General features: G+C 47.0%; 50 protein-coding genes (1 of these 50 running past the window's edge). 26 read left to right on the top strand and 24 right to left on the bottom strand.

Annotated features, from left to right (window positions below):
* From AC1DYT_RS10245 to AC1DYT_RS10235, 3 genes are all read right to left on the bottom strand, one after another.
* Positions 1-338, bottom strand: the beginning of a protein-coding gene (locus AC1DYT_RS10245) for a M56 family metallopeptidase (RefSeq protein WP_477469519.1). 1,081 nt of this gene lie to the left of the window's left edge; the window shows 338 of its 1,419 coding nt (coding positions 1-338); the start codon lies at positions 336-338; its stop codon lies beyond the left edge, outside the window.
* Entirely contained in the window at positions 335-706 is a 372-nt protein-coding gene (locus AC1DYT_RS10240; RefSeq protein WP_477469518.1) for a BlaI/MecI/CopY family transcriptional regulator, read from the bottom strand. The genes AC1DYT_RS10245 and AC1DYT_RS10240 overlap by 4 nt, the downstream gene beginning before the upstream one ends.
* Before the next feature lie 107 nt (positions 707-813).
* Positions 814-984 carry a YdeI/OmpD-associated family protein gene (locus AC1DYT_RS10235; protein ID WP_477469577.1) on the bottom strand — a complete coding sequence of 57 codons (171 nt, stop codon included), beginning with the start codon at positions 982-984 and terminating at the stop codon, positions 814-816.
* Positions 985-1,288: 304 nt separating this feature from the next.
* Between AC1DYT_RS10235 and AC1DYT_RS10230 the strand changes: the two genes are divergently transcribed.
* A complete protein-coding gene (locus tag AC1DYT_RS10230) occupies positions 1,289-1,693 on the top strand; it encodes a DUF6169 family protein (RefSeq protein WP_477469517.1) in 405 nt (134 codons plus the stop codon).
* A gap of 50 nt (positions 1,694-1,743) precedes the next feature.
* Here AC1DYT_RS10230 and AC1DYT_RS10225 read toward each other — a convergent pair whose 3' ends face one another.
* The 4 genes from AC1DYT_RS10225 to AC1DYT_RS10210 form a co-directional block, all read right to left on the bottom strand.
* Complete coding sequence (locus tag AC1DYT_RS10225; protein WP_477469516.1) at positions 1,744-2,403, bottom strand: YdeI/OmpD-associated family protein; 660 nt, start codon at positions 2,401-2,403, stop codon at positions 1,744-1,746.
* A 23-nt stretch (positions 2,404-2,426) separates the two neighbouring features.
* Positions 2,427-5,972 carry a TraB/GumN family protein gene (locus AC1DYT_RS10220; protein WP_477469515.1) on the bottom strand — a complete coding sequence of 1,182 codons (3,546 nt, stop codon included), beginning with the start codon at positions 5,970-5,972 and terminating at the stop codon, positions 2,427-2,429.
* Between the two features lie 54 nt (positions 5,973-6,026).
* Entirely contained in the window at positions 6,027-6,560 is a 534-nt protein-coding gene (locus AC1DYT_RS10215) for an RNA methyltransferase (RefSeq protein ID WP_477469514.1), read from the bottom strand.
* 118 nt (positions 6,561-6,678) lie between these two features.
* Positions 6,679-7,851, bottom strand: coding sequence for a galactokinase (locus tag AC1DYT_RS10210; RefSeq protein ID WP_477469513.1), 1,173 nt, complete (start codon positions 7,849-7,851; stop codon positions 6,679-6,681).
* A 126-nt stretch (positions 7,852-7,977) separates the two neighbouring features.
* Between AC1DYT_RS10210 and AC1DYT_RS10205 the strand changes: the two genes are divergently transcribed.
* Positions 7,978-8,271: a YciI family protein gene (locus AC1DYT_RS10205; RefSeq protein ID WP_477469512.1), complete on the top strand. Its 294-nt coding sequence runs from the start codon at positions 7,978-7,980 to the stop codon at positions 8,269-8,271.
* A gap of 61 nt (positions 8,272-8,332) precedes the next feature.
* On the opposite strand, the gene AC1DYT_RS10200 is transcribed toward AC1DYT_RS10205, so the two are convergent.
* The 5 genes from AC1DYT_RS10200 to lon form a co-directional block, all read right to left on the bottom strand.
* The gene (locus tag AC1DYT_RS10200; protein WP_477469511.1) at positions 8,333-8,758 is read right to left on the bottom strand and encodes a hypothetical protein; all 426 of its coding nucleotides are present in this window, start codon (positions 8,756-8,758) and stop codon (positions 8,333-8,335) included.
* A gap of 156 nt (positions 8,759-8,914) precedes the next feature.
* Positions 8,915-9,325: a DUF1761 domain-containing protein gene (locus tag AC1DYT_RS10195; RefSeq protein ID WP_477469510.1), complete on the bottom strand. Its 411-nt coding sequence runs from the start codon at positions 9,323-9,325 to the stop codon at positions 8,915-8,917.
* 125 nt (positions 9,326-9,450) lie between these two features.
* A complete protein-coding gene (locus AC1DYT_RS10190) occupies positions 9,451-10,197 on the bottom strand; it encodes an ankyrin repeat domain-containing protein (protein WP_477469509.1) in 747 nt (248 codons plus the stop codon).
* A 72-nt stretch (positions 10,198-10,269) separates the two neighbouring features.
* Complete coding sequence (locus AC1DYT_RS10185) at positions 10,270-11,391, bottom strand: carboxypeptidase-like regulatory domain-containing protein (RefSeq protein WP_477469508.1); 1,122 nt, start codon at positions 11,389-11,391, stop codon at positions 10,270-10,272.
* Positions 11,392-11,480: 89 nt separating this feature from the next.
* Positions 11,481-13,955, bottom strand: a complete 2,475-nt coding sequence (gene lon, locus AC1DYT_RS10180) for an endopeptidase La (protein ID WP_477469507.1) — start codon at positions 13,953-13,955, stop codon at positions 11,481-11,483.
* Between the two features lie 358 nt (positions 13,956-14,313).
* On the opposite strand from lon, the gene AC1DYT_RS10175 reads away from it, so the two are divergent.
* From AC1DYT_RS10175 to AC1DYT_RS10165, 3 genes are all read left to right on the top strand, one after another.
* Complete coding sequence (locus AC1DYT_RS10175; protein WP_477469506.1) at positions 14,314-14,751, top strand: DUF6934 family protein; 438 nt, start codon at positions 14,314-14,316, stop codon at positions 14,749-14,751.
* A 34-nt stretch (positions 14,752-14,785) separates the two neighbouring features.
* Positions 14,786-14,956 carry a hypothetical protein gene (locus AC1DYT_RS10170; protein ID WP_477469505.1) on the top strand — a complete coding sequence of 57 codons (171 nt, stop codon included), beginning with the start codon at positions 14,786-14,788 and terminating at the stop codon, positions 14,954-14,956.
* Positions 14,957-15,259: 303 nt separating this feature from the next.
* Positions 15,260-15,853 (top strand): tetratricopeptide repeat protein, encoded by a 594-nt coding sequence (locus AC1DYT_RS10165; protein WP_477462120.1) that lies wholly within the window; start codon positions 15,260-15,262, stop codon positions 15,851-15,853.
* Here AC1DYT_RS10165 and AC1DYT_RS10160 read toward each other — a convergent pair.
* Together AC1DYT_RS10160 and gpmI are read right to left on the bottom strand one after the other, a co-directional pair.
* Positions 15,850-16,419 carry a hypothetical protein gene (locus AC1DYT_RS10160; RefSeq protein ID WP_477469504.1) on the bottom strand — a complete coding sequence of 190 codons (570 nt, stop codon included), beginning with the start codon at positions 16,417-16,419 and terminating at the stop codon, positions 15,850-15,852. The genes AC1DYT_RS10165 and AC1DYT_RS10160 overlap by 4 nt on opposite strands.
* Entirely contained in the window at positions 16,406-17,959 is a 1,554-nt protein-coding gene (gene gpmI, locus AC1DYT_RS10155) for a 2,3-bisphosphoglycerate-independent phosphoglycerate mutase (protein WP_477469503.1), read from the bottom strand. The genes AC1DYT_RS10160 and gpmI overlap by 14 nt, the downstream gene beginning before the upstream one ends.
* A 62-nt stretch (positions 17,960-18,021) precedes the next feature.
* Here gpmI and AC1DYT_RS10150 point away from each other — a divergent pair, with 62 nt between their 5' ends.
* The 5 genes from AC1DYT_RS10150 (at position 18,022) to AC1DYT_RS10130 (ending at position 21,681) form a co-directional block, all read left to right on the top strand.
* A complete protein-coding gene (locus AC1DYT_RS10150; protein ID WP_477469502.1) occupies positions 18,022-18,417 on the top strand; it encodes a DUF4783 domain-containing protein in 396 nt (131 codons plus the stop codon).
* 45 nt (positions 18,418-18,462) lie between these two features.
* Complete coding sequence (gene nadC, locus AC1DYT_RS10145) at positions 18,463-19,311, top strand: carboxylating nicotinate-nucleotide diphosphorylase (protein WP_477469501.1); 849 nt, start codon at positions 18,463-18,465, stop codon at positions 19,309-19,311.
* Between the two features lie 48 nt (positions 19,312-19,359).
* Positions 19,360-20,007 carry a glycerol-3-phosphate 1-O-acyltransferase PlsY gene (plsY, locus tag AC1DYT_RS10140; RefSeq protein WP_477462125.1) on the top strand — a complete coding sequence of 216 codons (648 nt, stop codon included), beginning with the start codon at positions 19,360-19,362 and terminating at the stop codon, positions 20,005-20,007.
* A gap of 5 nt (positions 20,008-20,012) precedes the next feature.
* A complete protein-coding gene (locus AC1DYT_RS10135; protein ID WP_477469500.1) occupies positions 20,013-20,819 on the top strand; it encodes a M48 family metallopeptidase in 807 nt (268 codons plus the stop codon).
* Positions 20,820-20,937: 118 nt separating this feature from the next.
* Positions 20,938-21,681, top strand: a complete 744-nt coding sequence (locus AC1DYT_RS10130; RefSeq protein WP_477469499.1) for a YqjF family protein — start codon at positions 20,938-20,940, stop codon at positions 21,679-21,681.
* Here AC1DYT_RS10130 and AC1DYT_RS10125 read toward each other — a convergent pair.
* The 6 genes from AC1DYT_RS10125 to AC1DYT_RS10100 all read right to left on the bottom strand — a co-directional run bounded on the left by AC1DYT_RS10125 (position 21,635) and on the right by AC1DYT_RS10100 (position 28,048).
* Complete coding sequence (locus AC1DYT_RS10125) at positions 21,635-22,918, bottom strand: anthranilate synthase component I family protein (protein WP_477469498.1); 1,284 nt, start codon at positions 22,916-22,918, stop codon at positions 21,635-21,637. The genes AC1DYT_RS10130 and AC1DYT_RS10125 overlap by 47 nt on opposite strands.
* A gap of 101 nt (positions 22,919-23,019) precedes the next feature.
* The gene (locus AC1DYT_RS10120; protein ID WP_477469497.1) at positions 23,020-24,297 is read right to left on the bottom strand and encodes an adenylosuccinate synthase; all 1,278 of its coding nucleotides are present in this window, start codon (positions 24,295-24,297) and stop codon (positions 23,020-23,022) included.
* The gene (locus tag AC1DYT_RS10115; RefSeq protein ID WP_477469496.1) at positions 24,297-24,938 is read right to left on the bottom strand and encodes a nucleotidyl transferase AbiEii/AbiGii toxin family protein; all 642 of its coding nucleotides are present in this window, start codon (positions 24,936-24,938) and stop codon (positions 24,297-24,299) included. Before AC1DYT_RS10115 ends, AC1DYT_RS10120 begins: the two co-directional genes overlap by 1 nt.
* Positions 24,893-25,186, bottom strand: coding sequence for a DUF6922 domain-containing protein (locus AC1DYT_RS10110; protein WP_477469495.1), 294 nt, complete (start codon positions 25,184-25,186; stop codon positions 24,893-24,895). The genes AC1DYT_RS10115 and AC1DYT_RS10110 overlap by 46 nt, the downstream gene beginning before the upstream one ends.
* Before the next feature lies 1 nt (position 25,187).
* On the bottom strand, positions 25,188-25,658 hold the full coding sequence (locus AC1DYT_RS10105) for a Fur family transcriptional regulator (RefSeq protein ID WP_477462130.1): 471 nt from the start codon (positions 25,656-25,658) through the stop codon (positions 25,188-25,190).
* A 164-nt stretch (positions 25,659-25,822) separates the two neighbouring features.
* The gene (locus AC1DYT_RS10100; RefSeq protein WP_477469494.1) at positions 25,823-28,048 is read right to left on the bottom strand and encodes a RelA/SpoT family protein; all 2,226 of its coding nucleotides are present in this window, start codon (positions 28,046-28,048) and stop codon (positions 25,823-25,825) included.
* Positions 28,049-28,158: 110 nt separating this feature from the next.
* On the opposite strand from AC1DYT_RS10100, the gene AC1DYT_RS10095 reads away from it, so the two are divergent.
* Genes AC1DYT_RS10095 through bshB1 form a run of 3 tightly spaced genes read left to right on the top strand, consistent with a single transcriptional unit; the run spans position 28,159 to position 30,015 of the window.
* Complete coding sequence (locus tag AC1DYT_RS10095) at positions 28,159-28,773, top strand: DUF4294 domain-containing protein (RefSeq protein ID WP_477469493.1); 615 nt, start codon at positions 28,159-28,161, stop codon at positions 28,771-28,773.
* Positions 28,773-29,273 (top strand): glutathione peroxidase, encoded by a 501-nt coding sequence (locus AC1DYT_RS10090; RefSeq protein ID WP_477469492.1) that lies wholly within the window; start codon positions 28,773-28,775, stop codon positions 29,271-29,273. The genes AC1DYT_RS10095 and AC1DYT_RS10090 overlap by 1 nt, the downstream gene beginning before the upstream one ends.
* Before the next feature lie 16 nt (positions 29,274-29,289).
* Positions 29,290-30,015: a bacillithiol biosynthesis deacetylase BshB1 gene (gene bshB1, locus AC1DYT_RS10085; protein ID WP_477469576.1), complete on the top strand. Its 726-nt coding sequence runs from the start codon at positions 29,290-29,292 to the stop codon at positions 30,013-30,015.
* A gap of 199 nt (positions 30,016-30,214) precedes the next feature.
* Here bshB1 and AC1DYT_RS10080 read toward each other — a convergent pair whose 3' ends face one another.
* Positions 30,215-30,661 carry a hypothetical protein gene (locus AC1DYT_RS10080; protein WP_477469491.1) on the bottom strand — a complete coding sequence of 149 codons (447 nt, stop codon included), beginning with the start codon at positions 30,659-30,661 and terminating at the stop codon, positions 30,215-30,217.
* A 202-nt stretch (positions 30,662-30,863) separates the two neighbouring features.
* Positions 30,864-32,195, bottom strand: a complete 1,332-nt coding sequence (gene lat / locus AC1DYT_RS10075; protein WP_477469490.1) for an L-lysine 6-transaminase — start codon at positions 32,193-32,195, stop codon at positions 30,864-30,866.
* A gap of 513 nt (positions 32,196-32,708) precedes the next feature.
* Between lat and AC1DYT_RS10070 the strand changes: the two genes are divergently transcribed.
* A complete protein-coding gene (locus AC1DYT_RS10070; protein ID WP_477469489.1) occupies positions 32,709-33,602 on the top strand; it encodes a hypothetical protein in 894 nt (297 codons plus the stop codon).
* A gap of 69 nt (positions 33,603-33,671) precedes the next feature.
* On the opposite strand, the gene AC1DYT_RS10065 is transcribed toward AC1DYT_RS10070, so the two are convergent.
* Positions 33,672-34,571, bottom strand: coding sequence for a 1-aminocyclopropane-1-carboxylate deaminase/D-cysteine desulfhydrase (locus AC1DYT_RS10065; RefSeq protein WP_477469488.1), 900 nt, complete (start codon positions 34,569-34,571; stop codon positions 33,672-33,674).
* A 184-nt stretch (positions 34,572-34,755) separates the two neighbouring features.
* Between AC1DYT_RS10065 and AC1DYT_RS10060 the strand changes: the two genes are divergently transcribed.
* Positions 34,756-35,802: an RluA family pseudouridine synthase gene (locus AC1DYT_RS10060; protein ID WP_477469487.1), complete on the top strand. Its 1,047-nt coding sequence runs from the start codon at positions 34,756-34,758 to the stop codon at positions 35,800-35,802.
* Positions 35,803-35,977: 175 nt separating this feature from the next.
* Complete coding sequence (locus tag AC1DYT_RS10055; protein WP_477469486.1) at positions 35,978-36,814, top strand: aminotransferase class IV; 837 nt, start codon at positions 35,978-35,980, stop codon at positions 36,812-36,814.
* A gap of 164 nt (positions 36,815-36,978) precedes the next feature.
* On the opposite strand, the gene AC1DYT_RS10050 is transcribed toward AC1DYT_RS10055, so the two are convergent.
* Positions 36,979-37,887: an AraC family transcriptional regulator gene (locus AC1DYT_RS10050; RefSeq protein ID WP_477469485.1), complete on the bottom strand. Its 909-nt coding sequence runs from the start codon at positions 37,885-37,887 to the stop codon at positions 36,979-36,981.
* 534 nt (positions 37,888-38,421) lie between these two features.
* On the opposite strand from AC1DYT_RS10050, the gene AC1DYT_RS10045 reads away from it, so the two are divergent.
* The 10 genes from AC1DYT_RS10045 (at position 38,422) to AC1DYT_RS10000 (ending at position 57,365) form a co-directional block, all read left to right on the top strand.
* Positions 38,422-39,255: an SDR family NAD(P)-dependent oxidoreductase gene (locus AC1DYT_RS10045; RefSeq protein ID WP_477469484.1), complete on the top strand. Its 834-nt coding sequence runs from the start codon at positions 38,422-38,424 to the stop codon at positions 39,253-39,255.
* Positions 39,252-40,484, top strand: coding sequence for an enolase C-terminal domain-like protein (locus AC1DYT_RS10040; protein ID WP_477469483.1), 1,233 nt, complete (start codon positions 39,252-39,254; stop codon positions 40,482-40,484). Before AC1DYT_RS10045 ends, AC1DYT_RS10040 begins: the two co-directional genes overlap by 4 nt.
* 176 nt (positions 40,485-40,660) lie before the next feature.
* Positions 40,661-42,313: a sodium:solute symporter gene (locus tag AC1DYT_RS10035; RefSeq protein ID WP_477469482.1), complete on the top strand. Its 1,653-nt coding sequence runs from the start codon at positions 40,661-40,663 to the stop codon at positions 42,311-42,313.
* 612 nt (positions 42,314-42,925) lie between these two features.
* Positions 42,926-46,180, top strand: a complete 3,255-nt coding sequence (locus AC1DYT_RS10030) for a SusC/RagA family TonB-linked outer membrane protein (RefSeq protein ID WP_477469481.1) — start codon at positions 42,926-42,928, stop codon at positions 46,178-46,180.
* Positions 46,181-46,205: 25 nt separating this feature from the next.
* Positions 46,206-48,116: a RagB/SusD family nutrient uptake outer membrane protein gene (locus tag AC1DYT_RS10025; RefSeq protein WP_477469480.1), complete on the top strand. Its 1,911-nt coding sequence runs from the start codon at positions 46,206-46,208 to the stop codon at positions 48,114-48,116.
* 37 nt (positions 48,117-48,153) lie between these two features.
* Positions 48,154-49,398: a DUF5000 domain-containing lipoprotein gene (locus AC1DYT_RS10020; protein WP_477469479.1), complete on the top strand. Its 1,245-nt coding sequence runs from the start codon at positions 48,154-48,156 to the stop codon at positions 49,396-49,398.
* A gap of 22 nt (positions 49,399-49,420) precedes the next feature.
* Positions 49,421-50,647 carry a DUF4998 domain-containing protein gene (locus tag AC1DYT_RS10015; RefSeq protein WP_477469478.1) on the top strand — a complete coding sequence of 409 codons (1,227 nt, stop codon included), beginning with the start codon at positions 49,421-49,423 and terminating at the stop codon, positions 50,645-50,647.
* Between the two features lie 138 nt (positions 50,648-50,785).
* Positions 50,786-52,720: a GDSL-type esterase/lipase family protein gene (locus AC1DYT_RS10010; RefSeq protein WP_477469477.1), complete on the top strand. Its 1,935-nt coding sequence runs from the start codon at positions 50,786-50,788 to the stop codon at positions 52,718-52,720.
* A gap of 273 nt (positions 52,721-52,993) precedes the next feature.
* Complete coding sequence (locus AC1DYT_RS10005; RefSeq protein WP_477469476.1) at positions 52,994-55,318, top strand: glycoside hydrolase family 95 protein; 2,325 nt, start codon at positions 52,994-52,996, stop codon at positions 55,316-55,318.
* A gap of 16 nt (positions 55,319-55,334) precedes the next feature.
* Positions 55,335-57,365, top strand: a complete 2,031-nt coding sequence (locus AC1DYT_RS10000; protein ID WP_477469475.1) for an alpha-amylase family protein — start codon at positions 55,335-55,337, stop codon at positions 57,363-57,365.
* Positions 57,366-57,671 lie beyond the last annotated feature (306 nt).

Here is a 57,671-nt window from a genome sequence, read left to right as displayed (position 1 = left end):
AAAATCGCGGTTATCCCTATATAAATTATCAACAGGTAATCTTCCAATAATACCCCCCGGGGCGGAGTGATAACAACGGTTGTGCCCGGGGAGATGATTAGGTTTGCCGTATTATCATGCATAAACCCGGCGACTGGCGCAAGCCGTGCTATATCGGCAACGGGGGATTCGGGCATAGCAACATTGATACTGATGAGCGGCATGGCCATACCGAATAACAGGCTTACCAATAAGAATGTGCGCTTGAATTTATGGATGGCCTCTTTCTCTAATAAAAGATGATACATGGCCAATAGCAACGCTAAACAAAAAGCCGATTTGATGAGATATGCTATCATTTTTTCTTTTTATTAATTTCCTGTTCAATTACTTTTTTCAGATCCTCCAGTTCGCCGGCAGATAAATTGGTCTCACGAGTAAAGAACGACGCAAACTGCGATGCGGAGTTATTGAAGAATGTTTTGATCAATCCGTTTACATGGGTAGAGAAATAGTCCGCCTTAGCTATCAGCGGGTGGTATTCCCTTGAGTTGCCGAAGAGCTTATAGCCTACAAAACCTTTGTCAGCCATTCGTTTCAGCATGGTGGCAATGGTGGTGGTAGCAGGTTTGGGTTCGCCATAACACTCTAAAATATCCTTCATAAACGCCTTTTGCAGCGACCATAAATGCTCCATCAACTGTTCTTCGGCTTTAGATAATTTCATATTGCTCTACAAGTATATATTATACTCTACAAATGTAGAGCATGTATTTAATAAAACAAGAGAAACCAAAAAAATATTTTCAGAATAGTTTTAATTGTGAAGGGAGATTATTTCTCCGAAGGATTCTTCTTACCGGCCAGCAACATCTCTACCATTTTAGTAATCCGGTTAAGTCGGGTTTGCTCTTGTTTGGCAGATAAAATCCAAACCACATATTCCTTGCGGTGCGAGTAAGCAAGCTTATCGTAAATCCCGATGCTTTCGGGCACAGCCGACAGCGCTTCGGCTACAATTTGCCACCGATTTTTATAGCTGAAATACTTTTAATATATTTGTTTGTGTCCAACTCAAAATCGCATACTACGTCTAAAAAGCAAAAGAAATCTTTTGTCAATCCTTTCATTCAGTTGATTGAAGATAAGATAAGGATTAGTAATGCTGTTAAAGAAGGGAAACCGCTTTCCACTCTTAAGGATATTAAATTTGTCAAGCCTTTATAATCTGACGCCAAATTCCAGCGGGTACCAGTTTACTAATTCATCAGGAGATGAATATTTCGTTTATTTTACCGATTTCTATTTAATGGATCCCCTTACTGAAGGAGAATTCGTCGATGCTCGTTCTTTTGGATTTGAGTGTGTTAGAAAAAATCCCAATAAAAGGCAACGTTACGATGTCGGCACTAAGTCTACCATTTTAAATATTTTAACAGATTTTTTTGATAAGCGAAGCGAAGATGCGTTTATTTATATATGCCTGAATACCGATGGGCTTGCCCGAAATAGACGAATCATCTTTGGCCGTTGGTTCAACGAATTAAAAAGTGGATACGAACGCCATCAATCACATATCGACTATGCCGAACAAGGTTGGTATAGTGCTTTATTGATAAGGAAAGATAACCCTAATAAACAACGATATATCGACGCTTTCCATTACACCCAAAAGAGGATGTTGGAAGATATCGAGAACGAAGAGGATGACTAAGCCGCTATGCTTTGTGAAATTCGCCGTAATTCGTGAAATTCGTGTCTAATTTATTTCTCCGAAGGATTCTTCTTACCGGCCAGCAGCATTTCTACCATTTTAGCAACCCGGTTTAAACGTGTTTGCTCTTGTTTGGCAGATAAAATCCAAACCACATATTCCTTGCGGTGCGAGTAGGCAAGCTTATCGTAAATCCCGATGCTTTCGGGCACTGCCGACATGGCTTCAGCAACATCGGCGGGCAGGGTTACCTGTTTGGTTTCAGGGTTGATATACGCCGAATAGTCGTTTTGCTTAACCGCATCGTTACGAAACTCTGACTGTTTTACCAGCACTTCCGGGCGGAAACGCAGGGTGGTCCAGGTATCGTTGATAGCTGCCGAGGCTACCGGTCGCAAACCATATTCCTTAGATACGTCCCATCCGCCCATCATCTCCAAATCGGTATCGATGCCTTTGTTTTTCTTGGGGTAGATAACCCACAGAACGGTTTCCGGCTTCAATATCGGTTTGATATCCGCCAGCCCCGCAGCAAGTTCGGTGCTCATCTTTACGAACAGTTGTATGCCATCAACCGGTTTATCTATGGTAAACACCAGTGTTACGCCATCGGGCAGAGGTTCTAAGGCAGCCAAATAATCTTCCGGCGGATCTAATACCAACCAGGTTTGACCTGGCTTTACAAGTAGTTTTTTGGCGAGGGCGTTCATAGCTTGCTAATTTAGCAGGATTATTACCTTTTCAAATCCTCCGCTACGGATTTTTTCAGATCAGGTATCATCTTCCTGGCTTGCTTTTGCCAGTTGGCTTCTTTTTTATCCCAATTGGTATAAGCCCTGTAGCTTTTGAAATCCAACGCAGTCGCCCCGGTTTTATACGGCCCGCAAATGGCGATATATTCGGTGCCTTCGTCACTATAAGGTGTATTGAATTTAAACACATAATAGGTGTTCAATTTTTCTGTAAGGGTGCCAAGCAAGGTAATATTGCTTGCGCTGCCATCGTCCTGCACCTCTATATAGCTAAACAACGATGCTTTGGCGAAGGCGGCTTGCGTGCGGTACTTAAGTGGGGCGCGGGCCAGCAACTTCTCCTGGTTAAGTGCCTCCAGTAAGCTGTACCGCAGGCTAATAGAATCCAGAACACTATTTATGGCCTGTTGCTGCACCGGTAATTTGTTTTGCAGGCGGGTAATGATGGCCTCGCTCAGGTAGCCATCAGGCTTTCCATCCTTTACTAAAGCAGCGGTGAAACTTGCCGTAAGCGGCTTGTTTTTAACGGCCTTCATCAGCTGCAGATAATAGTAAGGGGTGTTAGATACGTTATATACGCTGTCCGGTAGTTCAAGGTATTCTTTCAAGTCCTGGTTAGCATAGGCCGTCAGTTCATCAAAATGCGTGGCAACAAAGCCTGCGTACTTTGCCTTGTTATCGGTAGTGAGCATTTGGTTAAATATCGCCAGCATACTGCCGCGATAATTATCATTTTTTAGCAGCGGTGCAATCTTGCTGTAATTGGCGGTAACATAATCCAGCGTATCATACAAGGGACTAAAAACCTGGTACATCCCTTCTTTTTCCAGCAGTTTGTGGTTAGTCAGTAAATCCAGGTAAGTGCTGAAACCATCTTTTATTTTATCATTGCCCAGTACGTTGAGTGCGGTTTTTTTGATGCTCTCGGGCACAGCGGGCGAGAGATAAATCTTTTTAAGTACTGTTGCGGTGGTGTCATCGTGCAGGGTACTAAGCAGGCGCAGCAATTTTCCGCGCGACCCGTAGCTCGTGGAGTCATCGGGGAAGCTTTTCTGCATGGCGGCGTACACATAAGGCAGCTCATCTTTTTCGAACTCGTAATAGGATAGCGCGCCGATAGCCTGATCGCGCGTTACGGAATCGGGAGAGGATAAGTCGTTTACAATTAGTGCCGCTTTGGATGATGCAAGGTCGATAGGTGCAGTATCATGCGTTTTCACTATCGAATTATAAAATTGGTTTTCTATTTCACTGTTTATCTCTGCATTGCTTTGGTGACCGGTGATGTAAAACATGTCACCATTGTCGAGGAATAAGCGGAAACGTTTCCGGGCGGTGCCACTTTTCTGGCGGGTGATAAATTCCCTCCCGCTAAGGCCGTTTACTTTGATGGTATCAACTTTTAAGAGGGTATCGGCATAAGTCACAGATTCGGGTATGATGGCGTTGTACATCGAATCGACGTTTTTTGCACGGTAGTATTTGCTGATGCCGGCATGCTCGATGCTGTACAATGCGCCCGACGTACGGTTAACGGAGTAAACTGTGCCTTTACTGAAAAGAAATGTACTGTAGTTGGCCACAGAATCTTTTACCACCTTTACGTCGTCGAAACTTTTGGCTGTGAAGTTGCCGCCTTCAAAGCTATAAGGGTGTAAAGTAGGTACCAGGTAAGGGGTGAATTTAAAAGAGGAGAAGAAGTCGTCGTCGGTAGCAAGGGGCGTTCCCGGTGTAAGATTTTGTTTCAGCAACAGGTATATGCGGTTGCCGCGGGCAAATAACTGTACGCGGCAATGGTAATCTTTCATGGTGAAGTTTAAGTCCATGCCCGGTTCGCCATCTTTGGTGATGTTTTGCGTGCTGGTGATGTCGATCCCCTTTGTTTTAAATTCGGCGAGGATAGCGTCAAAGGCTTTTTCGGCGCTGCTGAGGTACAGGCCGCTTGGGTAATCGTTATAGCGCAGCAGGTAATTCTCCAGCTTTACCGTATCGGTACTCATGTATATTCGCATCGTTATGTTGGCCGTGCCCGATTGCATAGGCAGTTCTTTTTCCATCAGCTGCGGTTTTACAGGTAAATTTATGCTGAACGCTGCGGTGTCCTTTGTTAAAGTAATCCAATCTTTGGGGCGTTGCGGTATCGGCTTAAAGGCCTTGAATGAATTGAAGAAGCGGTTGGCATAAGCCTGGTTAACGTTTGCAAGCGTATTGCCGGCATACAGGCAGTATAGCATATTGTTGTTGAAGAATATGCGGTATCGCAGGCCCGTACCCTCGCCCGTATCAATGGTTACATCGGTTGCTTTAAGTCCGTTTACGATCACTGTTTTATTGATCAGGATATGGTTGCTTGGTTTGCCCTTTAGCTTTTTGATGATTTCTGCAACAACGGCATGCTGGCTCCTGGGCGTACTGCCTCCCCCTTGCAACACGGCATAAGCGCCCAAAAAAACATCATTGGCTACATCCGCGTAAAGTACGGTGTTCATCCCCATCAGTGCATCCGTTTGGATAGGTGTGAAGGGCAAATCCATAGAATAACCCCGGCCTTCGTCGGTAAAAGTTTCCCATTTAAGCCTGGTGTAATCGGTGTTGTACCTATCGGCAATGTTGCTGAAATTGGCACCGACAGGTGTTAGCGTATAACCTTGTTTCCTAAGCAGCGCAATGATGCCATTATCGCCGGGCAGGTGCGCAACACCCACAGCGGTAAACAGGCCATCGCCTGGCATGTACTTCATCATGCTGTTTACCATTACATTATTGCGCACAATGAGGATAGAGTCGGCAAGCCGGTCATCGCCCATATACTCTACAATGTTTTTTAGGTTGCCGGTACTATAAACCGTTATCATATCGTCGGTAGCATCCAGTTGCCCCTCTTCATCGTCGTCCTGCAGTAAAGCGCTTAGCCTGTCCCTAAGCTCCGGGTTATCGGCGCTGTAATAATCGTCGAATTGTTTGGCAGCATCTTCCAGGCCAAAAGTATTTTTATGCATAGTGCGTGCAACACCAAAGAGGTATGCATCCAGGAAGGTCTTCTTATCATCGGGTTTTTCCCGCTCGGGCGTGAGCATGGATTCGGCTTGTACGGGGTCGATATCGCCCATTGGGTAGCCGTTCTTCTTTTCGAAACGCTGTGCCAATTTGTCGTAATCGTCTTTGCTGAGCATCCTGCGTACGCTGCGGAGGCTATCCTGCCCGCGCATGGTTACGAACATCTTTTTTATGATGCTGTCGGGATGTGTTTCGAGTGCAAACGTTCGGCAGTTTTGCATGGCCAGTATCACCGAATCGCTGAAAGCGAACGCGCGCTTGTCTTTAACATGCATGGTGCCGAACAGGTAGGAGGGCTTGCTGAGGCCTTTGCCGCTTATGCGCCAAAGCAGGTTATAGCCGTTTTCTGATTGCGACCAGGCTTGGTGTACATTGCCAAAGAGCAATGCCGTAGCTATGAATGTAGTAAGGACTAAGGATTGGCAGGCGTTGCCGCATTTTGCGGATGTAAGGCGTAGGGGTAGTTTCATTCTGATAAACAGCTTTAGGCTTAGCTAAAACTACGCAAAAAATCTTACACCAGGCTATCCCCGGGCAATTTTGGAATAAAAATCCCAGAGAACGATGCCTGCAGATACCACGATATTGAAGGAATGCTTGGTGCCGAATTGCGGTATCTCGATGCAGGTATCTATCAATTGCATTGCCTCCTCGCTTACGCCGTTTACCTCGTTGCCGAAAATCAGCGCATATTTTTCGCCGGCCGATGGCACGAAATCATTCAGCATAGTGCTGTTCTCGGCCTGTTCTATGGCAACTATTTTGTATCCGTTTGCGCGGAGTTTGGCTATTGCGGCAAGCGTATCTTCAAAGTATTCCCAGGTAACAGATTGCGTGGCACCGAGTGCCGTTTTTTCGATTTCGCGATGCGGGGGTTGAGCGGTAATGCCGCAAAGGTAAACCGCCGTAGCGGCGAGGGCATCAGAGGTGCGGAATATCGACCCGATGTTGTGCATGCTCCGCACGTTATCCAGCACAACTACAACCGGCAACTTATCCTGCTGTTGAAATTCTGCTACAGTGGCCCGGTTAAGTTCGTCTAATTTAAGTTTGCGCATGGGATGGTGAGTGGAGATTGGTTGATTGGGAGAGTGGTTCTAAATTGAAATGGTGAATAGACAATGTGAGCGGGTTTTGCAACCACTCCCCACCCTCTATTCACCACTCACTAAAAGATTAATACACTGCCACCACTTCATTCAGCAGGCCAACGCCATTGCCGATGAGCGAGCTGTAAACAGATGGTGCGTAGCCAACTTCTTTGGTGTAGTATTCGCTTACTTCGGAGCTGAATTTCTCGAAGGCATCTTTTTTAACCAGTGCTATGGCGCAACCGCCAAAACCGGCACCGGTCATACGGGCACCGATAACATCTTTATTGGGTTTGCAAAACTCTACTACGGTATCCAGTTCCTTACCGCTTACCTCATACAAGGTGCTCAATGAATTGTGCGATGCGTACATCAGCCTGCCAAATTCGGTAAGGTTGTTATTGCTTAGGGCCTTAGCGGCCAATTTTACGCGGTCGTTTTCTTCAACCACATGGGTAGCGCGGTTCAATACTGTAGCATCAGTAATCAGGTGCTTATGTTTATTGAATGTTTCGGTATCGATATCGCAGAGGTATTTGATATCCAACTCCTGTTGCAAGGCGGCCAGTGCGGTATTGCATTCCTGTACGCGTTCGTTGTATTTAGATTCGGCGAGTTTGCGGGGCTTGTTGGTGTTGATGATGGCCAGCAGGTAATCGCCAAGGTTGCTGTCTACCGCCTGGTAATCCAGCGTATCGCAATTCAGCATCAGGGCTTTGTTCTTTTCACCAAAAGCAACCGAAAACTGGTCCATAATACCGCTTTGCAGGCCGATGAACACATTCTCTACCCATTTGGCCAATTTTACCAGCTCCAGTTTGGTATAGCCGGCATCGAACAAATCGTTTAAAGCAAAGGCGGTTACCACTTCGATAGAAGCCGAAGAAGATAGGCCCGAAGCGATAGGGATATTGCCGTAATATAGCATATCCAGCCCCTGCAATTGCTTGCCATCTTTATTGAAATGTTCGATAACGCCGGTAGGGTAGTTGAACCAAAGTTCCTCCTTTTTGGCATTGCTGGATCCTACGGCAATCTCCGCAGTTTCTTTAAAGTTTACGCTTTTGAAACGGAAAACACCCTCATTATTTGGCGCAACAAGCAGGTAAGTACCTAAGGTAACCGCGCAAGGCATAACCAGGCCGCCGTTGTAATCGATATGCTCGCCAATGAGGTTTACCCTGCCCGGCGAAAAGTATGTATATTGATGTTCTTTACCGTAGTGCGCTAAAAATTCCTGCTGTAGTTGTTCTCTCATAATGGCGTAATGGTTTAAGAAACAAATATAATGTAAAACTCACAGTTATTTTATAGGCTTATCTACAGGTTTTTCAATTAATTTGTAACCCAAACGTTATAGATTATACTTTTAAACAAAACCAATATGAACCAATACCTAGTTACCGGCTATGATTATACCGACGAAGGCGCGCTCGATCGCCGTATGGGCGTGCGCCCGCATCACCTGGATGGCGCCGTTGCCCTTAAAGCAAGTGGAAACTACATTTTAGGCGGAGCCATTTTGAACGACGATGGCAAAATGATAGGCTCGGTAATGGTGCTGCAATTCGAGACGGAAGAGCAGCTGGAAGCCTGGAAAATGAGCGAACCCTACATCACCCAAAAAATATGGGAAAGCGTAGATGTGAAGCCGTTTAAAGTAGCGAATGTGAGCTGAGGCTCAAATTCTAAAAGAGAAAACCTAAATTCTAATAAAACTAGAATCTGATATTGAAATTCTAAAGGGAGGGGCCGGGTGTGTATCCGGTAAATGCCCATCGCTCATCTTGCCTTTTTGTATAGTTCACGGTATAACTTTTCCCGCCGCTACGGATATCAAAAGAGATTGTTTTGATGTTTTTATCGTGCGGGATAAACATCTCCAGGATGCTATCTGCCATAAATTGGATGGTTTCGGCCTCTGTGGGTTCGATGGTAGCAGCGAGGGGTACATCTAGACTGGCTTTGTAATCTGCAAAGGTCTCGAAAAGCTCTTTGCCACCTATAACGCCTCCTTCATATGCCTTTGCAGCATTAAATGCGGCTTCTTCGGCTTGCAGGCGGTATTCTTCCATGGCTTTGAGTAAACCATCTGCCGAAATTTCGGGCATACCATCGGCACCCTGGCTATAATAACTGTTCAGTATTTCTTCCTTGCTTTTCATCCGGCGCAAAAGTACGCAGCTTTGGGCTATTTTTCTGAACTCGAATTTTAAGGAATTTTTAAAATTTGCAGAATTTATGTATCGATGCGATTATAAATTCTGTTAATTCCCTTAATTCCTTAAAATTCGAGTTCAGACAACTCGAGTTCAGACATATTAGTGCGCCCGCCATGCACCCAATATCAGGCCCATCAGCGTTAAGGATACAACGCTATAGCCGCCGTTGATGAATATGTGTCGCCAGGATTTCAGCTCGAAGAGGCTGTGGGTGGCTATAGCACCGAAGGTCCAGATACCGGCGGCGAAGCCTGCCGCTGTTCCGAATGCGAGATCCACCTTAGCATCTGCCAGGAAAAAAGCCAGGTTGGCCGACATGATAACAGAGAAAAGTGCTGTGAAACCGAATATTTTACCCTTGTTGCCGGCTTTCACTTGCTCTTCGGTAAGGCCGCTATCTTTCATCCAGGCGTTAGCGAAAAGCGGCTTTGAATACCATATGCCGCCAACGGCAAATGCGGAGAGGCCTGCAACCACAACGGCTGGCCAGTTTACGAGGTTAATGTCCATAATTAATTGTATTTAAGGTTTGTATAAATCTAAGCAATTAGGAATGATAAATGCAAATGGGGAGGAACTGATTTCGGAATTCGAGATTTTGATTTCGGAATTCAGAAGATTAGAGGATGGAGCGTTTAATGCCGAAGATATGCGTTAGGTACATTTTGGGGCATGTAATTAATGCCAAAAGTATGCTTCATCAACAAACTCACTATCTCAGTTACCGTTTGCTCTTTACGGTGCATCTGGGGCAATGAACCCATCATGGCATAGCTGATAGGGTTTACCGCAGGTATAAAGGTTTCCCACTCGTAGCCTTTGCCCCAAATAAGTCCTTTTACCATATGCAATGTATCCGCCTTGTTCCTGAGCAAAAAGTGCAGCATATCAATAGACGCATTGCCATTTTGGTTTACCGTGTGGAAGATAGGGGTATGGCCGCCAAAGCCATGCTCATCAATAGCCGCTTTTGTGTCAACATCGGCACCATATTTTAAAAGTACCTCCGCACAGGCAAGGCTGTTGTATTCGGCACAGAAATGCATTAGTGTGCCGCCGGTAAGGGGGGTATAAGTATTGTTGAATATCGAATAGGTTTTGAAGGCTGCATCCGGCTGTTGTTTCAGTACCAGCTGCAACGCTTCAGCATCATGCGCCAAAACGGCAAGTAGGGCCTTGTCTGCAAATTCCAGTCCCGCATCAACAAAAGCCTTTATGCAATGCTTAAACCGTTCGCCGCGGGTGTACATTTCTTCCATGCTGGTAAAAAGCGGCACGCCATTATGCACCTCGTTGGGGTTTCCGCCGTCTGCAAAATAGGCCTTTATCCCCTCAACAGAATGTACTTCTATGGCGTAAATAATTTGGGCAAAATCGGGCATAACGCAAAAGTAGAAATATCGTTTTGATATTTACACCTGATATATAGTGGTTTATGAAAGTATATGCTTCGGTCAATCCCCGTATTCCAACGGGTTAAGGTCGGCAATTTGTTCCCATGCCATGCGGCCTTCTACGGCTAGTGCAGCGGGCGGGCTATAGTAGCCGTGCTTATCCACCACAATCTCGGGCGCTAAAAAACTCAGCATAGAATATTGCCCTTTTGGGAAGGTGTGCCATTTGGTGGTCATTTTGATATCGTACCCGCTGCCCATATCCGCTGATGCATCGGGCTCATAAATGGTGTACACCACAAACAGGCTTTGCTTATGGTTGAGATATTTAAAGTCGCCATCCATCCCTCTTATCAGCGAATCGGCTTCCAGTTGCTTACGCTCGGGCCGGATGCTGGTGCCATCATCTGTTCCTCCCGGCATGGTTTTGTTCAGGATGCTGTAAATAGCATAGCCATCCTTTTGCAGTGTGCCCATGTAAACAGACTTCAGGAAATGATAGATGGAGCCCCGGTAAGCAATTTCCCGGTTTTCCTTCCAGGTTTTTGCCTCTTTTGGCGTTGCGGGTTTTAGTTCTGCAAAAACCGATTGCCCCTGGTAGGCCAGTTGTTTCTCATCTTCGTTAAGGCGGAAAGATTGCAGCAGGTATTTTATCTTATAGCCCAGGGCTTTGTTTTCTATCTCTAAGAAATCATCGGCAGTAACGGTAAGCGTATTACTGGCTTTATCGAAATGAAAATGGAGGGCTTCCTTATTCAGGATGGTGCATTTTTCGGCATTCGGCGTAGTGCCAAGGAAATACTGCCGGAATTTAAGGAAATACTCTTCTGAGTATGCTGTGATTTTTACTTCGGATAGCTGATTTACAGCAGGCGTCAGCTTGATATCGACTGTTACGTTTTTGGCAATGGTAACCGCCTGGGTAAACGTTTGGAAACCAACAAACCGCGCCGTAAGCGTGTAGGAGCCGGGGGCGATGTTTTTAAGGTTGAACTTCCCGTCATTATCGGCTGCGGTAATGGATTTGGTGCCGGATAAAAAAATGATTACGCCGGGGAGGGTAAGGCCTTTATCATCCCGCACCGTACCGCTAATAGTGTTTTGCGCCGAAGCAGTAAACACAAGGCACACAAAAACAACAGAAAGGAAGAGTGTTAAATATTTTGAAGGCAGAATACGCATGTAGTGGCAATTTAGGCATTACAACGAGAATATCAGCCATAAAAAAAGCAGCGCAATTGCGCTGCTTTCAAATATATTTTCGGGGAAGATTAATTTATCACCGGTTTCGGTTCTTTTTCTTTCACCGTCAAATCCAGCGCGTTGCTTACCTTTTCGTTCAGCAGGGCTAATTCAACTACTTCCTTCATGTCGGTTACATAGTGGAACTTCAAATCCTTGATGTAGTCTTCTTTTATTTCCAGGATATCTTTCTGGTTCGATTTGCAGAGGATAATCTCCTTGATATTGGCGCGTTTGGCAGCCAGTATCTTCTCCTTAATGCCGCCTACAGGCAACACACGGCCGCGCAGGGTTATTTCGCCGGTCATAGCCAAATGTGGTTTTAATTTACGCTGTGTAAACGCTGAAACCAAAGCCGTAAGCATCGTAACACCGGCCGATGGGCCATCCTTTGGGGTAGCACCTGCGGGTACATGGACGTGAACGTCCCACTGCTCAAACAGTTTTGGGTTGATGTCGAAAGCGCTTGCGTGTGCTCTTAAATAAGCTAAAGCAATGGTAACCGATTCCTTCATTACATCGCCCAGGCTGCCGGTTAGGGTAAGCTTTCCGTTGCCGGGACTCAGGCTCGATTCGATGAACAAAATATCGCCACCAACGGATGTCCAGGCCAGGCCCGTTACTACGCCTGCGATGTCATTGTTCTCATAAAGGTCCTTATCATAAAAAGGTGCTCCCAGGATTTTAACCACATCTTTTTTGTTCACCGCAGGATTGTACTCTTCTTCCATGGCGATGTTTTTGGCAACGCCACGTACTACCGAGCCTATGCGTTTTTCCAACGCACGCACACCCGATTCGCGGGTGTAATCTTCTATCAACCGTTCTACTATCTCGTTTTTGATGATTACCTGCTTATTGTTTAAGCCGTGGGCTTCGCGCTGCTTGGGCACCAGGTGGCGTTTGGCTATCTCAATCTTTTCTTCGATGGTGTAACCGTTCACTTCGATGATCTCCATACGATCCAGCAATGCCGGCTGTATGCTGCTCAAGGAGTTTGCCGTGGCGATGAACATGATGTTCGACAAGTCGAAATCCATCTCCACGTAGTTATCATAAAAAGTGCTGTTTTGTTCGGGGTCCAACACTTCCAGCAGGGCAGAGGATGGATCGCCGCGGAAATCGTTGCTCACCTTATCTATCTCATCCAGAATAAATACCGGGTTTGCTGCCCCGGCTTTCTTTACCGATTGGATAATCCTGCCCGGCATGGCACCGATATAGGTTTTGCGGTGCCCGCGTATCTCGGCTTCATCGCGCACGCCGCCGAGGGCCATGCGAACGTATTTACGGCCTAAAGCTTTGGCGATCGACTTGCCCAATGATGTTTTACCAACGCCCGGAGGGCCAACCAAACAAAGGATGGGGGCTTTCATGTCGTGCTTTAACTTAAGCACGGCGAGGTATTCGATGATCCGTTGTTTTACTTTATCAAGGCCGAAGTGGTCCTTATCCAACACTTTTTGGGCGCGTTTAAGGTCGAAGTTGTCTTTGGTGAACTCGTTCCACGGTAAATCAAGCAGCAGTTCCAGATAGTTGATCTGCACCGAATAATCTGCAGCGGCGGGGTTGGTGCGGGTAAGTTTTTCCAGCTCTTTGGCAAACTGGGTCTTCACTTCCTTGCTCCATTTTTTCTTGAGGGCGCGCTGGCGCAGGTTCTCAATCTCCAAATCGGGCGAGGTGCCGCCCAGTTCTTCCTGGATGGTTTTCAGCTGTTGGTTAAGGAAGTAGTCGCGTTGCTGCTTGTCAAGGTCTACCCGCACCTTGGTTTGTATCTGGTTCTTCAGTTCCAGCATCTGCAGGTCTAAAGTCAGGTGTTCCAGCACCATGTTTATCCTGTCGCGCAGGCTGGCGGTTTCCAGCAGGTTTTGCTTGGCCGCCATATCCGCATTCATATTAGATGATATGAAATTGATGAGGAAGTTGGTGCTTTCGATATTGCGGATAGCAATACCCGCTTCGCTGGGGATATTTGGCGATAGCTGTATAATGTTCATGGCCATGTCTTTTACAGACGATACCATGGCTTTAAATTCTTTATCTTCCTTCGGCTTTACCTCTTTAAAAGGCTCAACAGTTGCTTTAATGTAAGGTTCGCTTTGTACCTCATCCTTTAAAACAAAACGTTTTTTGCCCTGCAATATCACGGTGGTGTTGCCATCGGGCATTTGCAGCATTTTAATGATAAGGGCAATGGTGCCCACACGGTTCAGCTGGCTAAAGTTAGGATCTTCGATACTTACATCCTGCTGTGCCACCACGCCAATAAGGCGTTTGCCTTTGTTGGCATCGCGTATCAGTTTGATAGATTTATCGCGGCCAACGGTAATGGGTATCACCACACCGGGGAACAACACGGTATTGCGAAGCGGAAGTATGGCTAAAATATCAGGGACCTGCTCGTTATTCATCTCTTCTTCGTCCTCTGACGACATCAGCGGGAAGAATTCAGAATCTTCGTTTATAGCAGCGGTGTTTTTAAAATCAAAAGGATCGAAACTCATCAATACGTTCGGTTAAGGATAGGTGAACGCCATATTGTCAGCCCCGGCAAGCCGCAAGCATATTAAATAGGGGTTGGCTATCAGTTTTATATATACAAATATACTGTTTCAAGCACTATGCCAATATAGGTTTATTTGAGCGGGTATTTTGGCTGTGCGGTTAAGTATTTGATTTATTAGACGTTGCGGGGAGGGAAATGTTTCAGGCGGAATTGGCGGGAGGAGGTGATAGTGGAAAAAAAGTCATGCTGGGGGGCTAACCATAAACGGAACGGTAGGCTTGTATATCAAAGAATTATTTAACAATTTGAGGTCGCAAATTGAGCCCCTCAATACAACCTTATCACTATCAGTATAAATGAATCTACCTCGTTATAGCTACCTAACCAAAGACTTTCAGAATTATGAATTTTACAGCGACGGGCCTAATGGTCGGATTAAAAAAATGGTCACGTTTGGACTTATTCAAGATGAGCCGACAATTTACAACCTTTCACTGGTTGATGTAGACCCAAATGGCGGGAAAAGCGACCTTACAATTAGCGATAATGGCGATAGAGATGTGGTCCTTGCGACAACCGCTTATACTATCATAGATTTTTGCATTCACTATGGAAATCATTTTATTTATGCAAAGGGAAGTACACCTGTAAGAACACGGCTTTATCAAATAGCAATTAACGCATCGATAGAAGAAATTAACATGGAGTTTGAGGTGTTTGGTGTTATTGATGATATGGCATACCCTTTTCAACGGAATGTGAACTATGAAGCATTTTTGGTGAAGAAAAAGTAAAATGCTATATTTGATGTATAAAGAAAGGATTTATATGCCTGCTATTAAAAAAACAAAAAGCAATATAATTTACGGCTACGGTAGTGGTGCTATTATAAGCGATAGCGTAAAAGACCACTCCAACGATCCATTTGTTTTGAAAAAGGTAGAAGAAGCAAAAATTGCTGTGAGTAAACTCGATTTATCGAAAATAAGACAAAAGTAAAATACTTGAAAATCTATAACGATAGAGCCGGTGACAAGTCGGCTTTTTTGTTTTTATGATTTTAAAATATCTTTAATATAAATATTTTTCTCGAGATACAATAAAGTATAATAATTGACGTTTAAGCATCAAATCCAAAAAAGCTTTGGTAGCTGCACTTCTTTGATACCCGTTCCTCCCCAAATTTTCCAACAAAAAATAGCGGCTTAGTATAATATTTTATACTATTGCAAGTTAATATACTACAATTTTGTTACACACGTTAGGTATTTAATGAGGCTCTCGGCAATAATTTCCCTTCTCGTGATCACATCGCTCGAATCATCGGCACAAAATGCCTATGTAAAATTGGGCCAGCAAGCCTTTATGGATGGCAATTTCAAGACTGCCGTGGCGCAATTAGAGAAAGCCTGCCTGGTAGATTCTACCAACGCCAACGCCTACTGGATGCTGGGCTACTCATATTACCACAGCGAAAACTACCGAAAATCCATCGCCGCCTACACTAAAGCTATCTTCATAAATCCGGTTGATGCCACGGCTTATTACTACCGTGCACGCGCCAAAAGCTTTTTGGGTAAAGATACCTACCTCTCGCCCGATGAAAGGGAGAAGTATCTGCTAGGTGCCATCTTCGACCTTACTAAGGCCATTGCGATGGACCCAACCGAGCAAACCAAAAGCTACCAAACCCGCGGCATTGCTTACCGGGAGTATGGCATATTTAAGCTGCAAGCCAACCAGAAAAATTACGATAAGGTGAGGGGCATCAACTCCTTGCGTGCCTCTGTTGCCGATTTGGAGAAAGTGTTGGGCGATAACCCCGGCCGCACAGATATATCTTCGCTACTGGATATTTCTAAAGAAAAGCTTGCTTCTGCCACAGGCAAGCACTAATTAAAAACGCCCTTTATAACATAGCCGTTGTGGCCCATTACTTTTATTTCCTGATTTTTTACTATTAAATAATATTCACCAGGAATATAAGTTAAAGTTTCGTCCGTATGATAGAGAATATTGTGGACGTAATTGGTAATTCGAATTTTGCTTATTTTGCCATTTCTATCTTCTATAATCTCAATTTCCCGCGTTTTTAACTCAGGGAATTTAGCCCGAAAAAAAGTATGGAAGCCATGAAAATTGGCTTTAGAATCTACATTGTAACTATCCTTCCAGGCGGGTTTGTTGATATCTGATGAAGTAAACAAATTAAATTCCTGCCCCCAGTTGGCAATCTTCAGTTTTTTGGTTTGGCTATCGCCGTTGTGGCTTACCGTTTTAGTGATGGTGGGGTTCAGCTTGGCCAACCGGGCAGAATCTGTCTTGAAAAACTCCTTCAGGTCGAAGTATTTTAAGGTAGCGCCGGTTTCCTTTATTTCGGGTTTGCAGGCGAACCAGCAGCATAGAAGCAGCAGTCCGCCTGTAACCAGGATATATTTTCGCAGTGGTTTATACCAATACATTACCACTCATTTCCTCGGGGATAGGCACGCCCATCATGCTTAAAATGGTTGGCGCGATATCGCCCAGTTTGCCATCTTTCACGGCTTTAACGTCGCTATCTATCACAATGCAGGGCACCAGGTTGGTGGTATGCGCGGTGTTTGGCGAGCCGTCGTCGTTTATCATGTAATCGGCGTTGCCATGGTCGGCAATAATGATGAATGAGTAGCCATGCGCCAAGCCGGTTTCTACCACGGCTTTAGTGCAGGCATCAGCCGTTTCGGCGGCTTTAACAACTGCACTGAAAACACCTGTATGACCCACCATATCGGTATTGGCAAAGTTGAGGCACACAAAATCGGGCCATTCGGCAATCAACTCCGGGATAATTGCATCGCGGATACCTGCTGCGCTCATTTCGGGCTGCAGATCGTAGGTGGCTACCTTTGGCGATGGTACTAATATGCGCTTCTCGTTGATGAATTCCTTTTCGCGGCCGCCGCTGAAGAAGAACGTTACGTGCGGGTATTTCTCTGTTTCGGCTATGCGTATCTGGTTTTTATTAGCACCTTCTAAAACTTCTCCCAATGTTTTGCTTAGGTCGTCCTTACGGAAAACAACGCTTACATTTTTAAAGGTTTCGTCGTACGAGGTCATGGTTACGTACTTCACATCCAGCGGGTGCATATTGTATTCCGGGAAGGGTTTCTGCGTAAGTGCCAGCGAAATTTCGCGGCCCCTATCGGTACGGAAATTGAAGCAGATAACCACATCGCCTTCTTTTATTACGGCAACCGGTTTGCCATAGCTATCTACATGTACAATTGGCAGTATAAATTCGTCGGTAACACCCTCGTCGTATGATTTTTGGATAGAGGCAATGATGTCCTGCGAACCTTCGCCTTCGCCGTTTACCAGCAGGTCATAAGCTTTTTTAACGCGTTCCCAGCGGTTATCGCGGTCCATTGCGTAGTACCTGCCAATGGCCGATGCCAGTTTGGCCGGGGTAGGAGCAATGTGTTGGTTCAGTTCGTCAATAAAGCCCAGGCCGGAGTTCGGGTCGGTATCGCGTCCATCTAAAAAGGCGTGGATGAATACTTTCTCTAAGCCCAATTGGGTGGTAGCATCAACCAAACCTATTACGTGCTTAATGTGGGCATGCACACCGCCATCGCTTACCAGGCCTATCAGGTGTACATCTTTATCGTTTGCTTTGGCGTAGTTAAACGCTTCCAGCAGGGTTTCGTTCTGCACAAATTCGTTATCAATAACCGCTTTGTTTATGCGGCCCAGTTCCTGGTACACTACACGGCCGGCGCCCAAATTCATGTGGCCAACCTCCGAGTTGCCCATTTGCCCTTCGGGAAGGCCCACGGCAAGCCCTGAAGCTTCCAGTTTAGAATTTGGATAGTTGGCTATCAGCGAATCGAAAAATGGCGTGTTGGCAGCCAGTATAGCGTTAGATTCGTCTTCACGGCCATAACCCCAGCCATCGAGTATAATTAAAGCAACTTTTTTATTATTTTCCACAATGCAAATATAAAAGCAACGTTTAAACATTATAATTAAAAAACGGGTTTATTTTTTTGTGCAACCTTTTTTTAGTTTATTGGTCATATATTATGATGAAACTAAAATACTTGCCCATTTTGGTGCTCCTTTACCTGGTACCAACTGTTTGTTTAGCCGGCCCCATCGATAAAATTGCCGAGCTGATAAAGCAGGGGAACGCGCACGAACTCGCCAAATATTTTGCCGCTACGGTTGATATTACCGTAGTAGATAATACCAATGTTTACAGTAAAGTACAGGCGGAAGTTATCCTGGAGAAATTCTTTAAAGAAAACAAACCCCTTTCAATTGCTGTGCTGCATCGCGTAAACTCCAGTGCCTCCTACAATTATAGTGTGCTTTTGCTTGCTACCGATAAAGGAAAGTATCGCGTTAGCTATACTATGAAGGAGGTTGAAAAGGAAATGGTGGTGATAGAACTACGCATCGAAACCGAAAAAACCTAATTACTCGGCAATTGTTCTTACTTTTGAACTCAAAATTCGAAAGATTTGGACAAACAACTTATACACCAATTTATAGTAAACGCTTTAAGCGAAGACGTTGGCGACGGCGACCACACATCTCTTGCCACCATTGAGGCCGGCACACAAGGCAAAGCAAAACTCTTAGTAAAAGATACTGGTATTTTAGCAGGCGTAGAACTGGCCAAAGAAATATTTGAGGTGGTTGACCCCAGCCTTAAAATGGAAGTTTTTTTGAACGACGGGGCCGAGGTAAAACCGAAAGATATTGCCTTTACCGTAACGGGCGATGCGCAAAACATACTGAAAGCCGAGCGGCTGGTGCTTAACTGTATGCAGCGCATGAGCGGCATTGCCACCAAAACCAACGAAATAGTAGACCTGCTACAGGGTACCAATACCAAAGTTTTAGATACCCGCAAAACCACCCCCGGCATGCGGTATCTGGAAAAGTGGGCCGTACGCATAGGCGGCGGCGTAAACCACCGCGTGGGCCTTTACGATATGATATTGATAAAGGATAACCATGTAGATTACGCCGGCGGAATAAGGCAGGCCATTGAAAGCGCCAACCGTTACCTGCAGGAAACCGGCAAGAAACTGGCTATCGAAATAGAGGTGCGCAACCTTGACGAGTTGGAGCAGGTATTGCAAACGGGCGGCGTAAATCGTATTTTGCTGGATAATTTAGATTTCGACACTTTAAGGCAGGCCGTTGGCATGATAGAGGGCCGGTATATTACCGAGGCATCGGGCGGGATAACTATCGATAACATACGCGATTATGCCGATTGCGGCGTAGATTACGTATCGGTAGGTGCGCTTACCCATTCTGTGAAAAGTTTAGACCTCAGCCTGAAGGCCGTTAAATTATAAATGAATATATTGCAGTATATAACATCAATTTAATATTATTGCAGGCAGATGCTATCAATCTATTCCATTTTAGCGCTTATTCTTGCTTATTGTTTCGGTTCAATCCCTACCGCCGTATGGATTGGTCAGGCTTTTTACGATATTGATGTACGCGAATATGGCAGCGGCAACGCCGGCGCCACTAATACCTTTAGGGTTCTCGGCAAAAAGGCCGGTATCCCGGTAATGTTGCTGGATATCCTCAAGGGGTGGACGGCTACCAACCTGGCCTATATCATCGGCGTATCCACCACGGGTGCCTACCATTCTGTTGCTTTTACCAATTATTCGTTGGCCTTAGGCGTGGCGGCTGTTATGGGCCACCTGTTCCCCATATTTGCGGGCTTTAGGGGCGGTAAAGGTGTTGCTACGCTTTTTGGAATGATATTGGCTATTAACCTACAGGCATCTTTACTTTGCGTGCTTGTTTTTTTAGTGGTTTTGTTATTGACGCAGTATGTGTCCTTAGCGTCCATCTCGGCAGGTTTCATATATCCCATCGGTGTAACGTTTATTTTCCCGGTGTCTATTAAATCGGTCGTTATTTATGGGATGTGCATATTTTTGCTGATTCTGGTAACCCACCAAAAAAATATAGAGCGCTTGTTGAAAGGTAAAGAGTCGAAAGTTAATTTATTCAAGAAAAAAACCGCCTAAGTACCATGAAGACATTTAAACCCCTACTGCTTGCCGCAATCGTGGCAATTACCATTTACGCATGTTCCACCGTGCCGCTAACCGGTCGCTCGCAATTATCGCTCGTGAGCGACGACCAGATAAACCCCGCCGCCGCGGCCAGCTATAAAGAACTACTTTCAGATCCTAAAACGGTTGTAGTAAGTAGCGGCACCGATGCCCAGCGCGTTAAACGCATAGGCCAACAATTGGCGATTGCTATAGAACAATATTTAAACACAAACGGTTATGCAAATCAGTATAGCTTCCAGTGGGAATTTAACCTGATTAAAAGCGACGAAATAAATGCCTGGTGTATGCCTGGGGGAAAAGTTGCTGTGTATAGCGGCTTGCTACCCGTGGCACAAACAGATGCCGGTTTAGCCGTAGTGATGGGGCACGAAATTGGCCATGCCATTGCAAGGCACTCTGCCGAGCGTATGTCGCAGCAATTGGCTTTACAAGCCGGGGGTACGGCGGTTGGTGCGGCAACGGGTAACAAATCTGCTGCAACGCAGGCCATCATCGGCCAGTTGTATGGCGTTGGCGGCCAGTTAGCCATGTTGAAATACTCGAGGGCGCAGGAATCTGAGGCCGACCGGTTGGGTTTAACCTTTATGGCCATGGCTGGCTACGACCCACGCCAGGCGGTTTCCTTTTGGCAGCGTATGGCAGCGCAAAATAAAGGCGGCACCCCGCCGGAGTTTTTAAGCACCCACCCATCAGATGCTACGCGTATTGCTAACCTGCAAAAGCTGATACCAGAGGCGCTGAAGTATTATAAAGGGAAATAAATCTTACTGGTCAATTCAACCACAAAGAACATAAAGATTTACACAAAGGGCACAAAGAAAAAACTTTGTGCCCTTTGCGTTTTTTACCTTTGTGTTCTTTGTGGTAAAATAACAAAATATGTCTAAATCCCGCTTCCTTACTGCCCAATGGAAAAACCTGGTAATGCTCAATTACGAGGTTGACCCCGAGATTTTGAAACCCTATCTGCCCGCCGCCACAGAAATCGACTTGTGGGAAGGTAAGGCCCTGGTAAGCATGGTAGGCTTCCTGTTTAAAGAGACCCGGGTACTGGGTATCAAATGGCCCTTTCACGCAAATTTTGAAGAAGTAAACCTGCGTTTTTACGTGCGCCACTTTGATGGGCAAGAGTGGAAACGGGGAGCCGTGTTTATCAGCGAGATAGTGCCGAAACCCGCCATTGTGCTGATAGCCAATAACCTTTATAAGGAGCACTATCGCGCCTTGCCCATGCGGCATTCTATTACCAAAGATGGCCCTAATCATACCCAATTCTTGTACGAATGGAAGCTTAAAGGCCGCTGGAATAAGCTCGGTGCAACCGTGCGGAACGCCTTAACCAAGATTGAACCCGGCAGCGCCGAAGAGTTTATTTTTGAGCATTACTGGGGCTATAATCGGCTAACTAACTATAAAACAATGCAATATCAGGTAGAACACATTGCGTGGCAGGTGGCAGAAGTAAAGGATTATGTGTTTGATGCCGACATTGCCGAACTTTACGGTGAGGCTTTCGTGTCATACCTATCGGTAAAACCATTCTCGGCCTTTTGGGCAAACGGTTCGGATATAGCGGTTAGGATAGGGGATAAACTGGTGCTTGACCCAACACTTCTAAAATAGCTTTCGCTTTTAGCTGGCACTCTTCATACTCCCGTTCGGCATCGGCGTGATAGGTGATAGCCCCGCCAACATGGAACGACAGGTACTTTTCTGCGGAATTATATAACAGCGTACGTATCACCACATTGAAATCGAAATCATCATCGGGGGCAAAGTAGCCTATAGCGCCCGAATATACGCCGCGCTTGCTGCGTTCGTATCGCTCCATTAGCTGCATCGCGCTTATTTTAGGTGCGCCCGTCATACTTCCCATGGGGAAGGTGTTCATAACGGCCTGTACGGCGCTTACATCGTCGCGTAGCTCGCACACCACCGTTGATACCATTTGGTGCACCTGCTTGAAGCTATGGATGCCGAACAGCTCTTCGGTTTTAACCGTGCCGGGTTTGGCCGAATGGGTAAGGTCGTTACGCACCAGGTCTACTATCATTACATTCTCCTGCAATTCTTTGGGAGTGCTGCGGAGCTCCTGCTTAATGCTTTGATCGATTGAACTGTCCTCATCCCGCCGTGCCGTACCTTTTATAGGCTGCGAGATGAGTTTGCTGCCTCGTTTGGCTAAAAATCTTTCTGGCGAGGCGCAGATGATATAGTTCCCTTTCCATTTAAAAAAAGTAGAAAAGGGGGTGGGCGACAAACTGTTTAATTGATTGAATATAGCAAGCGGCTCAATATCTGCATCTTCAGCATAAAACTCCTGGCAAAAGTTGGTTACGTAGATATCACCGCGAACAATGTGCGCCTTTATTGTTTCTACGGCATCGATGTATTCGGCCTTGCTGAAACGGGACCGGATGTTTACCGATGGTGCGCTATTGAGGGGAGAGAGTTCGAATCTCTCCACCTTTTCAAGAATTTCAGCTTCATCCTCCCCGATTATCTCTACCGTGTTTTTATTGATGGTGATGACGATTTGCGGGGCGAAGAAATACAAGTCGGGGAATTGGAGGCCGTCGGGGTTATCAGAGGATAAATCCTCTACCTCGTTTTTTAGATCATAACCAAAAAAACCGGTGATAAAACCGGAATTTTTCCTGCGGAAATCTTCAATTTTCTTAAAAGAATCGCCGCTGTTCGATGTTATTTCATCCTTTGCGCCAATGGCTATCAGCGTATCAAATTTTCCGTAGGGATCGGCGTAGTTGTTGCTGTCGAGGTAGCATACCGTATCAAAGGTAGCCGCCCAGGCGAGCGCTTTTTGTTTGAATAACTGTACATCGGTCGACTCGAATATCACAGGGCAAAGTTAAATAACAGGAAAATAAAAAAGGCCCTTGTTGGAGCCTTTAAAAATTGGTAAAGGTTTCCGGTGAGGACACCGGAAACGAGAGAAAGATTTTAGTGCAACACCAAAGTTTGCTTCCTATCCGGCCCAACAGATAGCCATTTTACCGGTACGCCGAGTTCCGCTTCCAGGTAATCAATGTAGTTCTGCAGTTTCTCCGGGATCTCGTTCAGTTCGGTAATGCCGGTTAGGTCTTCGTTCCAACCGTCTATTTCTTTCAAAACAGGGTGTGCATCAACCGAGCAAATATCGTAAGGCATGTAGTCTATCTGTTCGCCTAAGTAATTGTAGTGCGTGCAGGCATATATCTTATCGAAACCACTCAGTACATCGGCTTTAGTCATTACCAGTTGAGTAACGCCGTTCAGCATAATGGCATATTTCAGGGCAGGCAGGTCTATCCAGCCGGTGCGGCGGGGGCGGCCTGTGGTAGCGCCAAATTCGTGGCCTATGCGGCGCAGTTCTTCGCCGGTTTCATCGTTCAGTTCGGTAGGGAAGGGGCCGCCGCCTACGCGGGTACAATACGCTTTAAAAATGCCTATTACGTCGCCTATCTGGCTTGGTGCAATGCCTAAACCGGTACAAGCGCCGGCAGCAGTAGTATTTGAAGAGGTTACGAAAGGGTACGAACCAAAATCGATATCCAGCATGGCACCCTGTGCGCCTTCTGCCAGTACTTTTTTGCCGTCCTTAATGTAGCCGTTCACCAGATGCTCGCTATCTACCAGCGGGAATTGTTTGATGAAGTCAATCGCTTCAAAAAACAAAGCTTCGCGCTCGCTGAAATCAGCCACTTCACCATACATGGCCTGTAGCATTGATGTGTGCTTGTCAACCAGTTTCTGGTAACGTTCTTTAAAATCGGGCAGGGTGATATCGCCGATGCGTAAACCATTGCGACCTGTTTTATCCATATAGGTCGGGCCGATACCTTTCAGGGTTGAACCAATTTTGCCGTCGCCCATCTTCTTTTCAGAAGCAGCATCCAGCAATTGGTGGGTGGGTAATATCAGGTGCGCCTTTTTGGCAATCATCAGGTTCTTTTTGGTCAGCAAATCATGACCTGCATCCCTTAACTTATCCAGCTCTTTTTTAAGCGTGATAGGGTCAATAACGACGCCATTACCAATCAGGTTCATGGTATTATCGAAAAATATACCCGAAGGGATGGTGTTCAAAACAAACTTCTTGCCTTCAAACTCTAAGGTGTGGCCGGCATTAGGGCCTCCCTGAAAACGGGCTATCAGATCGTAACCTGCGCTCAGTACATCAACAATTTTGCCTTTACCTTCGTCGCCCCACTGGAGGCCTAATAATACATCAACAGCCATTAATTAATATTTTTTCTTATTGTTATGTAGTAGTCGTCTAATGCTTTTTTTATGATAGTTTTTACTTTCAGCCAAGTCATACCATCTAATGACTCTGGTGTTATTGTGTTCTCTGCATCATCAAAATATGATATAGAGCGAATGACTGCAAAGGTATCATCATAAGCATACCTGTCATTATAAAATTTAAAAAGATCAAATAATGTGTAAAACTCGAGCAACTTAGCTACATCAAAAAAGTCTTTTTTTACACCTCTGCCTTTTACCGCATTAAGTTTTAACGCTACCAAATCTTTTATGTCAGCAAATGGAATACCCTCTGTTATTTGAATAGGATTTAAAAACGGATCTTTTACCGAAACAAAATCAACCTTTACATCTTGAATTATACATTGATAAATAGGTTTACTTCTGTCATTTACGGTAATGATAGGTCCAAAAGCACCCTCCAACGCGGGAATTAATATTTCTTTATCAAGGGGAACATCGGTAAAAAAATCAAGGTCAATTGATTTCCGATGACCGTATATAAGAGATAATGCTGTACCACCAACCAACCTGAATTGATTTAATTCAGGCAAAGCAACCAACTCTTTTAAAAGTCCCAATGTTGCCGGTTCAACTGTTTCTTTTCGTAACATTTAAAGTCTGATGGCTTTAACTTAAACAAGTTACAGCAAAAATTTATACTGATGTCTGATAACCAATTTGCCTGTAAAGCCAATTGGCCGACTTCTCTAAAGCCATAAAATTTCAAAATATTTTCAAAGTCTTTGGCTTTTCCTCTTTCAATAACCTTCTCAACAACGTGCACAGCATTCTTCTCGTAGTCGATCTTATCCATATCGACATCCCAAAATGCTTGCTTGCTTAGAACGGGCTTATTCATGTTATTGTACTCTCCTGTCGCAAGAACCCGCGCGGAGTTTGGCGCAGTTACCATAGAGGTTTAGCGAGTGATGTTTTATCTCGAACTTCAGGATGTCGCCCATCATGCTTTGTATCTGCTGGATGCGCGGGTCGCAAAACTCAACCACCTTGCCGCAGTCGATACAGATGATATGGTCGTGCTGCTTATAGCCGTACGATTTCTCGAACTGGGCCATGTTCTTGCCGAACTGGTGCTTGGTAACCAGATCGCAGGATACTAAAAGTTCCAGTGTGTTATATACCGTGGCGCGGCTTACGCGGTATTTTTTATTCTTCATGTGGATGTATAAACTCTCCACGTCGAAATGGTCGCTGCGGGAGTATATCTCCTCCAGTATGGCAAAGCGCTCGGGGGTTTTCCGGAGGCTTTTGTTTTCGAGGTAAGCCTCAAAAATCTTCTTTACCAACGCTATGGTTTCCTGTACAGGCATAATGTTAAATTAACCCTCCAAAGGTATTAATATTTTATAAAACAAGAGGCAAGAGTTAAGAATCAAGACACAAGATAAAAATAATGCTCTTGGGTCCCTGTTCTTTCGTCAAACCTCTTGATTCTTATTTCTTGGTTCTTGACTCTCATTTCTTGCCACTGAATCTACGATACCTTCTCCGCCGTTACCGAATCGAACCGTTCCACCGAGGTGATGCCCTTTATCTGCAATATCTTTTTGGTGAGGTTGTTGAGATGTTCGGTGTCATTCACGTAAATCATTATCGAACCTTCGAAGATACCATCGTCGCTATCTACCGTAATAGACCGGATGTTTACCTTAAAATCGTTGGATATCACGGTAGTGAGCTTGTTTATCAGCCCCACCTCGTCGATACCGCGGATGCGCAGGCCGGTAAGGAAAGCCAGCTCCAGTTGTTTGGTCCATTTGGCTTTTACAATACGGTAGCCGTAATTGGCCATTAGTTTCGCCGCGTTGGGGCAATTGGTGCGGTGTATCTTGATGCCGTCGCTAACGGTAACGAAGCCGAACACGTCGTCGCCGGGGATGGGGTTGCAGCAGTTGCTCAGCTTGTAATCTATCTTTTGCAGGTCTTCGCCAAAAAGCAGCACATCGCTATCCTTGGTTTTGATGTTGCGCACCAGGGAGGCCAGCTGCTCATGCTCTATTTTGTCCTGCGGCTTGTTCTCAATTACCTTCTCCGATGCCTGGTACTCCTTCAGGTCCTTCATATCCAGAAGGCCCTTGGCTACATTGTAAAACAGGTCCTGCACGGAGGGGAGCTTAAAATAGTAGCTCAGCTTTTGGATGTTTTCGGAGTTGTAGGTAATCTTAAGCGATTTTAGCTTACGTTCCAGTATCTCCTTGCCATCTTCGGCTACCTTGCGTTTCTCTTCTTTTAAGGCCGATTTTATTTTGGCTTTGGCCTTCGCGGTTACCACAAAGCTTAGCCAGTCTTCTTTTGGCGTTTGCTTGCTGGATGTGATGATTTCTACCTGGTCGCCGTTTTGCAGTTTATAGCTAAGCGGTACCAGTTTGTGGTTCACTTTTGCGCCTATACAGGTAGCGCCTACATCGGTATGTATCTCGAAGGCAAAATCCAGGGCGGTGGCACTTAAGGGCAGCTGTATCAGCGCGCCTTTTGGGGTAAAGATGAATATCTCATCGCTGAAGAGGTTCATCTTAAAGTCGTCCAGGAAATCCAAAGCATTCGAATCGGGATTCTTCAGCATATCGCGCACCTTCTGCACCCATTGGTCAAGCCCGCTATCTGAGGATGATTCCTTATACTTCCAATGCGCGGCGAAGCCTTTTTCGGCAATCTCGTTCATGCGCTTGGTGCGTATCTGCACCTCAACCCATTGCCCGCGAGGGCCCATTACGGTGGTGTGCAAGCTCTCGTAGCCGTTGGCCTTGGGCGAGGATATCCAGTCGCGCAGCCTGTCGGGGTTGGGGCGGTATAGGTCGGTAATAATAGAGTATGCTTTCCAGCAATCTGCTTTTTCGTTCTCGGGCGTGCTATCCAGAATAATACGGATGGCGAAAAGATCGTATACCTCTTCGAAGGGTATCGATTTCTTCTTCATCTTATTCCATATAGAATGGATAGATTTCGGCCTGCCGAAAACATCGGCGTTCAGGTCCTGATCGCCCACCACTTTTTTCACCGGCTCTATAAAATCGCGGATGAATTTTTCGCGTTCGGCCTTTTTCTCGTTCAATTTGGCTTTGATGAACGAGTACATGTCGCGCTCCATATATTTCATGGAGAGGTCTTCCAACTCTGACTTTATGGCATATAAACCCAGGCGGTGTGCCAGCGGGGCATACAGGTAAACGGTTTCTGAGGAGAGTTTAAGCTGCTTATCGCGCGGCATAAACTCCATGGTGCGCATATTATGCAGCCTATCCGCCAGTTTTATCAGTATCACCCGCACATCATCGGCGAGGGTGAGCAGCATCTTGCGGAAATTCTCGGCCTGCAACGAACTGTTGGTATCGAATACGCCCGATATTTTTGTGAGCCCATCTATTATTTTGGCAACTTTTTTGCCAAATTCCATCTCAATATCTTCCAGCGTTACATCGGTATCTTCCACCACATCGTGCAGCAGTGCGCAAACGATGGATGTGGTACCCAAACCTATCTCTTCGGCCGCAATTTGGGCAACCGCAATAGGGTGGTATATATAGGGTTCGCCGCTTTTACGGCGCATATCTTTATGGCTCTCCAACGCCATATCGAACGCCTTGCGTATCATGCGTTTATCGCCCTTTTGCAGGGTAGATTTGCTTGCACGCAGCAGGGCACGGTAGCGTTTTAGTATTTCCGTTTTCTCGGCTTCCAGGTCAATCACTAAATCTTTCATGTATAGGCTAATATGCTACATATTATCATCAACTTGCAACAATAATTATTATTGCAGGTAGTTATAAAATAACCGGATTAAATGCGTTAATTTTGTGTTCAAGTAAATATATGAAAATTATTGCTTTTCTGCTTGTATTATGTTGCGTTTGCGGCGGCTTGAAGGCACAGGATAAACCTGCGCCTCCTGTTATCCTTGGCAAAAATGATACCATCAAAACTTTGGCAACAAAGGTTGACGGGGAAATCATTCCATGGATTGTCACGCCCGAAGTACGCATTGTAGATACCCGCATTTTTGCCAGCGCGCAGGATAGAGCGAACTATTTCCGCTTGCGTTACAACGTAATGAAGGTATTGCCCTATGCACAGTTTGCAGGCAAACGTTACCGCCAGCTGCAGCGCGACCTTGCGCTAACCGGCGATAAGAAAAAACAAAAGGAACTGATGAAGGCCTGCGAGATAGAAATTAAGGGCATCTTCAACAAAGAAATAAAAGATCTTACCATAAACCAGGGCGAAGTACTCATCAAACTCATTAACCGCGAAACGGGCAACACCAGTTTTGCCATGGTTAAAGAGCTAAAGGGCGGCTTCAACGCCTTCGTAATCCAATCGGTAGCCAAAATCTTCGGGCACGACCTTAAAGAGACCTACGACAGGGACGAGCAGCGCGATATCGAAGCGATATTGACAGCTGCCCACTACAACCCTAACTATAATTAATGGACAGCAAAAATATTTACGGGTTTAACGTTAACGCGTTAGATGGCGAACCTATCAGCCTTGCCGACTATAAAGGCAAAGTGCTGCTCATTGTAAACACTGCATCCGAGTGCGGGTTTACCCCGCAGTTGAAAGACCTTGTAGCCCTTAAGGCCGAATTTGCCCCGCAGGGGTTTGAGATACTGGCATTTCCCTCCAACGATTTCGGCGGGCAGGAGCCCCTGGAAGGGCAGGCGATAGCCACCTTCTGCAGCAATTACGGCAATAATTTCCCGGTGTTTGATAAGATGCGCGTGCGTGGCCCCTATGCCGACCCTTTGTACAAGTTTTTAAGCGAGAAGAAAGAGAACGGCGTGCTCAGCTCTGCCCCACGCTGGAATTTCCACAAATATTTAATCGACCGGGATGGCGCGGTGGTTGATTATTTTTACCCGTTTACCAAGCCAACATCTTCCAAAATCAGGAAAAAGGTACAGCGTTTGCTTACGCCTGATAAATAATACCCTACATCATATGTTGAAGTTAGATATATTAGTTTTGCCGGTACACCCCGATGATGCGGAGCTTGGCTGCGCAGGCGTAATTTTAAAGCACATTGCCCTGGGGCATAAAGTTGGCATTGCCGATTTGACCCGCGGCGAACTGGGTACACGCGGCACCGCTGAAATACGCGATAAAGAAGCCGCAAAAGCAGCAGAAATCTTGGGCCTTACCATTCGCGAGAACCTGGAGTTACCTGATGGCTTTTTTGAGAACACCAAAGAGTACCAGCTGAAAGTGATTGCTGCGATACGCAAATATCAGCCGGATATTGTTATCACCAATGCTTATCATGACCGGCATCCGGATCATGGCCGGGCTAATGAATTGGTGGAGGCAGCGAGCTTTTTATCGGGCCTGCGCCGTATAGAAACGCTTGACGCCGACGGCAACCAACAGGAAGCCTGGCGGCCAAAGCAAGTGCTGCATTTTATACAGGACAGGTACATCAAGCCGGACATACTGGTTGACGTTACCGAATATTGGGATAAGAAAATAGAGAGTGTTTACGCCTATGCATCCCAGTTTCACAACCCGGATTATAACGAGGATGAACCGCAGACCTACATCTCATCGCCCGATTTTATAGAACAGATAAATGGCCGTGGCCGCGAATTTGGCAAAAGCATCAACGTAAAATACGCCGAAGGTTTTACCTCGAGGAAGATATTGGGAGTGGATGATTTGTTGGAGTTGAGGTAGAAACCCGCCTTGTCATTGCGAGTCGCAGTGGGAGGGAATGTGCGGCAGCGCGACGTGGCAACCTCATAGGACAAGCGCCGGTGCTTTGCATACTCGCTAAATGTCCTATAGGGTTGCCGCGCTTCGCTTCGCAATGACATATTTATAACATAACATATAGCTTTAAACAAGTAAGGCCGCTCATTGCGGCCTTACTTGTTTAAACCCCTACGTATTCGAAGCGGTTGTTTTTGTCGCTGCGCTCGCGGCGCAGTTTGTTTTCTTTGGCAAGCTTCAGTAATATGCCAGATAATTCCGAAGTCTTGAAATCCGAATCGAATTTGTCTTTGCAGTACTCTGCTATAGACGATATGGAGTGCGGCGTACGGAAGAAATCGCTCGATAGCAATTGGTTCAATACTTTGGTAGCCCCCGGCTTTTTACGCCTTTGCAAGTTCAGGATTTGCTCGTCGTTATTTTCTACATTGGCTTTGCGCGCCCGTCTATTGAAAATTTCAGATCCTTCCGTTTCCACCCGCTCCGTTTCCATAATCTCGTCTAACAGCCTGTCTACAACTCTAACTTGCACGGCCTCAGACTGGAAAGAATTAACAACCTCAGCAATCTCCACCAGTTGTTTTTTTAATTTTTCAATTTGCCTGTTCATCCTAAATAGTAACCCTTTTTTTATATTATATAAGTTGATGTATTACAATACGTTAACTAAATGCGATATGTTACAGCAATGCATTATATAATAGTTAATAATATATACAATAACGTTAATTCGCGATAATAGTACTTTCTAAACGAAAAAAGCACCGGTTTTGTTAAAAACCGATGCTTGTAGCTATATTATTACAATTATATTATAGTGTAGGCAATATTTTTTCGATGTTGTATAAGCCCTCATCTATATGCTCTTTTTCGATGATTAGTGCCGGGCGGAAACGGATAGTGCGCTCGCCGCAGCCAAGGTACATGATGTTATCATTCAGTCCTTTATCAATAAAACTATTACGTGTAACGGTATCGGGGAAGTCGAAAGCGGTCAATAGTCCTTTGCCACGCACGTTTGTTATAAGTCCGCTTTTCGCTGCAATATCATGTAAGCCATTTTGCAGGTAGGCGCCGGTTTCGGCTGCTTTGGCGCATAATCCGTCCTCTTCAATAATTTCCATAATTTTTGCCGAGCGAACCATATCAACCAAACTGCCGCCCCATGTAGAGTTGATACGCGATGATACTTTAAATACATTACCCTCAATTTCGTCAACGCGGTTGCTGACCAGGATACCGCAAACCTGCATTTTTTTACCAAAGGCAATGATATCCGGCCTGGCGTTTTCGCCGAAGTGCTGGTGTAGCCAAAATTTGCCGCTAAGGCCTACGCCGGTTTGCACTTCATCATATATCAGCATGGCTTCGTACTCATCGGCCAGTTGCCTCAATTGCTCCAAAAATTCCTGCCTTACGTGTTTATCGCCCCCTTCAGACAGGATGGGTTCGATAATGATGGCACAAATATCATCCGGGTTGTTGGCGAATGCGCTGCGTATTTCTGCTATAGATTTTGCTTCCCGAAGCGCCAAATCAACTATATTATTCTCATTCAGCGGGAAGTGTATCTCCGGCAACGAAACCCTCGGCCAATCGAACTTGGCGAACCACTTGGTTTTTACCGGCTGCGTATTGGTTAAGCTTAAGGTATAGCCCGAACGGCCATGGAAAGCGTTCTCGAAATGCAGCACTTTGTGGCCTTTTTCCTGTGTGTGGCCCTTGGCGAAGTTCTTCTGCACTTTCCAGTCCATAGCTACTTTGAGGGCGTTTTCGATGGCTAAACTACCGCCGGCAATAAAGAAGGCGTGGGGCAAATAATCCGGGATGCCAACCCGACCGAAGGTATCTACGAAGTGCGCGTATTGCTCAGTATAGATATCGGAGTTGCTGGGGTTGGTTAGCGCCGCCAGCATCAGGTCTTTTTTAAAGGACTCGTCGGCCAGCATTTTGGGGTGGTTATAGCCTAAAGGCACAGATGCGAAGCAGGTAAAAAAATCCAGCAGGGTGCGGTTGTTTTTGGCATCGTAAATATGGACACCCTGGCTTTTCTCCATATCGAAAGTAAGGTCGAAACCATCGGCAAGAATATGTTTGCTAAGGGTGGCCTGTACGTTCTGCGGAGTGATCTGTGTAGTTGGCATAAGCATAAATGATTTTAACAAATCTAACAAAAAGGCCTCAAAAACAATAATTTAAAGGTTTTTGAACCGTTTGGCCAAAAAGTAACTTTAAATTAACTAAACCTAGTTTTTGAACCGAAGCGGGAAAGAGTATATGTGCAGATGTGCAGATTTTAGATGTCCGGACGCTGGGAAAATGCGTATTTGACATGCAAATGAGCTTCAACCACCGCGTCTTTGCGAGCAGCGGCGGGAAGGGGAGAAGCGAAGGGGAGGCGTGGCAATCATCGGCAAGCAGAGCGGACTTGCTACGCGGTTATATTGTCCCGGCAAGCAGGGCGGGTATCCAACGCGGCCATGCGTACCGATGATTGCCGCGCTATTACTGTTAAAGACGTTGTAGAGAAATCTGCAAATCTGTAGCTCAAAGCTTCGGAATTATTATCTAAAAAAAATATATCTCCTTATAGTTTGCATAACTGTCGCTAAGACTGTAACTTAGTAACATTTAACAACCTAACCATGTCACAATTTATGAAGTACCCCCTTTTTAAAGGAGTATTGCTTTTATTTGCATTCTCTTTTTCCAGCATTTGCTTCGGTCAGTCAAATGCAGATGTAGTAACCAACAAAACGGTCGTCACCATGACTAAAGCCGGCTTACCGCAGTCGGTTATCCTGGCAAAAATCCAAACATCTAACACCAACTTCGATGTGTCTGTAGATGCGATGATTGGCTTAAAAAAGCAAGGCGTGAGCGACGACGTGCTGACGGCCATGGCCACCAAAGGCAGCACAGGCAATATCGTTTCGGCCGGCGCCACGGGTTTAACCCCGCTTGAAATTACCTTAACCAAGGCGGAGTCCGGCATCTATTTTAACGATGAAGCCGCGGGGCAGCCCCTCCAATTGGATGCCAGCGTATTCTCAAGCGGAAAAACAGGGTCGGGGTTATTGACAGCAATGACCTACGGCATCGCGAAAACCAAACAGAAAGCCATACTTAGTGGCGCGCAGGCAAACTTTCAATTGAAAAGTAAAAACCCGGTATTTTATTTTGTTTTCCCGCATAACTCTGGCACCGATCTGGGTAATCAATTGAACAATAACGTTGGTTTTTACAACAACGCCAGCAGCCCCAACGAATTCATGTTGGTGAAATTCAAGGTGTCAGGCAAACAGCGCCAGGTAGTTACCGGCTCTTTTAATAGTTATAGTGGTTTTTCTAACGGTATCGATGATAATAACAAAGTTGCCTACAGATTTGTAAAAGTATCGCCGGGCTTATACAAGGTGTATTTTGAGGAGCCCCTGCCAAGCGGCGAGTATGCCTTTGTTTTTGGTGGCACCGCTGCACACACCAACGGAGACGTTCCAACTCAAAAGGCGTACGATTTTAGCGTTGCCAATGACTTGAAAGGCAAATAGACCAAGGTTTTAATTCACCTTGGCATATAGCGGACTTTTATTAGGGTAAAGAAAGAGGAATTTGCTTCTTCATCCGGATTGAGCGAATTTCTCTTTCATTCCCAATAATCCCCAAATGCCACCGGTGTGGATGGCGAGTATCTTATCACCCCGCTTAAAATAGTCCTTAGCCGCCAGGTCGTATAAGGCGTAAAGCATTTTGCCGGTGTAAACAGGTTCAATCAATATGCCGGTTTTAGCAACGAATTGTTTGATGAAATCTATCAGTTCCGGAGTAGTTTTGGCGTAACCGCCGAAGTGGTAATCGAGATGTAAATCGTAACCCGTGGGGCTTAAAAGGTATTTATCTATCTCATCTTTAATGAAGCCTCCGTTTTTGAAAACTGGTACAGCGTTAAAACGGCTGTTTAATTGGTGCTTACCGATGCCGTTGATGATACCCGCAGCGGTTGTCCCGGTACCGCATGCGCAGAAGATATGGTTGTAAGTTTCGGTTAGTTCAACCACCAGTTCGCTGCAGCCTTTGGCAGCTTCGGAAGATGCGCCGCCTTCATCTATGAAGAACGCATCGGCATCTGCGCCAAAATGTTGAGCGAACAGGGCAGGTTTATCGCGGTAGCTGTCCCTATCGGTAAAAATCAGCTGCATGCCATGCAAACGGCACATAAACAGGGTGTCGTTTTGCACCTCCTCGCCACGAACGAAGCCAGTAGCCTTGTAGCCGAATTTTGCCGCCGCCGCCGCTGTTGCCAGCAAGTGGTTTGAATACGCCCCACCGAAAGTTACTAGATGTGTTTTGCCTTCTGCCTGTGCCTTTTGCAGCACATACTTCAGTTTACGCCATTTATTGCCCGAGATAAACGGGTGGATCATGTCATCGCGCTTGATGAAAACTTCTATGCCCTTAGCCTCAAACAACGGGTCGATTATTTGGTGGATGGGGCTGTTTTTATCAAGGGTGATGCGCATGAAGCGAAGGTAAGGAGATTAGTTGTGAAAAGGGCGTAAGCAGAAGCCTCACCCTGCTCTCTCCAAAGGAGAGGGTTCACAAAAAGGTTTTTAAAGTCCTTTCCTTTGGAGAGGATTATTTCATGAGGGCTTCGCCGTTTAGGTGAGGCTACCAAGCGGCTTTTAATTTTCTTACTTTTGCGCCATGGCAGCAGATGATATCCAATTATTAGAAAGCGACGAGCAAGATCTATTCGAACACCTGCGCGTGGTGGTGGATAAGGGGCAATCGTTGCTGCGGATAGATAAGTTTTTGATGCACCGCATCGAGAACGCCTCGCGCAACCGCATCCAGAACGCCATAGAGGCAGGCAATGTATTGCTGAACGATAAGCCGATAAAGGCCAGCTACCGCGTAAAGCCGATGGATGTGATATCGGTGGTGTTGCCACATCCGCCGCGCGATACCGAAGTTTACCCCGAAAACCTGCCCATCAATATCGTTTACGAGGATAACGACGTACTCATCGTAAACAAAGAGGCCGGCATGGTGGTGCATCCGGGTTATAACAATTATACGGGCACGCTGGTGAATGCGCTGGTGTATCACTTTCAGCAACTGCCCACGCTGCCGGGCAACGATGGCCGGCCCGGGCTGGTGCACCGTATAGACAAGGATACCTCGGGCCTGTTGCTCATCAGTAAGAACGAGCGCAGCATGAACTACCTGGCCAAACAGTTTTACGATCATACCATCAGCCGCCGTTACATTGCTTTGGCCTGGGGCGATATTGCAGAAGATGGCACCGTTAGCGGTTACATCGGCCGCAGCGTGGCCGACAGACGCGTAATGTCGATATACGACGACCCGGAGAAAGGCAAATGGGCCGTTACCCATTATAAGGTATTGGAGCGCTTCGGCTACGTTACCCTTTTGGAGTGCAAGCTGGAAACCGGCCGCACGCACCAGATACGTGCGCATATGCGCCACATTGGCCACCCCTTGTTCAGCGATGCCACCTACGGGGGCGATAAGATATTGAAGGGCACGGTGTTTAGCAAATACAGGCAATTTGTAGAGAACTGCTTTGAGATTATGCCCCGGCAGGCCCTGCATGCGCAGTCGCTTGGCTTTGTGCATCCATCCTTAAAAAAGGATATATACTTTGAGGCTCCCTTACCGCTTGACTTTGCGACGGTTTTGGAGAAATGGCGAAAATACAGCAGCTTAGATATGAGAAGTGAGATATGAGATTTGAGACAAAACCAAAATTGCCCCTTAACAGAGGAAAAAAAAATTATACTTTGATATTTTTTTAGATTTGCATGAGTTTATATAGGGAGCTAATCTCAAATCTCATGTCTCAAATCTCATATCTGTTTAAGAGCTAATCTCACATCTAAAATCTCATATCTCAAATCTAAAAATGTCTCCCAGGTACATCAATTATAACGGCGAAATACTTCCTGAAGACAGCATCTTGCTAACCATTGCCAACCGTGGTTTTAAGTACGGCGACGGCTTGTTCGAAAGCATGCGGCTGATGAAAGGCAAATTACAATTTGCCGAACTGCACGCCGAACGCCTGCAACGCGGCATGAAAGCGCTTAAGATTGATGGCTACTCGCAAACGGATACCTGGTTTCTGCGCGAGCAATGCGAACTGCTGGCCCGCCGCAACAAAATACGCCATGGCCGCCTGCGCCTCACCGTTTACCGCGATGCAGAGGGTTTGTACACGCCAACCCAAAATAAAATGGGTTTTTGCATTGAGATTACTCCGCTAGACGAGCCCCGCTATTTCATGAACGAGCGCGGCCTCATTATGGATATCTACAGCGAGCTGCCCAAGCCTTTAAATTACCTCTCAACCATAAAAACCTGCAACTCCTTACTATATGTAATGGCAGCCCTTTACCGGCAGCAAAACAAGCTGGACGAAGTCTTTTTGCTGAACGCCAACGGTTTCTTATGCGAGGCCGGCGCTGCCAATATATTCGTTTTATACCAGGACCATTTATATACCCCCGCACTAAGCGAAGGCTGCGTAGAGGGCGTGATGCGCCAGGTAGTGATAAAGCTTGCGCAGGACAATGATATCCCCATTACCGAGGCCCAGATAAACCCCGAGATACTGAACGAAGCCGACGAAGTATTCCTCACCAACGCCAGCCGCGGCATACAATGGGTAATGGGCTACGGCGTAAAACGCTACTTTAACCGGGTAAGCAAAGTGCTGATGGATGAGTTGAATAAGTTGTAGGGGAAACCGGCGCGTCATTGCTCACCACCGCGTCATTGCGAGGCACGAAGCAATCCTCGGCAGGACAAGTCTGAGATTTGCAGGTCCGCTCTGCTTGCCGAGGATTGCCACGCCGCCCTATCACGCCTCCTCCCCGCTGCGGCGCGCAATGACGATGTTTTTTTCTACACCTGCGACCTAATATTGGTATTCAACTTATACTGCTCCGGCGACATGCCCATATATTTTTTGAACACGCGCGAGAAGTAGTAGGGGTCGTCGTAGCCCAGATCGAGGGCGATGGTTTTTATCTTGGCTTCGTTGGCGTATAAAAACTGGCAGGCTTTCTGCATCTTCAGGTGGATGAAGTAATCCATCGGCGGCATGCCCGTTGCTTTGCGGAACAAGCTGCTGAAATGCGAGCTGGATAACTTATGCTGGCTGGCCATATCCTCCACGGTCATCTTCTTTTCGATGTTTTGTTTCATGTTGAGGATAGTGAGCGTGATGATATCCGTAGTTTCTACCTGTTCGCTCACGATATGTTTATCAGGGAACAAAAAGGTGGCAATGAAATTATACAGGCAAAACGTAGCATTGCACAAATTCTCTATGCTGTAACCCATCTCCAGGTTCTGGTAAATGTTGTTCCATATCTCCAGCGCCTTGTTGTTGAAAGGGATAGGTACAGGGCCTTTGAATATATTGAGGTTTAAGGAGGAGTTAAAATTCTCGATGGTATCGCCGGTAAAATGTACCCAGTAGATGGTCCATGGGTCATCCTCATCGGCCCAGTAGCGCATATACTGCTCGGTTGCGGGTAGCAGTAAGAAATGGTTGGGCGTAACTTCGAATTTCTTTTTGTCGATAATAATATAGCCTTTGCCTTTAAGGCAGTATATCAATATGTTATCTACGCATCCCTTACGGCGTTCCTTATAATGGTACGATGCTTTTGGGAAGTAGCCGATATGGGTAATATAGATATTGAACAGCGCAGGGTATTTCTTCACGTATCCCGATAACACCTTCTGAGGTATGCTGATGAGCTTTTCCCCGTCGAACCCGTCTTTCCGTTTAAAAGAGTTACCCATTATTTTGTTTGTGTTAATATTTGGCGCATCCAGGGAGGGCACCGGTTTATAATCGGAAATCACTTTAAATAATGCGTGCTACGGCCCGTGCGATTCCCCTCTTGAGAGGGGTGGAGGGGTGTGTTGCGCTTCAATGCATATCGCATAACACACCCCTGCTCTCGCTCTTTCCCTGCTCACCCCCTCTCGAGAGGGGAAAATTCGAAGGCGACTTCCGTCTTAGTTTATAATCGTGCGCTAAATTTATATTTTATTTACGTAAAGCCGGTTATCAGGGGCAATTATTGTGTATTTTTTATTCAGGCGAATTATCCATTAAAATAGCCGTTTTACCTATTAATTGGTTTTATACTGGCAGTTAAATTTGGCCATCGTATTCAACAAAACCAATTGTAAGCATTACGGCAAAAGCGCATGGCTTTTTGTAATGAAACCCGGTTGGATACATCAACAAAATACACCATCAGGCAACACCGATTCTACTGCGCAGGCAGTATGCGTTTGCTTGCAAATTAAAAACCAGTATAAGCACCTATGCAATTACTAAAAGATAAGGTTGTTTTTTTAACCGGGGGTACCGAGGGCATTGGCTACGAATGCGCCAAGGCCTACCACAAAGCCGGCGCGCGGCTCAGTATCATCAGCCATAAGGAGGATAGCCTGCAGCAATGCCAAACGCAGTTTTTTGGCGATGATATCCATTATGTCCTGGCCGATGTATCCAGGGGTGCCGATATTGCCCGCGCCATAACGGAGACCCTGGCGGTGTTTGGCCGCATAGATGTAATCCACAACAATGCGGGGGTATCAAACCCATCAAAAACCGTTTCAGATACGACCGATGAGGAGTGGGACAAGGTTTTCAACGTAAACGTGAAGGGTATTTACCATACCACCAAATACGGCATAGAAGAATTGAAGAAAACGAAGGGGACCATATTGAACACCGGCAGCCTGGTGGGCGATATAGGCCAGGAACTTCACGCTGCCTACACAGCTACCAAGGGTGCCGTTAATGCCCTCACCAAATCTATGGCACTTGACTATGCGCCTTTCGGCATCAGGGTTAATGCCGTAGCACCCGCCGGGGTTTGGACACCCATGCTTCGCCGCTGGAGCAACCAGCAACCGCAGGCGGCACATATAGAAGAGTACCTGGATGGCATACACCCCCTGGGCTATTGCCCCGAGGGCGACGTAGTGGCCGATGCTTGTTTGTTCATGATATCCGATCAGGCGAGGTTTATCACCGGTTGTATTTTGCCGGTAACGGGCGGCGCCGAACTCGGCTACCGCAAATACTTGGAGCAACAGGCCAAAGATAGTAAGGGAGTCCTGTCCGTAGATATTAAAGCAAAGCAAGCATGATCAGGAAAGTAACCGTAGCCGATGCCCGTTTCCCGCTGGAAGGCGATGCGGGCAGCGATGCCATCCACCGCGACCCGATATACTCTTACGCCGTAACCCAACTGCACGATGATAGCGGCCTGGTGGGTACCGGCTTTGCCTTTACCCTAGGCGAAGGCAACGATTTAGTATGCAAAGCCGCCGAATATTACGGGCGGGCATTGCAGGGCAAGGATATTGAAGAAGTGATGGCCAACTTTGGCCAATTGTTCCTGCAGTTAAGCAACGACCAGCAATTTCGCTGGTTGGGGCCGCATAAAGGGGTGGTGCACCTGGCGTTGGCATCGGTCACCAATGCCTGTTATGATCTTTGGGCCAAAAAACAAGGCGTACCACTTTGGAAACTGCTTATCGATCTTTCGCCCGAGCAAATCGTCAGCACGCTGGATCTGTCTTATTTAGAGGATGAACTAACTGCCACCCAGGCAATTGAATTGCTGAAAGGCCAGCAGCCCACAAAAGAAAGCCGCATGCCGATTTTAGAGCAGGGCTACCCGGGCTATGATACCTCTATAGGATGGTTCAACTATCCTGACGAGCTGGTTCGCGAGAATTGCAAAAAGGCCCTTGCCGAAGGCTTTACCGCCATGAAACTAAAGGTAGGTTCGGCCGACCCGCAGCGCGACATCCGCCGGGCGCATATCGTACGCGAAGTAGCCGGCCCCGATGTAAAAGTAATGCTGGATGCTAACCAGCAATGGAACCTGCCGCAGGCTATAGCTATATGCAACAAACTAAAAGGTATCGACCCTTACTGGGTAGAAGAACCCACTCACCCGGATGATGTGAACGCCCATGCCACGCTGGCAAAAGCCATTGCGCCGATAAAATTGGCCCTGGGCGAGCACGTACCCAATAAAATTATCTTCAAAAATTACCTGCAGTCGGGCTCCGCTTCGTTTATACAGGTAGATGCTGTACGGGTAGGCGGGGTAAGCGAATTTATTGCCGTAAGCCTGTTGTGCAAAAAGTATGGCGTGCCGGTAGTGCCGCACGTGGGCGATATGGGGCAGCTGCATCAGCACCTGGTATTGTTTAACCATATTGCTATGGGGCACGAGGCTTTGTTTTTAGAGCACATACCGCATTTGCAAAAGCATTTCGTGAACCCTGCCCAAATAATAGGCGGCGTTTACAAAACGCCGCAGGTACCCGGCAGCAGTTGCGACCTGCTCATCTTAAATGGTTAGAGTTAGCCTCACCTAAACGGCGAAGCCCTCATGAAATAATCCTCTCCAAAGGAGAGGACTTTAAAAAAAATGAAAAATAAGCCCTTCTCCCTTGGAGAAGGGTTGGGATGAGGCCTCTGGTTTTACCCCGAACTTTTATTAAATAACTAATTTTACCAAACAGCGCATACCACGATATGATAGGTTCTTTTGATGCCACGGTAAGTATTTTATACGTGCTGGCCATATTGGCCATTGGGCTGTACACGGGGCTGCGGCATAGGCGCGCAAACCAAAAGGATAAAGCAAGCAGCTACTTCTTGGCGGGTAAAAGCTTAAAATGGCCCATGATAGGGTTGGCCCTGTTTGCTACCAACATATCCTGCGTGCATTTGGTGAGCCTGGCCCAAAGCGGTTTCGATACCGGTCTGCTCAATGGTACTTTCGAGTGGATGGCCTCGTTCACGCTGATTTTACTGGCGCTGTTTTTTGTGCCGTTCTATATCAAGTCGGGCGTATCAACGCTGCCCGATTTTCTGGAGAAACGGTATGACCGTGCCAGTCGCGATTGGCTGGCTTTTATCTCTATCCTTTCGGCCATTATTATCCATATCTCTTTTTCCCTGCTCGCGGGTGGCATCGTTTTGCAGACGCTGTTTGGTGTTAATATGTACACCAGCGTTATCATCATCGCTGTTATCACTACGATTTATACCGTGGTAGGCGGACTGAAAGCCGTAGTAGTTACCGAATCCATACAAACGGTGGTGCTGCTGGCCGGCGCAATTATCATGAGCATAGTAGCTTATAATAAAATGGGCGGCTGGGATGATATGGTGCACGTGCTGCAGCAGAAAAACGAACTCAATAAACTTTCGATGATGCGCCCTCATGGTGATGCCAGTGGCTTACCCTGGTATGCGGTATTACTGGGTTACCCGGTGCTGGGCATCTGGTACTGGTGTGCCGATCAAACCATCGTGCAGCGTGTTTTGGGGGCGAAGGACGAGAACCACGCTCGTGTGGGGCCACTGTTCTGCGGTTTTATCAAAATATTGCCGGTGTTCATCTTCGTTATGCCGGGGCTGTTTGCCTATGCCTTATATCAAAGCGGCCACCTCGATTTAAGCAGCCTTAAAACGGCAGGGGAGGGTGGCAGGGAAGTTGTAAATAGCAAAGGCATCTACACCCTGATGATACTGCAGCTCATCCCCAAGGGATTGGCAGGGGTGTTGGTTGCCGCATTATTATCCGGCTTGATGAGCCAGATATCCGGCGCGCTCAACTCTATTTCCACACTGGCCAGCTACGATATTTACAAACGCTACAAGCCCGATGCAAGCGACGATAAACTGGTACGGGCTGGCAAAATCGCAGCGGGCATATCCTTCGTGGTATCGCTTTTATTGCTGCCGTTATTGAATAATTATGAGAGTATCTTCAATGGCCTCAACGATATCATCGCCCACATTGCGCCGCCCATTACCTGCGTGTTTTTGTTGGGCGTGTTCTGGCGGGGGGCATCGGCTATTTCGGCACGGCTTACTTTGTATATAGGTTCGGCTGCAGGGGTAGGGGTTTTCGTATATGGGAAGCTTTTGCCGCTATCGCTGATAGGGCAGGTGCCCTTTATGATGATGGCTTTTTATCTTTTCGTTTTTTGCATGCTGCTGCAAATTGGCCTCTCGTTGGCGTACAAAGTGCAGCACACTGCCGAAAGCGATACGCTTTATTGGCGCTCGCCGCTGGAATCGCTTAAGAACCCGGGCTGGGCAGGGTTGGGGAATTATAAATTTTTGTCGGTGCTTTTGTTGGGTATCATGATAGCACTGTTCTGGCTGTTCCGATAAGCGAATATCGCTAATGCGCATTTTATTAAACGATATTCGCCCGGATGATATCAAGCTTGTACCGACGAGAAATCAGCCGCATCAGTATTTCCGGCAGTTTGCCTCTGCAACTTTTCTGCAACTTTTTCTGCGTGCATAACTGTTAAATAGATGGATTTAAAATTACATTCGATTGCGAATCCAAAATCGCTGAATAGTTGGCGCATAACATAAAAATATCGTGGGCATTGATTGGCTTACTTAGGAACACCATTTAAAAAGCTGCTACAGAAATAATACGATTGTCCATCACCTTTAAAGGTTTATCCATTTTAAGGCGTTTTTTTAGCATCTACATTTATAGAAACCAATTACCAATTCTTATAGTTATGAAACATCCTTACGAACGTAAAGTACTTAAACCCCCGTCTCCGATTTTGGCTATGGATATATGCACTTCATAGCTGCATCCCTCAATTTTATTGCCGGGCAAACACTAAAGGCTTAAACCAGGCCAGCCTACCCAATTTTTGCAATTGATTTTGTGAGGGTGGATTGCTATGTCCCTTAAGTACTTATGCCCGCCAGCCGACCACCATTTTTCACTATAAACCAATTTATGACGAAACCTTTATGAGACCATTTTACGAATGCATAAAAAGCCATTGGTTACTCAGGATAGTGCATTGCGCATTCGCCGCCTTATGCTGCATCATATTGCTATGCAGCACCGCCGGCACCGCATCTGCACAAACTAAAGTAACCATTACCGGTACTGTTGCCGATACCGCAGGGCTTAAGATTATCGGTGCAAGCATTGTTGCCGAAAACCGCAAGAACCTGGCCACGGTTACCGATGTCAACGGTAACTTTGTCGTAAACGCCGAGGCCGGTACGGTATTCCGCGTTACTTACGTGGGTTACAAGGAAACCACTTTCACCGTTTTAGCCGGTAAAACCATTTACCCCATCATCATCAGGGAAGCTAAAAATGAATTTGCCGACGTAGTAGTTACCGCCTATGGCCGAAAGCAACGCAAAGAAGCTGTTGTTGGCTCGGTAACCACCGTAAGCCCCGGCGATTTAAAGATCCCTGCCAGTAACTTAACCAACGCTTTAGCGGGCCAGGTGGCGGGCGTAATTGCTTACCAGCCAAGCGGCCAGCCGGGCCAGGATAATGCATCCTTCTTCATCCGTGGCGTAACTACTTTCGGTTATAAAAAGGATCCACTTATCTTAATAGACAACGTAGAGCTTTCCGCATCAGATCTTGCGCGTTTGCAGGTAGATGATATCGCCAGCTTCTCTATCCTTAAAGATGCCAGCGCAACGGCACTTTACGGCGCGCGTGGCGCAAACGGCGTTATTTTGGTTACCACTAAAGAGGGTAAGGTAGGCAAGCCGATGATAAATGCACGTGTAGAAAATTCTACCTCACAATCTATCAAGAACCTCGAACTGGCCGACCCTATCACCTACATGAAGCTTTTTAACGAGGCCACCATCACCCGCGACCCGTTGAGCCCATTGCCGTTCCCTCAGAATAAGATCATCAACACACAGGCTACTTTAGATAACGCTCCGGGCAGCAACCAATACGTTTACCCGGCTGTCGACTGGATAAAAACCTTGTTTAAAAGCCGCACCAACACCCAACGCGCAGATATGAGCGTAAGCGGCGGCGGCGGCGTTGCAAAATACTACGTATCCGGTTCGTACAATATCGATCATGGTATTTTGCGCGAGGATATCCAGAACAACAACAATAACAACATCAACTTTAAAAATTACCAATTACGGTCAAACGTAAACATTAACCTTACCAAATCTACCGAGTTGATTGTAAGGCTGGTTGGTACTTTTAACGAATACAACGGGCCGCTAACATCAGATGCGTCTTTCTCTACGGATTTGTACAATATTGCCATGCACACCAGCCCCGTACTGTTCCCTGCATCGTACCCTGCCGATGACGCTAACCAAAACACCAAGCACATTTTGTTTGGTAACGCAGTGGCCCCCGGCAGCACAGCGCAATCAAACAATATCGGCTACTTAAACCCTTACGCAGCATTACTACGCGGGCATAAGAACTTTTCGCAGTCGCGCATGTCGGCACAGTTGGAGTTAAATCAGAATTTAGATTTTCTGACCAGCGGGCTTAATTTCCACGGCTTGTTCCACACCAACAGGTTCTCGTACTTTGAGTCGTCGATGGGGTATTCGCCATTCTATTACAACATCGGCAGCTACGATAAACAGAGCAACCAGTACACGCTATCGTGGCTGAACTCGCAGCCAGGTGCCGCTACAGAATACCTGAGCTACTACCGCGACCCTAACACCAGCCAGCTGAACACTTACCTGTTTTTTCAGGGCGTGATGGATTATTCTAAACGTTTTGGCGATCATAACATCAGCAGCTCGTTGATTGGTACAAGGCAGCAAACGCTGTATGGCAATGCGGGTTCGTTATTCACCTCGCTTCCGTACCGTAACTTAACCGTGGCGGGCCGTGCAACGTACTCGTTCAAAAGCCGTTATTTCTTGGAGTTTAACTTTGGTTACAACGGGACCGAGCGTTTCAGCAGCAACCACCGCTGGGGTTTCTTCCCAACAATCGGCGGTTCGTGGATAATTTCCGAAGAAAAATTCTGGCGTAGCCTTGATAACGCGATTTCGCGCATGAAAGTAAGGGCCAGCTACGGTACCGTAGGTAACGACCAGATTGGTGCGCAACGTTTCTTCTACCTGTCTGATGTTAACCTTAACGGCGGCAACCCTGCGGTTTTCGGTACCAATAACGGCTATGGCCGCAATGGCGTACAGGTTTATAACTATGCCAATACCGATATCACCTGGGAAACTTCGCGCCAGCTAAACTTAGGCTTAGAGCTTACCTTGTTCAAAAACTGGAACATTGTTGCCGAGGTTTACAAATATCATCGCTACAACATCCTGCAGCAGCGTTCGGCCATCCCAACCACCATGGGCCTGGAATCTGGCGTGAGTGCTAACTTCGGTACTGCCGATTCAAAAGGTATCGATTTTCAAACAGATTACAAACAAAGCTTAGGCGGTACGGGCTGGATACAGGCACGTGGTAACTTTACATTGGCCACCACCAAATATGCCAAATACGAAGAACCTCAATATGCCGAAGCTTACCGCTATCAATCGGGCCAGGATATTAACCGCAACTATGGTTACATAGCCGAGCGTTTGTTTGTTGATGATAACGAAGCCGCCAACTCGCCAACACAGATATTCTCTACCAATGGCATTGCGCCAAAAGGTGGCGATATCAAATACCGCGACTTGAACGGCGATGGCAAGATTGACGGTGCCGACCAAACCTTTATCGGTTACCCAACCATCCCGCAAATCGTTTACGGTTACGGCGTTTCTGGTGGCTACAAAGGCTTCGATCTTTCTGCCTTCTTCCAGGGCCAGGCACAGGTAAGTTTCTTTATCGATCCAAGCCGTACCAGCCCCTTCATACAAAGCCCCGATGGTGCTTATGCAAGCGGCAACACACAATTGCTTAAAGCTTTTGCTGATGACCACTGGAGCGTAGATAACCAAAACCTTTATGCGCAATATCCGCGCCTTGGGGTAACCGGCAACCAGATAGAGAACAACAGGCAAGGCAGTACCTGGTGGATGCGCGACGGCAGCTTTCTGCGCTTAAAATCGGTAGAGTTTGGCTACAGCCTGCCTGCCAGTTTAACCAAGCGCTTAGGCATGACCAAGGCCCGCATATACTTCAACGGCCTTAACTTATTTACCTGGAGCCCATTCAAATTATGGGATCCCGAAATTGGCGGCAATGGTTTCTCGTACCCCATACAAAAGGTATTCAACATAGGCCTCAATGTCAACTTATAATCAGCACCATTTACATATCAGTAATATGAAAAAAATATCAAAAATCGTATGCGTTTTAGCAGTGCTGCTACTGGGCGGGTCGTGCAAGAAATACCTGGACGTTGCGCCTGATAATACCGGTACGCTGGAATATGCTTTCCGCAACCGTAACGAAGCGGAGAACTACCTGTTTACCTGCTACGCAACTTTACAGCAAATGTATGATGCAACAGCAAACCCCGGTTTCGTTACTTCGGGAGAAATTGTGTATCCCAATAATTTAACCAAGCACCCGCTCGATGAAACAGGTTTTAGCCTGTTGCGCGGTACGCAAAACAGCAATAACCCCGGCCTTAACTGGTGGGATGGCGAAAACCACGGCCAGGCTATCTTCCGTTCTATCCGCAGGTGCAATATCATGCTGGAGAATATAGATAAGCCGGTAGATTTGTCGATAGCCGAGAAGAAACGCTGGATAGCGGAGGTAAAATTCCTGAAAGCTTATTACCACTACTACCTGGCGCGTATGTACGGCCCGATACCTTTGGTAAAAACAAACCTGGACATCACCGCATCAACCGATGAGATAAAAGTAAAACGCGCAACTGTAGACGATACGTTCGCTTACATCGTAAGCTTGCTTGACGAAGCCGCACCAGATCTGCCTTCGATTATCGGCAATCAGGTTCAGGAGCTGGGCCGCATCACCAAGCCTATCGCGCTTTCTATAAAAGCCGAAGTATTGGCCACCGCCGCAAGCCCCTTGTATAACGGCAACCCCGATTACGTAAGCCTAAAGGATAAAGACGGCAACGCGCTTTTCCCGGCTGCTTATGATGCCAATAAATGGAAGCTTGCCGCCGACGCTGCTAAAGCCGCCATTACCGAGTGCGAAGCAGCTGGCATGCACCTGTACACTTTTATCCCGCCGGCAAACATTACCGTATTGCCCGATTCATTGCGCAAGGTGCTATCGATACAGAACGCTGTTACTGAGAAGTGGGAACTGAACAGCGAACTCATCTGGGCCCTAAACCCAACCTTCCCTTTCCAGGGATATGCTACGCCGCGTTTAACCAATAAATCGGTTATCAACATATTCAGCAACCCATCGCTTTTTGCAGTGCCTTTGGCAACGCAGGAGATGTTTTATAGCGATAAGGGCGTGCCGATTAACGAGGATAAAACCTTTGATTACGCAGGCCGCTATTCTATTAAAACGGGCGACGATGCAAGTCGTTTTTACATTGCAAAAGGCTACTCTACCGTTAAAGAACACTTTAACCGCGAGCCGCGCATGTACGCCAACCTTGGTTTCGATGGTGGCATATGGTTTGGTAACGGCAAGGTAAACCTTACCGATATGTACCACGTAGAGGCACGCGGTATCGAATCGTTCGCCGGCCCTAAGGATATAAACACACTCAATATTACCGGCTACTGGCCAAAAAAGCTGGTAAATTACCTTTCGGTTTACGATGATGGTTTCCAGGAAATCAGCTACCGTTTGCCTTTAATGCGGCTATCAGGCTTATACCTGTTATACGCCGAAGCGCTGAATGAGCAAAGCGGCCCAACCGGCGAAGTGGCTACCTATATAGATAAGGTGCGCACCCGCGCAGGCTTACCAGGCGTAGTTACCGCGTGGACGAGCTACTCTAACAACCCCGGCAAGGTTACTACTAAAGATGGCATGCGCCAGATTATTCACCAGGAACGCCGTATAGAGCTTTGTTTCGAAGCACAAAGCGGCTGGGACCTGCGCCGTTGGAAAGAGATGCAGAATGTGCTGAGCCAGCCGATACAAGGTTGGAATGTTTACGAAGCACAGCCTGCCAACTACTACCAGCCGCATACCGTATTTACTTCGGTATTCGGGGTGAGGAATTACCTGTGGCCGATAAAAGATCAGGATTTGATCGTAAACAGCAACCTGGTACAAAACTCATACTGGTAGGTTTTAAAAACAGAGGACATCTTAAAAGTATAGATATATGAAAAAGATAAACAGATTTTCCACAAGAACAACGCTATGGCTGGCTTCGCTGGTGCTGGTATGTATCATAGGCTCTTGCAAAAAGAACGAGGGCTTCAATACCGAGCCGGTATCTACAGATAAGACCAAGCCGGGCGTAATTACCAATATAGCGGTTAAAAACTTCAACGGCGGCGCGTACATTACGTACGATTTGCCAAACTCGGATAATATATTGTACGTGCTGGCCAAGTACAATATCAACGATAAAACCTCGCGCGAAACCAAATCGAGCTATTATACTGATACGGTTACCGTTGATGGTTTTGCCGCAGTGAAAGATTACGATGTAACGCTTACCGTGGTAAGCCGTGCCAACGTATCATCAGACCCTGTAAAAGTTACAGTGCACCCGAACACACCGTTTTATAAATTGATAAAACCTACGGTTACCATCGCTACAGATTTTGGTGGGGTGCACATCAACGCCTTCAACCCAAACCGCAAAGAGGTAGGGGTGATACTGGTAGCGCTCGATAAAACCACCGAGGCATTGGAGGTTGCGGATCAGCATTACACCAATACCGATACCATCAGTTACTCCGTACGCGGATACCCTTCGGTGCCTACCAAGTTTGGCGTGTACGTCACCGACCAGTTCGGTAACCTGTCTGATACCACCATCGTAACGCTTACACCGCTGTTCGAAACACAATTGGATAAATCCAAATTCTCGGTTTATCGCCAGTCGAGCGATAGCGAAATAGGCTACGGCTGGGATTTACCTTACTTGTGGGATGGCAAAACCGACGGCTACTCAAACGGATGGCATACGCAACCGGGCACGGGCAAACCCATTCAGTGTACCTTCGGCATTGGCGTAACTACACAGCTTAGCCGTATAAAAATTTACGAACGCCCGCTGGAGTATGCTTTCTTCCACGGTAACCCTAAAAACTTTACCATCTGGGGGTCTAACGCAGCTTCTCCTGCCGATGTGGTGTTGCCGCAATCGGCACCTGCCGGCACGGTTATAGGTGATTGGACAAACCTGAGCAATTACCGTTATCCAAACCCGCCCTCGGGCCTGCAACCGGGCTTTACCAATGCTGCCGACGAGAAATTCGTGGAAGCAGGGGTAGACTTCGTGTTCCCAACTTCGGCACCGCCGGTAAAATACCTGCGCATTTTGGTGCACGATACCTGGGGTAAAGGCGATGTTGCCCACTTAATGGAAGTCACCGTTTATGGTAAACCACAGTAACAGCTCAATTAAATAAGAAATTATGAAAAATCTTTTAAATATAGGCCTGTTCTCTTGTTTGCTGCTTGGCTTGCTTAGCTGCGGCAACAAGGATAAAGACTTTAAGAATTTCCTTAATAATAAGGAAGTAACCTACCCGGGTGTGGTTGCAAAAATACACGCCAAAAGCGGCAACCTGCGCGCCGCCCTGGTTTGGAACCCAAGCCCCGATCCAAGTATAACCAAGTACGTGATTTATTGGAACAACAAGGCCGATTCGGTAACCATCAACTCTACCAATCATAATACGGCCGATTCTATAACCGCCGTTATCCCGGGTTTGAACGAGTATATCTATTCGTTTACTGTCTACTCGTACGATGCGAAAGGTAACCGTTCTATTCCATTGGATATTAATAACGTAAAGGTTTATGGGCCTATCTATCAGTCAGGTTTGCTCAACCGTACTATCGATGCTGCCAACCCTTTCACGGTGAGCGAGAATGGTAACATCAGGCTTAACTTCCTATCAAGGGATACCAGCGTGGTAAACGTAGGTACGGATATTAAATACACTAACCGAAGTGGGGTAGAGGTAGTAAAACAACTGAAACCGGATAGTTTGGGCATCACGCTTACCGACTACAAATCGGGCGCACCGGTGCAATTCCGGTCTGGTTATGTGCCGGATAAGAACTCTATAGATACCTTTTATGTGGCTAACTATGGTACGTTCCCCACCATTACCGGGATAGCACAATGTAACAAAGCCTTGTTCCGCGAGAACCGCTTAAACGGCGATGCGGGTACTTACGAAGGCCAAACCAGTGTAAGCAAATTGTGGGACGGTTCTAACGGCCCGCAGGGTTACCCTAACATTTTCCACAGCGATGGCGATCACGGCATGCCGCACACCATCACTTTCGATATGGGCAAAGTTTACAAAAAATTGACTTCTATAGAGGAAATTGGCCGTAACTGCTGCAACAACCCCGACCAGTTCGAGATTTGGGGCATAGCAGATATCACCGATGCTGCAACAACTTTATCGCCGCGCGATGGCGGTTGGAGCGCCGAGATGATTTCCAAAGGCTGGACATTGTTGAAAGATATCAAAAGGACTGATGATGGCATCAACGCCCAGAAATACGATTTTGGCACGGTGCCGCCGGTAAGGTATATCCGCGTACGTATCAAGCACGTAACCACCGGCGACGGCAACTACAGCAACATGAGCGAGATGACCTTCTGGAACGACGTATTGAATTAAACCTTATTCAAGCCGATACGCACATCAATAAGCCATTCGTTTTAAAAAATGGATGGCTTATTGATTTTAAAGCTCTTAAATTCGTTGATGTATGGCTGCACTGCAATCATAGAAGAAACAGCCTGTACGTACACACCTATGCTTAAATACTTTTCCCTCCTTTTACTTTTGTCAGGTCTTGTTTTGCCGTCAAGTGCGCAGCAAAAGCAAACCGCCAACGTTAAATGGAAAGGCTTCGAGCGCGTTAATTTTACCATTGACGGGCATCCTGCTTATTACGTAAAACCCAATAAACCATTGTCCGGAAACCCCTGGGCCTGGCGCTCTTCTTTCCCCGACTGGCATACCGATGCAGACAGCATATTGCTGAGCCGCGGCATGTACGTGGCTTATGTTGATGTAGATAACCAATATGGCAGTCCGCAGGCGATGCAGGTTTGGGATAAGTTTTATGCTTATCTGCTTAAGAATGCAGCTTTCAGCACTAAGGCAGCGCTGGAGGCCGTGAGTCGCGGTGGTTTGTATGCCTATGCATGGGCCAAACGCAATCCCGATAAAGTGAGCAGCATTTATGGCGAAACCCCGGTTTGCGATATCAAAAGCTGGCCGGGCGGCAAAGGTGCTGGCATGGGCGATACCACATCGTGGAAGCAATTTAAACAAGTGTTCGGCTTTACCGAAGCGCAGGCTTTGGCTTTTAAAGATAATCCCATCGATAATTTAGAGGGGCTGGCGGCATTCCATGTGCCGTTGCTACATTACATCAGCAATGCCGATAAGTTGGTGCCGGTTGCCGAGAACTCCAACATTTTGTTAAAGAATTACAGAGCCCTTGGCGGAGCCGCGACAGAAGTAGTGATTGATAAGCAGCCGCAGGAACTGTTCGGACACCATTTCATCATCGAGCATCCGGAGGCTATCGCCGACTTTTTGATGAGCAACTCATACCCTGTGGAGCCGACAATGCCCTACGGTTTTTATTTTGATAAGCGTAATGGCCTCGGGAATTTTTACAGCGCCATCGCCCAAAACCGACCTGTAACGGTAGCCTTTTTAGGTGGCTCAATCACATATAACCCAGGCTGGCGCAATAAAGTCACCACTTACTTAAAAGAAACTTTTCCTGGTACAAAATTCAGGTTCATCGCTGCAGGCATACCCTCGCTGGGCAGTTTGCCGCATGTATTCCGCCTGAAACGCGATGTGCTCGATTCGGGCAAGGTAGACTTGCTATTTATAGAAGCTGCCGTGAATGACCGCGTAAACGGCACGGATAGCGTAACGCAGGTGCGCGATTTGGAAGGTATAGTATTGCATGCCAAGCGCAGCAACCCTATGATAGATATTGTGTTGATATCCTTCGCGGATCCGGATAAAAGCCGCGATTATGCATCGGGCAAAATACCTGTAGAAGTTACCAATCACGAGTTGGTGGCAGCGCAATATGGCCTGCCATCCATCAACATGGCAAAAGAGGTTTACGATAAAATTCAGAACAAGGAATTTGATTGGGACAAAGATTTTAAGGACCTGCACCCCGCACCGTTTGGGCAGGAGCTTTACTTCGCCAATATAAAGGCCTTGCTGCAGGCCTGCAACAGCATACTCCTTATAGCAAAGCCGGGCCAACAATTTCTTAACTCCGCCAGTTTCATGAACGGCGATTACTACAGTATCAACAATGCAAAGCACGACGCGAATTGGAGCATCAACCCTAATTGGACACCCACCGATGGCCTCGGCACGCGCCCGGGTTTCGTGAACGTGCCGGTGCTTTCAGCCGATAAACCTGGGGCTGAATTGACCTTGAATTTTACCGGTAGGGCGATAGGCATTGCCATCGTATCCGGCGGGGATGCGGGCGCTGTTTCTTACACTATCGATGGGAAAGCTTATAAACCCATCAATCTGTACACCCAGTGGAGCGGCTTTTTGCATTTGCCCTGGTATGTGCTGTTCGATGGTAACCTGAAGCCGGGTAAGCATGTATTGAAACTGAAGATAGGCAGTACGCACGCCCCGGCCAGCAAGGGTTATGCCTGCCGTATCGTGAACTTTTTAAGGAGCGAATAATCCATTCTTTTTAGGATTTTATCCATTTTTTAGCAGTGGATAAGGTTTTATTTTTAATGCAACCAATCAAATTGAACAAATAGAAGGAAGCCGCTTTTGATTTTTCAATTCCCCTCTCGAGAGGGGGCGGGCTGGGCACAAGTGGTGGCTGGGGTGTGTTAGCCGATATGTATAACGCCTAACACACCCCTCCACCCCTCTCAAGAGGGGAACAGCACAAGCCATTGCCCGCGGTATTGTTTAAAAGCGGTTCCATGCAATAAACCAAATAGAATGAAAAGACACGGTTACCTGTTTATTATTTTCTCCTTATCCGCTACGATCAGCGCTTTTGCGCAAAGCAAGCCGCTAAAACTTTGGTACGATAAACCCGGCAGCCGCTGGGAGGAAACCCTGCCTTTAGGCAACGGCCGATTGGGTATGATGCCCGATGGCGGCACTAACGAAGACAACATTACCCTCAATGATATCACCCTGTGGAGCGGCGCCCCGCAGGACGCCAATAACTACGAGGCCTATAAAAGCCTCCCCGAAATACGCCGCCTGCTTGCCGAAGGCAAGAATGATGAGGCACAGGCGCTGGTCGACAAGAATTTCATCTGCAAGGGCGTAGGCTCGGGCGGGGTGCCTTTCGGTTGTTACCAAACGCTGGGCAGCTTGCAGCTTAAATTCAATTACGCCGATGCGAATGCCACGGTTAGCAATTACAAACGCGAGCTTTCGCTGGATAATGCGGTAGCATCGGCCACATTTCAGAAGGGCGGAGTTACCTACAAGCGCGAGTATTTTACCAGTTTCGGCAGCGATGTAAGCATTATCAAATTATCTGCCGATAAGCCGGGGCAACTGAACTTCAGCATAGCCATCTCGCGGCCCGAACGCGCCACCACAATCGAAAACAAAGGCTGCCTGGAAATGACAGGTCAGCTCGCAAGCGGTACCAGCGCGGGCGGTATGCAATACCTGGCCAAAGTAAAGGCCCAACTAACCGGCGGCAGCCTAAGCCACGATGGCAACGTGTTGGTAGTAAAGAATGCTACAGAAGTTATCATCTACCTGTCTGCGGGTACTGATTTCCGCGGCGCGGACTTAAAGAATGTGGATACCAAACTCGCTGCCGCGCTAAAGAACAGCTATGCTGCCGAAAAAGCAGCGCATATTGCCCAATATCAAAAACTGTTCAAAAGGGTGTCGGTAGATTTAGGCGTCAGTACCGCTCCCGATGGAACAACTGATAAAAGGCTACTCACTTTCCATCAAAACCCCAATGCTGATAAAGGCTTACCCGTGCTTTTTTACCAGTTTGGCAGGTATTTGAGCATTTGCAGTACCCGTGTAGGCTTGTTGCCCCCCAACCTGCAGGGGCTGTGGGCCAACCAGATACAAACGCCATGGAACGGCGATTACCACCTGGACGTAAACATACAGATGAACCAGTGGCCGGTAGAGGTATCTAATCTTTCGGAATTGAATCTGCCGCTTGCCCAGTTGGTAAAAGGCATGGTTGAACCCGGCCAGCGCACCGCCAAAGCCTATTACAACGCCGATGGCTGGGTAGCGCACGTAATCACCAACGTTTGGGGTTTTACTGAGCCTGGCGAAAGCGCCTCATGGGGGGTAACCAAGGCAGGCTCGGGCTGGCTGTGCAACAACCTATGGGACCATTACGCTTTCTCGGAAGATAAGAAATACCTGGCCGATATTTACCCCATACTGAAAGGCTCGGCACAGTTTTACAGCAGCATGCTGGTTAAAGATGAGAAAACCGGCTGGCTGGTTACCTCGCCCTCTTCATCGCCCGAGAATACTTTTTACCTGCCCAACGGCAAAACGGCCAGCATCTGCGTTGCGCCAACCATCGATAACCAAATCATCCGCGAGCTTTTCGGCAATGTGATTACTGCATCCAAACTATTGGGCAAGGATGCCGATTTCGCCAAAACGCTTGCTGCTAAACTGAAGCTGTTGCCTCCCGCAGGCCAAGTAGGCAAAGATGGCAGCCTGATGGAATGGCTGGAAGATTATAAACAAACCGATTTGCAGCACAGGCACGTTTCGCACCTGTATGGTTTGTACCCGGCATCGCTTATCACGCCCGAAGGTACTCCGGATTGGGCAGCAGCCTGCAAAAAAACACTGGAAGCCAGGGGCGACGATGGGCCGAGCTGGTCCATCGCCTATAAATTATTGTTCTGGGCGCGTCTGCACGATGGCAACCGCGCCTACAAACTCTTTACCGAAATTATGAAACCCACCACCCGTACCGATATCAACTATGGCGCGGGCGGGGGTATCTATCCAAACTTATTATCGGCGGGGCCGCCGTTCCAGATTGATGGCAACTTCGGCACCACGGCGGGTATAGCAGAAATGTTGATACAGAGCCACGCCGGTTTCATAGAACTGCTGCCGGCAGTACCCGATAGCTGGAAAGCATCGGGCCAGGTTAAGGGTGTGAAAGCCCGGGGGAATTACATCGTAAATTTTAGTTGGTTGAATGGGAAGGTGATTAGCTATAAGATAATCTCTTCCCTCCCCCGGAAAGTGAATGTGAAGATAAACGGACAGGTGAAATTAGTACAAACGGTAAAGGCGTAAGCTCCTATATATTATCATGCTAAAACTCTATATCTGCTATTTGATCTGCTTATTGTTTGCAGTGGTTTTCATATTCCCGGCTTCGGCGAAGCCGCCTGCTATGGTGGCAATGCCTTTTGGCAAAACAGGGGTCATCCGCTATAACCTGCGCAACGGTACTTATAATGTATCGCAAAACGGTCGTGAGGTTTTTTTAGGCATCTACGCCTCGGCAAAGGTGAACGGTGATACCCTCAGCAGCACGAACTACGAGATACGCAAGCACTACAGGATACCGATCACCGACGGCTTTGGCAAAGGCACTAAGCATATTATTGTGCTTAGCGCAACGGGCAAGCCGCTGATGAAGCAGGTGTTTTATACCTATCCCGGTCGCGAATATTTCCTTACCGAGTTATCCTTTAGCGGCGATAAGCTAAGTACCAATAGTATGCAGCCCCTCATTGGCGAGTTTAAGGCCGTTGCCTGGCAGGATGTACGCAGTCTGTTCGTACCATTTGATAACGATACCTTCATCAGTTTTAATGCTAAGCCATTTGCCGAAGGTTTCAAAGGCATGAGTGCCGTAGTAGGGGCGGTGTACGCCAACGATAGCCGGGCGGGCATTGTTGCCGGTTCGGTAGAGCACGAAGTATGGAAAACAGGGGTAGAAACGCAGGCAGGCACGTCAGTAAACCGGGTACGGGTTTGGGCAGGCTATACCGCGGAGGCCGTTACCCGCGATAAAATTGCTCATGGTGCTATCAGTGGCAACATGGTGCGGTCGCCGAAAATATTCGTGGGGGGCTTTGCCGATTGGCGCATCGGGATGGAGGCATACGGCAAAGCCAACCGCATTGCCGAGCCGCCCTTTATCTTCAACTGGACTAAACCTACACCCCTTGGTTGGAACAGCTGGGGCGTGATACAGGAACACATCAGCTTTGATAAAACCGTAAAGGTGGCCAACTTTTTTGCTGATAGCATCCCCGCATTCCGCACCGGGAATACGGCTTATATCGACCTGGACTCGTATTGGGATATGATGGTTAGCCACGGCGATTACAGCAAACTGAAAGAGCTTGCCGATTACTGCAAAAGCAAGGGCCTTGAGCCCGGCGTATATTGGGCACCTTTTACCGATTGGGGCCATGGCGGCGGGCCCGACAGGATTGCCGATGGCGGCCAATACAAATTCGGCGATATGTGGACCAAAACCGGCAACGGCTATCACGATATAGACGGTGCCCGTGCCCTCGACCCAACGCACCCGGGTACAAAAGCACGCATAGCGTACGTCATAGGCAAGCTGAAGGCCTGCGGTTTTACCATGATAAAAATCGACTTCCTGGGCCACGGCGCGGTAGAAAGCGAACATTTTTACGACCCCAAGGTAACCACCGGCATGCAGGCCTACAAAGCCGGTATGGAATACCTTAACCAGCAACTGGGCAGCCAGATGCTGGTGTACGCCGCCATATCGCCAAGCCTGGCTACGGGGCGATACACCCACATGCGCCGCATTGCCTGCGATGCCTTCAAAAGCATCGAAAATACGCAATACACCCTCAATAGCGTAAGCTACGGCTGGTGGCAAACCTATCTGTACAACTACATAGATGCCGACCACGTAGTGTTCAATGATGAAAAGGAGGGGGCTAACCGCGCGCGCCTGCTATCGGCATTGGTAACCGGCACCTGGATAAGCGGCGACGACCTGTCCACAACCGGGCAATGGACCGCGCGCATCAAAAAATACTACCAGAACGCCGATTTGCTGCAACTGGTTAAGAACGGCAAAGCCTTTCGCCCGGTGGAGGGGAACACGGGTACTGGTGCATCCGAAGTGTTTGTAAAGCAGGTGGGCAAAATATTTTACCTGGCGGTCTTCAACTACGGCAAGCAGGCCAAAACATACGCGCTTTCGGCGCAGCGGCTTGGTTTGGATGCGGCTCGCATAGCATCGGTAAAAGAGGTCTTGCAGGATAATGCTATTACATATGACAATGGCATCAGCCTGAAACTGGGTGCAGAAGATGCCGCCTTGTATCAATTCACGCTGAAATAGACCACCGGTCTTACAGCTTTTATGCCCATTATCCCGGCAAGTGTTCCACTTTGAATGTGGAACACCATTTTTTAAATAGTTGTTGATTATCAAATAGTTGCAGTTTTTTGCGGAACACTTTGGGACACTCCTATGCTTTAAGTATGTGTCGTCCTGAAAAAAGTTTACACTAGTGTAAACCTATAGCCGTATAAGACCGTAAAGCACGCAACATCCTTATTGTTAATAAGTTAAATAAATGCTACAAGAATAAGTGGAACACTTTTTTCGTGGAATTGGAACACTTTTAGGGCATAATCCGGCTAT

Source organism: Mucilaginibacter sp. P1_D10 (assembly GCF_056406215.1).
Note: the sequence above shows the minus strand (reverse complement) of the source record. Positions and strands in the feature narration are given on the sequence as shown.

Coding starts and splice junctions, on each gene's coding strand:
- AC1DYT_RS10070 (WP_477469489.1), top strand. CDS start 32,709: ATGAAGTACCCCCTTTTTAAAGGAGTATTGCTTTTATTTGCATTCTCT.
- AC1DYT_RS10060 (WP_477469487.1), top strand. CDS start 34,756: ATGGCAGCAGATGATATCCAATTATTAGAAAGCGACGAGCAAGATCTA.
- AC1DYT_RS10195 (WP_477469510.1), bottom strand. CDS start 9,325: ATGGACATTAACCTCGTAAACTGGCCAGCCGTTGTGGTTGCAGGCCTC.
- AC1DYT_RS10055 (WP_477469486.1), top strand. CDS start 35,978: ATGTCTCCCAGGTACATCAATTATAACGGCGAAATACTTCCTGAAGAC.
- AC1DYT_RS10080 (WP_477469491.1), bottom strand. CDS start 30,661: ATGAACAGGCAAATTGAAAAATTAAAAAAACAACTGGTGGAGATTGCT.
- gpmI (WP_477469503.1), bottom strand. CDS start 17,959: ATGTTTAAACGTTGCTTTTATATTTGCATTGTGGAAAATAATAAAAAA.
- AC1DYT_RS10100 (WP_477469494.1), bottom strand. CDS start 28,048: ATGAAAGATTTAGTGATTGACCTGGAAGCCGAGAAAACGGAAATACTA.
- plsY (WP_477462125.1), top strand. CDS start 19,360: ATGCTATCAATCTATTCCATTTTAGCGCTTATTCTTGCTTATTGTTTC.
- AC1DYT_RS10095 (WP_477469493.1), top strand. CDS start 28,159: ATGAAAATTATTGCTTTTCTGCTTGTATTATGTTGCGTTTGCGGCGGC.
- AC1DYT_RS10170 (WP_477469505.1), top strand. CDS start 14,786: ATGCCTGCTATTAAAAAAACAAAAAGCAATATAATTTACGGCTACGGT.
- AC1DYT_RS10220 (WP_477469515.1), bottom strand. CDS start 5,972: ATGAAACTACCCCTACGCCTTACATCCGCAAAATGCGGCAACGCCTGC.
- AC1DYT_RS10130 (WP_477469499.1), top strand. CDS start 20,938: ATGTCTAAATCCCGCTTCCTTACTGCCCAATGGAAAAACCTGGTAATG.
- AC1DYT_RS10090 (WP_477469492.1), top strand. CDS start 28,773: ATGGACAGCAAAAATATTTACGGGTTTAACGTTAACGCGTTAGATGGC.
- AC1DYT_RS10050 (WP_477469485.1), bottom strand. CDS start 37,887: ATGGGTAACTCTTTTAAACGGAAAGACGGGTTCGACGGGGAAAAGCTC.
- AC1DYT_RS10105 (WP_477462130.1), bottom strand. CDS start 25,658: ATGCCTGTACAGGAAACCATAGCGTTGGTAAAGAAGATTTTTGAGGCT.
- AC1DYT_RS10010 (WP_477469477.1), top strand. CDS start 50,786: ATGCTTAAATACTTTTCCCTCCTTTTACTTTTGTCAGGTCTTGTTTTG.
- AC1DYT_RS10215 (WP_477469514.1), bottom strand. CDS start 6,560: ATGCGCAAACTTAAATTAGACGAACTTAACCGGGCCACTGTAGCAGAA.
- AC1DYT_RS10110 (WP_477469495.1), bottom strand. CDS start 25,186: ATGAATAAGCCCGTTCTAAGCAAGCAAGCATTTTGGGATGTCGATATG.
- AC1DYT_RS10200 (WP_477469511.1), bottom strand. CDS start 8,758: ATGAAAAGCAAGGAAGAAATACTGAACAGTTATTATAGCCAGGGTGCC.
- AC1DYT_RS10005 (WP_477469476.1), top strand. CDS start 52,994: ATGAAAAGACACGGTTACCTGTTTATTATTTTCTCCTTATCCGCTACG.
- AC1DYT_RS10020 (WP_477469479.1), top strand. CDS start 48,154: ATGAAAAAGATAAACAGATTTTCCACAAGAACAACGCTATGGCTGGCT.
- AC1DYT_RS10035 (WP_477469482.1), top strand. CDS start 40,661: ATGATAGGTTCTTTTGATGCCACGGTAAGTATTTTATACGTGCTGGCC.
- lat (WP_477469490.1), bottom strand. CDS start 32,195: ATGCCAACTACACAGATCACTCCGCAGAACGTACAGGCCACCCTTAGC.
- AC1DYT_RS10115 (WP_477469496.1), bottom strand. CDS start 24,938: ATGTTACGAAAAGAAACAGTTGAACCGGCAACATTGGGACTTTTAAAA.
- AC1DYT_RS10160 (WP_477469504.1), bottom strand. CDS start 16,419: ATGTATTGGTATAAACCACTGCGAAAATATATCCTGGTTACAGGCGGA.
- AC1DYT_RS10185 (WP_477469508.1), bottom strand. CDS start 11,391: ATGCGTATTCTGCCTTCAAAATATTTAACACTCTTCCTTTCTGTTGTT.
- lon (WP_477469507.1), bottom strand. CDS start 13,955: ATGAGTTTCGATCCTTTTGATTTTAAAAACACCGCTGCTATAAACGAA.
- AC1DYT_RS10150 (WP_477469502.1), top strand. CDS start 18,022: ATGATGAAACTAAAATACTTGCCCATTTTGGTGCTCCTTTACCTGGTA.
- AC1DYT_RS10240 (WP_477469518.1), bottom strand. CDS start 706: ATGAAATTATCTAAAGCCGAAGAACAGTTGATGGAGCATTTATGGTCG.
- AC1DYT_RS10175 (WP_477469506.1), top strand. CDS start 14,314: ATGAATCTACCTCGTTATAGCTACCTAACCAAAGACTTTCAGAATTAT.
- AC1DYT_RS10015 (WP_477469478.1), top strand. CDS start 49,421: ATGAAAAATCTTTTAAATATAGGCCTGTTCTCTTGTTTGCTGCTTGGC.
- AC1DYT_RS10040 (WP_477469483.1), top strand. CDS start 39,252: ATGATCAGGAAAGTAACCGTAGCCGATGCCCGTTTCCCGCTGGAAGGC.
- AC1DYT_RS10065 (WP_477469488.1), bottom strand. CDS start 34,571: ATGCGCATCACCCTTGATAAAAACAGCCCCATCCACCAAATAATCGAC.
- AC1DYT_RS10030 (WP_477469481.1), top strand. CDS start 42,926: ATGAGACCATTTTACGAATGCATAAAAAGCCATTGGTTACTCAGGATA.
- AC1DYT_RS10135 (WP_477469500.1), top strand. CDS start 20,013: ATGAAGACATTTAAACCCCTACTGCTTGCCGCAATCGTGGCAATTACC.
- AC1DYT_RS10225 (WP_477469516.1), bottom strand. CDS start 2,403: ATGAACGCCCTCGCCAAAAAACTACTTGTAAAGCCAGGTCAAACCTGG.
- AC1DYT_RS10045 (WP_477469484.1), top strand. CDS start 38,422: ATGCAATTACTAAAAGATAAGGTTGTTTTTTTAACCGGGGGTACCGAG.
- AC1DYT_RS10210 (WP_477469513.1), bottom strand. CDS start 7,851: ATGAGAGAACAACTACAGCAGGAATTTTTAGCGCACTACGGTAAAGAA.
- AC1DYT_RS10230 (WP_477469517.1), top strand. CDS start 1,289: ATGGATCCCCTTACTGAAGGAGAATTCGTCGATGCTCGTTCTTTTGGA.
- AC1DYT_RS10120 (WP_477469497.1), bottom strand. CDS start 24,297: ATGGCTGTTGATGTATTATTAGGCCTCCAGTGGGGCGACGAAGGTAAA.
- AC1DYT_RS10205 (WP_477469512.1), top strand. CDS start 7,978: ATGAACCAATACCTAGTTACCGGCTATGATTATACCGACGAAGGCGCG.
- AC1DYT_RS10000 (WP_477469475.1), top strand. CDS start 55,335: ATGCTAAAACTCTATATCTGCTATTTGATCTGCTTATTGTTTGCAGTG.
- AC1DYT_RS10190 (WP_477469509.1), bottom strand. CDS start 10,197: ATGCCCGATTTTGCCCAAATTATTTACGCCATAGAAGTACATTCTGTT.
- AC1DYT_RS10025 (WP_477469480.1), top strand. CDS start 46,206: ATGAAAAAAATATCAAAAATCGTATGCGTTTTAGCAGTGCTGCTACTG.